The organism is Kitasatospora sp. NPDC001603 (genome assembly GCF_040298365.1).
GTDB lineage: Bacteria > Actinomycetota > Actinomycetes > Streptomycetales > Streptomycetaceae > Kitasatospora.
In genome coordinates this window covers 1-56,750 of the sequence record NZ_JBEPAA010000043.1, presented here as the reverse complement: position 1 = coordinate 56,750, position 56,750 = coordinate 1, and the positions used below count along the sequence as shown (strand labels likewise).

Annotated in this window: 54 protein-coding genes and 3 pseudogenes; 31 read left to right on the top strand and 26 right to left on the bottom strand. The window is 72.2% G+C overall.

Translation table 11 applies throughout. The features are described 5' to 3' along the window. The first annotated feature begins 41 nt into the window (after positions 1 to 41). A complete protein-coding gene (locus ABT263_RS25180; RefSeq protein WP_352293467.1) occupies positions 42 to 245 on the top strand; it encodes a hypothetical protein in 204 nt (67 codons plus the stop codon). Positions 246 to 385: 140 nt separating this feature from the next. Here the strand turns inward: ABT263_RS25180 and ABT263_RS25175 are convergent, their stop codons facing one another. From ABT263_RS25175 to ABT263_RS25125, 11 genes are all read right to left on the bottom strand, one after another. Continuing rightward, positions 386 to 1,189 (bottom strand): PIG-L deacetylase family protein, encoded by an 804-nt coding sequence (locus tag ABT263_RS25175; protein WP_352293464.1) that lies wholly within the window; start codon positions 1,187 to 1,189, stop codon positions 386 to 388. Then, complete coding sequence (locus tag ABT263_RS25170) at positions 1,186 to 2,487, bottom strand: hypothetical protein (RefSeq protein WP_352293461.1); 1,302 nt, start codon at positions 2,485 to 2,487, stop codon at positions 1,186 to 1,188. The genes ABT263_RS25175 and ABT263_RS25170 overlap by 4 nt, the downstream gene beginning before the upstream one ends. Next, a complete protein-coding gene (locus tag ABT263_RS25165) occupies positions 2,484 to 3,488 on the bottom strand; it encodes a phosphotransferase family protein (RefSeq protein WP_352293459.1) in 1,005 nt (334 codons plus the stop codon). Before ABT263_RS25165 ends, ABT263_RS25170 begins: the two co-directional genes overlap by 4 nt. Beyond that, entirely contained in the window at positions 3,485 to 5,026 is a 1,542-nt protein-coding gene (locus ABT263_RS25160) for a Gfo/Idh/MocA family oxidoreductase (RefSeq protein ID WP_352293456.1), read from the bottom strand. Before ABT263_RS25160 ends, ABT263_RS25165 begins: the two co-directional genes overlap by 4 nt. Continuing rightward, positions 5,023 to 6,111, bottom strand: coding sequence for an LLM class flavin-dependent oxidoreductase (locus ABT263_RS25155; protein WP_502885860.1), 1,089 nt, complete (start codon positions 6,109 to 6,111; stop codon positions 5,023 to 5,025). The genes ABT263_RS25160 and ABT263_RS25155 overlap by 4 nt, the downstream gene beginning before the upstream one ends. A gap of 83 nt (positions 6,112 to 6,194) precedes the next feature. Then, the gene (locus ABT263_RS25150) at positions 6,195 to 7,235 is read right to left on the bottom strand and encodes an Ldh family oxidoreductase (RefSeq protein WP_352293454.1); all 1,041 of its coding nucleotides are present in this window, start codon (positions 7,233 to 7,235) and stop codon (positions 6,195 to 6,197) included. Positions 7,236 to 7,305: 70 nt separating this feature from the next. Next, complete coding sequence (locus ABT263_RS25145; RefSeq protein WP_352293452.1) at positions 7,306 to 8,142, bottom strand: protein kinase family protein; 837 nt, start codon at positions 8,140 to 8,142, stop codon at positions 7,306 to 7,308. 93 nt (positions 8,143 to 8,235) lie between these two features. Further along, positions 8,236 to 9,141, bottom strand: coding sequence for an aminoglycoside phosphotransferase family protein (locus tag ABT263_RS25140; RefSeq protein ID WP_352293449.1), 906 nt, complete (start codon positions 9,139 to 9,141; stop codon positions 8,236 to 8,238). Positions 9,142 to 9,221: 80 nt separating this feature from the next. Then, positions 9,222 to 10,394, bottom strand: coding sequence for a GNAT family N-acetyltransferase (locus ABT263_RS25135; protein ID WP_352293446.1), 1,173 nt, complete (start codon positions 10,392 to 10,394; stop codon positions 9,222 to 9,224). A gap of 18 nt (positions 10,395 to 10,412) precedes the next feature. Next, the gene (locus tag ABT263_RS25130) at positions 10,413 to 10,955 is read right to left on the bottom strand and encodes a MaoC family dehydratase (RefSeq protein WP_352293443.1); all 543 of its coding nucleotides are present in this window, start codon (positions 10,953 to 10,955) and stop codon (positions 10,413 to 10,415) included. Positions 10,956 to 10,957: 2 nt separating this feature from the next. After that, a complete protein-coding gene (locus ABT263_RS25125) occupies positions 10,958 to 11,878 on the bottom strand; it encodes an HpcH/HpaI aldolase/citrate lyase family protein (protein ID WP_352293440.1) in 921 nt (306 codons plus the stop codon). A 726-nt stretch (positions 11,879 to 12,604) separates the two neighbouring features. Between ABT263_RS25125 and ABT263_RS25120 the strand changes: the two genes are divergently transcribed. The 7 genes from ABT263_RS25120 to ABT263_RS25090 all read left to right on the top strand — a co-directional run bounded on the left by ABT263_RS25120 (position 12,605) and on the right by ABT263_RS25090 (position 20,473). Beyond that, positions 12,605 to 13,930, top strand: coding sequence for an NsdA family TPR-like regulatory protein (locus ABT263_RS25120; protein ID WP_352293437.1), 1,326 nt, complete (start codon positions 12,605 to 12,607; stop codon positions 13,928 to 13,930). Between the two features lie 537 nt (positions 13,931 to 14,467). Beyond that, a complete protein-coding gene (locus ABT263_RS25115; RefSeq protein ID WP_352293434.1) occupies positions 14,468 to 15,859 on the top strand; it encodes an NsdA family TPR-like regulatory protein in 1,392 nt (463 codons plus the stop codon). Between the two features lie 30 nt (positions 15,860 to 15,889). After that, positions 15,890 to 16,417 (top strand): NUDIX hydrolase, encoded by a 528-nt coding sequence (locus ABT263_RS25110; RefSeq protein ID WP_352293431.1) that lies wholly within the window; start codon positions 15,890 to 15,892, stop codon positions 16,415 to 16,417. Between the two features lie 88 nt (positions 16,418 to 16,505). Then, complete coding sequence (locus ABT263_RS25105; protein WP_352293428.1) at positions 16,506 to 17,039, top strand: ASCH domain-containing protein; 534 nt, start codon at positions 16,506 to 16,508, stop codon at positions 17,037 to 17,039. Then, positions 17,036 to 17,347 carry a hypothetical protein gene (locus ABT263_RS25100; protein WP_352293425.1) on the top strand — a complete coding sequence of 104 codons (312 nt, stop codon included), beginning with the start codon at positions 17,036 to 17,038 and terminating at the stop codon, positions 17,345 to 17,347. The genes ABT263_RS25105 and ABT263_RS25100 overlap by 4 nt, the downstream gene beginning before the upstream one ends. Before the next feature lie 260 nt (positions 17,348 to 17,607). After that, positions 17,608 to 19,776: a hypothetical protein gene (locus ABT263_RS25095; protein WP_352293422.1), complete on the top strand. Its 2,169-nt coding sequence runs from the start codon at positions 17,608 to 17,610 to the stop codon at positions 19,774 to 19,776. 289 nt (positions 19,777 to 20,065) lie between these two features. Beyond that, a complete protein-coding gene (locus ABT263_RS25090) occupies positions 20,066 to 20,473 on the top strand; it encodes a hypothetical protein (RefSeq protein WP_352293419.1) in 408 nt (135 codons plus the stop codon). A gap of 321 nt (positions 20,474 to 20,794) precedes the next feature. Here the strand turns inward: ABT263_RS25090 and ABT263_RS25085 are convergent, their stop codons facing one another. Then, positions 20,795 to 21,562: a hypothetical protein gene (locus ABT263_RS25085; protein WP_352293416.1), complete on the bottom strand. Its 768-nt coding sequence runs from the start codon at positions 21,560 to 21,562 to the stop codon at positions 20,795 to 20,797. Positions 21,563 to 21,564: 2 nt separating this feature from the next. Continuing rightward, complete coding sequence (locus ABT263_RS25080; RefSeq protein ID WP_352293413.1) at positions 21,565 to 22,137, bottom strand: sigma-70 family RNA polymerase sigma factor; 573 nt, start codon at positions 22,135 to 22,137, stop codon at positions 21,565 to 21,567. Positions 22,138 to 22,557: 420 nt separating this feature from the next. Between ABT263_RS25080 and ABT263_RS25075 the strand changes: the two genes are divergently transcribed. The 4 genes from ABT263_RS25075 (at position 22,558) to ABT263_RS25060 (ending at position 24,722) form a co-directional block, all read left to right on the top strand. Further along, positions 22,558 to 23,394, top strand: coding sequence for an SAM-dependent methyltransferase (locus ABT263_RS25075; RefSeq protein WP_352293410.1), 837 nt, complete (start codon positions 22,558 to 22,560; stop codon positions 23,392 to 23,394). Between the two features lie 105 nt (positions 23,395 to 23,499). Continuing rightward, positions 23,500 to 24,027: a hypothetical protein gene (locus tag ABT263_RS25070; protein ID WP_352293407.1), complete on the top strand. Its 528-nt coding sequence runs from the start codon at positions 23,500 to 23,502 to the stop codon at positions 24,025 to 24,027. A 43-nt stretch (positions 24,028 to 24,070) separates the two neighbouring features. Then, positions 24,071 to 24,274, top strand: coding sequence for a hypothetical protein (locus ABT263_RS25065; protein WP_502885859.1), 204 nt, complete (start codon positions 24,071 to 24,073; stop codon positions 24,272 to 24,274). A 211-nt stretch (positions 24,275 to 24,485) separates the two neighbouring features. Then, entirely contained in the window at positions 24,486 to 24,722 is a 237-nt protein-coding gene (locus ABT263_RS25060; protein WP_352293402.1) for a hypothetical protein, read from the top strand. On the opposite strand, the gene ABT263_RS25055 is transcribed toward ABT263_RS25060, so the two are convergent. From ABT263_RS25055 to ABT263_RS25030, 6 genes and pseudogenes are all read right to left on the bottom strand, one after another. Next, complete coding sequence (locus tag ABT263_RS25055) at positions 24,723 to 25,148, bottom strand: hypothetical protein (RefSeq protein WP_352293529.1); 426 nt, start codon at positions 25,146 to 25,148, stop codon at positions 24,723 to 24,725. Between the two features lie 60 nt (positions 25,149 to 25,208). Then, positions 25,209 to 25,322 (bottom strand): annotated as a pseudogene (locus ABT263_RS25050) (JmjC domain-containing protein); the annotation flags it as partial. A gap of 61 nt (positions 25,323 to 25,383) precedes the next feature. Then, positions 25,384 to 25,503, bottom strand: a pseudogene (locus ABT263_RS25045) (JmjC domain-containing protein); the annotation flags it as partial. Between the two features lie 468 nt (positions 25,504 to 25,971). Then, positions 25,972 to 27,528 (bottom strand): RICIN domain-containing protein, encoded by a 1,557-nt coding sequence (locus ABT263_RS25040; RefSeq protein ID WP_352293399.1) that lies wholly within the window; start codon positions 27,526 to 27,528, stop codon positions 25,972 to 25,974. Positions 27,529 to 27,786: 258 nt separating this feature from the next. Further along, positions 27,787 to 28,173 carry a hypothetical protein gene (locus tag ABT263_RS25035; protein ID WP_352293395.1) on the bottom strand — a complete coding sequence of 129 codons (387 nt, stop codon included), beginning with the start codon at positions 28,171 to 28,173 and terminating at the stop codon, positions 27,787 to 27,789. Then, positions 28,170 to 28,700: a TOMM precursor leader peptide-binding protein gene (locus ABT263_RS25030; RefSeq protein ID WP_352293516.1), complete on the bottom strand. Its 531-nt coding sequence runs from the start codon at positions 28,698 to 28,700 to the stop codon at positions 28,170 to 28,172. The genes ABT263_RS25035 and ABT263_RS25030 overlap by 4 nt, the downstream gene beginning before the upstream one ends. Positions 28,701 to 29,350: 650 nt before the next feature. Between ABT263_RS25030 and ltrA the strand changes: the two genes are divergently transcribed. Then, positions 29,351 to 30,820, top strand: a complete 1,470-nt coding sequence (ltrA, locus tag ABT263_RS25025) for a group II intron reverse transcriptase/maturase (RefSeq protein WP_352293392.1) — start codon at positions 29,351 to 29,353, stop codon at positions 30,818 to 30,820. A gap of 104 nt (positions 30,821 to 30,924) precedes the next feature. Continuing rightward, positions 30,925 to 31,479: pseudogene (locus tag ABT263_RS38950) on the top strand (transposase); the annotation flags it as partial. A gap of 147 nt (positions 31,480 to 31,626) precedes the next feature. Here the strand turns inward: ABT263_RS38950 and ABT263_RS25015 are convergent. Beyond that, positions 31,627 to 31,749 (bottom strand): hypothetical protein, encoded by a 123-nt coding sequence (locus ABT263_RS25015; protein ID WP_352293386.1) that lies wholly within the window; start codon positions 31,747 to 31,749, stop codon positions 31,627 to 31,629. A 361-nt stretch (positions 31,750 to 32,110) separates the two neighbouring features. After that, entirely contained in the window at positions 32,111 to 33,121 is a 1,011-nt protein-coding gene (locus ABT263_RS25010; protein WP_352293383.1) for an aldo/keto reductase, read from the bottom strand. Between the two features lie 202 nt (positions 33,122 to 33,323). Between ABT263_RS25010 and ABT263_RS25005 the strand changes: the two genes are divergently transcribed. Continuing rightward, the gene (locus tag ABT263_RS25005) at positions 33,324 to 33,824 is read left to right on the top strand and encodes a hypothetical protein (RefSeq protein ID WP_352293380.1); all 501 of its coding nucleotides are present in this window, start codon (positions 33,324 to 33,326) and stop codon (positions 33,822 to 33,824) included. 3 nt (positions 33,825 to 33,827) lie between these two features. Here ABT263_RS25005 and ABT263_RS38945 read toward each other — a convergent pair. From ABT263_RS38945 to ABT263_RS24985, 3 genes are all read right to left on the bottom strand, one after another. Beyond that, a protein-coding gene (locus ABT263_RS38945) for an IS630 family transposase (protein WP_502885857.1) occupies positions 33,828 to 34,891 on the bottom strand; the annotation gives its coding sequence in 2 pieces (ribosomal slippage) (positions 33,828 to 34,444 and positions 34,444 to 34,891; 1,065 coding nt in all). 668 nt (positions 34,892 to 35,559) lie between these two features. Further along, positions 35,560 to 36,459, bottom strand: a complete 900-nt coding sequence (locus ABT263_RS24990; protein WP_352293374.1) for a phosphotransferase family protein — start codon at positions 36,457 to 36,459, stop codon at positions 35,560 to 35,562. A 33-nt stretch (positions 36,460 to 36,492) separates the two neighbouring features. Beyond that, positions 36,493 to 37,857 (bottom strand): NsdA family TPR-like regulatory protein, encoded by a 1,365-nt coding sequence (locus tag ABT263_RS24985; RefSeq protein ID WP_352293371.1) that lies wholly within the window; start codon positions 37,855 to 37,857, stop codon positions 36,493 to 36,495. A gap of 237 nt (positions 37,858 to 38,094) precedes the next feature. On the opposite strand from ABT263_RS24985, the gene ABT263_RS24980 reads away from it, so the two are divergent. Further along, positions 38,095 to 38,613: an ATP-binding protein gene (locus ABT263_RS24980; protein ID WP_352293369.1), complete on the top strand. Its 519-nt coding sequence runs from the start codon at positions 38,095 to 38,097 to the stop codon at positions 38,611 to 38,613. 42 nt (positions 38,614 to 38,655) lie between these two features. Further along, positions 38,656 to 39,147 carry a hypothetical protein gene (locus tag ABT263_RS24975; RefSeq protein ID WP_352293366.1) on the top strand — a complete coding sequence of 164 codons (492 nt, stop codon included), beginning with the start codon at positions 38,656 to 38,658 and terminating at the stop codon, positions 39,145 to 39,147. 239 nt (positions 39,148 to 39,386) lie between these two features. Here ABT263_RS24975 and ABT263_RS24970 read toward each other — a convergent pair whose 3' ends face one another. Next, positions 39,387 to 39,875, bottom strand: a complete 489-nt coding sequence (locus ABT263_RS24970; RefSeq protein ID WP_352293364.1) for an SAM-dependent methyltransferase — start codon at positions 39,873 to 39,875, stop codon at positions 39,387 to 39,389. Positions 39,876 to 39,953: 78 nt separating this feature from the next. Next, positions 39,954 to 41,444, bottom strand: coding sequence for an NsdA family TPR-like regulatory protein (locus ABT263_RS24965; protein ID WP_502885856.1), 1,491 nt, complete (start codon positions 41,442 to 41,444; stop codon positions 39,954 to 39,956). 144 nt (positions 41,445 to 41,588) lie between these two features. On the opposite strand from ABT263_RS24965, the gene ABT263_RS24960 reads away from it, so the two are divergent. The 14 genes from ABT263_RS24960 to ABT263_RS24895 all read left to right on the top strand — a co-directional run bounded on the left by ABT263_RS24960 (position 41,589) and on the right by ABT263_RS24895 (position 56,493). Next, complete coding sequence (locus ABT263_RS24960) at positions 41,589 to 43,130, top strand: hypothetical protein (protein WP_352293358.1); 1,542 nt, start codon at positions 41,589 to 41,591, stop codon at positions 43,128 to 43,130. After that, the gene (locus tag ABT263_RS24955; protein WP_352293355.1) at positions 43,127 to 43,552 is read left to right on the top strand and encodes a roadblock/LC7 domain-containing protein; all 426 of its coding nucleotides are present in this window, start codon (positions 43,127 to 43,129) and stop codon (positions 43,550 to 43,552) included. Before ABT263_RS24960 ends, ABT263_RS24955 begins: the two co-directional genes overlap by 4 nt. Before the next feature lie 35 nt (positions 43,553 to 43,587). After that, the gene (locus ABT263_RS24950) at positions 43,588 to 43,893 is read left to right on the top strand and encodes a DUF742 domain-containing protein (protein ID WP_352293352.1); all 306 of its coding nucleotides are present in this window, start codon (positions 43,588 to 43,590) and stop codon (positions 43,891 to 43,893) included. After that, the gene (locus ABT263_RS24945; RefSeq protein ID WP_502885855.1) at positions 43,847 to 44,467 is read left to right on the top strand and encodes a GTP-binding protein; all 621 of its coding nucleotides are present in this window, start codon (positions 43,847 to 43,849) and stop codon (positions 44,465 to 44,467) included. The genes ABT263_RS24950 and ABT263_RS24945 overlap by 47 nt, the downstream gene beginning before the upstream one ends. Beyond that, positions 44,464 to 45,693, top strand: coding sequence for a cytochrome P450 (locus ABT263_RS24940; RefSeq protein WP_352293346.1), 1,230 nt, complete (start codon positions 44,464 to 44,466; stop codon positions 45,691 to 45,693). Before ABT263_RS24945 ends, ABT263_RS24940 begins: the two co-directional genes overlap by 4 nt. 23 nt (positions 45,694 to 45,716) lie before the next feature. Beyond that, positions 45,717 to 46,943, top strand: coding sequence for a cytochrome P450 family protein (locus tag ABT263_RS24935; protein WP_352293343.1), 1,227 nt, complete (start codon positions 45,717 to 45,719; stop codon positions 46,941 to 46,943). 604 nt (positions 46,944 to 47,547) lie between these two features. After that, the gene (locus ABT263_RS24930; protein ID WP_352293340.1) at positions 47,548 to 47,748 is read left to right on the top strand and encodes a DUF5999 family protein; all 201 of its coding nucleotides are present in this window, start codon (positions 47,548 to 47,550) and stop codon (positions 47,746 to 47,748) included. Between the two features lie 74 nt (positions 47,749 to 47,822). Next, positions 47,823 to 48,662, top strand: coding sequence for an SAM-dependent methyltransferase (locus ABT263_RS24925; RefSeq protein WP_352293337.1), 840 nt, complete (start codon positions 47,823 to 47,825; stop codon positions 48,660 to 48,662). 893 nt (positions 48,663 to 49,555) lie between these two features. Further along, positions 49,556 to 50,545, top strand: a complete 990-nt coding sequence (locus tag ABT263_RS24920) for a Scr1 family TA system antitoxin-like transcriptional regulator (protein ID WP_352293334.1) — start codon at positions 49,556 to 49,558, stop codon at positions 50,543 to 50,545. Between the two features lie 244 nt (positions 50,546 to 50,789). Further along, entirely contained in the window at positions 50,790 to 51,203 is a 414-nt protein-coding gene (locus ABT263_RS24915) for a hypothetical protein (RefSeq protein WP_352293331.1), read from the top strand. Positions 51,204 to 51,327: 124 nt separating this feature from the next. Then, the gene (locus ABT263_RS24910) at positions 51,328 to 51,804 is read left to right on the top strand and encodes a hypothetical protein (protein WP_352293328.1); all 477 of its coding nucleotides are present in this window, start codon (positions 51,328 to 51,330) and stop codon (positions 51,802 to 51,804) included. Between the two features lie 35 nt (positions 51,805 to 51,839). Next, positions 51,840 to 53,762 (top strand): hypothetical protein, encoded by a 1,923-nt coding sequence (locus tag ABT263_RS24905; protein WP_352293326.1) that lies wholly within the window; start codon positions 51,840 to 51,842, stop codon positions 53,760 to 53,762. Then, complete coding sequence (locus ABT263_RS24900; RefSeq protein WP_352293324.1) at positions 53,759 to 55,606, top strand: AsnC family protein; 1,848 nt, start codon at positions 53,759 to 53,761, stop codon at positions 55,604 to 55,606. The genes ABT263_RS24905 and ABT263_RS24900 overlap by 4 nt, the downstream gene beginning before the upstream one ends. Continuing rightward, entirely contained in the window at positions 55,603 to 56,493 is an 891-nt protein-coding gene (locus ABT263_RS24895; RefSeq protein ID WP_352293322.1) for a Scr1 family TA system antitoxin-like transcriptional regulator, read from the top strand. Before ABT263_RS24900 ends, ABT263_RS24895 begins: the two co-directional genes overlap by 4 nt. Positions 56,494 to 56,750: the final 257 nt, after the last annotated feature.

Below are 56,750 nucleotides of genomic sequence, written 5' to 3'. Positions count from 1 at the left end.
CGCCCTGCGCCCGGCCCGACCCCCGCGCCACAGCCGAGGCCTTGCACGAGTTCGCCCGCCGACACCCCGGCGACGACCCGGAGACCTTCCTGCCGACGATGCCCGGCGCCCCGCTCCGGCACCCCGCAGCGGTCCTCGCCGCCTCCTACCTCGAGGACAGCGAGATCGACCCCGTCGAGCAGTGCTCCGCGCTGCTCATCCTCGCGCACGGCGCGCTGCGCGACCGCGCCGCCCGGAAGAACTGACAACCCGGGCGCAGCGTCCGGCCGCGTCCACGGTCCAGCAACGGAGCGCCCCCGGCCATGTAGGGACTCGCCAAGGTGACGCGGGGATGCGCCGAGGAGGAAGACGGCGGCGGCCAGGCCGGGGACGGCGAGCGCGGCCCCTAGATCCGGGTAGGGGCGGCCGAACGAGGCCGTGGCGAGCGCACCGGGCCGGTGTTGTGCCGATCCACTGATGGATACGACGCGAGCGCGGGCTCCTGCCCGCCGTGCCAGCCGCAGAGCGCGCCTGCCAGCGAGCGTGTGGCGTGGACGATCTGGCGTGCGGTACGGAACATCTCAGCGCCGTAGGCGTCCTCGGGGAAGCGTTCGACGACGCGGTGGTGCACGTGTTGCCGGTAGGCGAGTGTGTTCAGGCCGGTGAAGACGGGCATGTCGAGCTGCTGTTGGGACGCGAAGCACGTCAGAGCCTTCTGCTTGGCGGCCAGGAGCTCGGGAGTGCCGACGAAGAGCAGGTTGGGCTCGAAGTTCCGGCTGTAGGGGGAGCGGAAATAGACCAGGTCGGCGGCCTCACGCATCGCGACGGTGGTGGCCTCGGCGCTGGTGACAGCGTGGTCGAGGTGCTGGTCGTCGGGGAAGTGGGTGTAGACGATGTCGGGCCGCTCCTCGGCGAAGGCGTCGAAGAGAGCAGCGTTGATGGCGCCCCTGTGGTCGGTGAAGCGGGTGTCGGGGATGGCGGAGAACGTGTACCGGTCGATGCGGAGGATCTTCGCTGCGGCCAGGCACTCGGCGCGGCGCGCCTCGCCGTCGTCCTTGCCGGGGCGCCCGGTGCTCAGGCAGTGGACGCGGACGCGGTCGCCGGCCTGGGCATGGTCGAGCAGCCGCATGCCCATGGCGAGTTCGGCGTCGTCGGGGTGGGCGACGACGGCGAGGACGGACCGGCCGGGGCCGGGCTGGGTGGTGTTCACGGGGACTCCAGGAGGGTGGTGATCTGCAGGGCGCTGTGCAAGCGGCGGCCGTCGAGGCCTCGCCAGCGGAAGGGTTCGCGCTCGGCCTGGGGCCAGCGGAGGTAGTGGAGGCTGCCGACCGCGTCTACCTTGCCGTTGTGCCGGTAGGCGATCTTGGAGGTCTGGCCGCCGTCGAGGTGGAACACCGCCGCCGGGTCGTGGCCGGCCCGCCCGACCAGCTGCGCGGCCTCCTGGACGGTGGCGCCCTGGAAGCCTGGGGCGAGGGGCGCTCCGTCGAGGACGGTGAGGGTCAGGTGCCGGCCGTCGAGGGCGAGCAGGGTGCGGGCGTAGCGGGCTCCGGGCCGGAACGGGCTGGTGCCCAGACTCTGGTCCCAGGCGGCGGTGTGTCCGGCGGAGGCGTCGGCGGCGGACGGCCCCAGCGACAGGGCGCTGTCGATGTCGGCGGTGGCGAGGTTGTCGAGGGCGGTGACGTGGACGGGCGCGCCGAGTGTGAGGTGGTCGGGCCAGGGCCGGTGGGTGCGCAGGATGTAGGCGCCGGCGAACAGGTCGGCGCCGCCGCCCGGATGCAGGTCGGTGATCCGGGCCCCGGCCGGGGGGGAGGTGACGGTGCAGTCGAGGACGGCCGGGTTGCGGGGGGTGGTGTTGGCGTCGGGGTCGACGTCGCGTCGGAATCCGGTGCGGGGGTCGTCGTGGTAGCGGATGCGGCAGTTGGCCGCGCCGAAGACGGTGAGGTGGCCGGGCGAGGCCGGATCGGGGCGGGGGTCCTTGGAGCCGCTCCAGGAGTGGAGGTGGCCAGCGACGGTGAGGGTGCCGGAGGCCGCCAGGGTGCGCACCGCCAGGCGTTCGCGGTGCAGGAGGAGCGCGGGCTTGGTGGCGGTGGGCAGGCTGGCGGCGTGGTGGTCGCGGACGGCGAGGTCGAGGCGGGGCTCGGCGGGCTGGTAGCTGTGGTCGTCGGAGATGTAGGCGAAGGCGCCGGATACTGCGGCGGCGACAGGGCTGGTGACGAGGCCGGGTAGGTGGAAGCCGGCCGGTGCGGAGACGGGCCGGCAGTAGGCCTGGTCGAGGTCGACGGCGAGGGTGTAGGCATTGGTGAAGCAGCCGTCGCCGAGGGCAACGGGACAGGCGGTGAGGACCACGCCCGGCGCGACGGCGCGGGTCCAGGCGGGGGTGGGGCGGGCGAACGGGCTCTGATCGCGGGCCAGCGACGGGACGCTGGGGACGTGGATGCCGCGGGCGCGCAGTTCGGCGAGCGCGGCCAGGTCCGCCCGGTCACCGGCCGGGGCGAGGGGGAGGTTCACGCCGTCACCTGCCGTGCGGTCTCCAGCAGGTCGGGGACGGTGAACGGCCCGGCGTCCAGCAGCAGGCGCAGCCGGTGGCGCATCCGACCGGTCGTGGCGGGCGGGGCGGTGGGCGGGTAGGGGACGGTGCGGGCCTCCAGTCGGTACAGCAGCACCCCGGCCGTCACGGCCGCGAGGAGGCCGTCGCCGCGCCAGGGCCGCGCCGACCCGGGGGTGTAGGCGTCGAGGAACATGGCCGCGAGCGGGTGCAGGTGCTCGGGTCGGGTGAGGTGGTGCAGGACCAGGTGGGCGAGGAGGTAGCCGATGTCGAACAGCGGAGCACCGTAGTGCACGTTGTCGAGGTCGACGAACGCGGTGCGCTCCGCGGCGAGGCTGAGGTTCTTCGGGCTGACGTCACCGAGGACGAGCTGGCGGCCAGGGAGGGCGTCCAGGCGCTGGCACGCCTTGTCGAGGACCTGGTGCCCGCCGGCGCGCAAGCAGTAGCCGTAGGCGTGCTCGGCACGGAAGAGATCGTCGCCGTCGCCGTCGCGCAGCGGGGGAAGGCCGGCGGTGGTCCGGTGGATACGGGCCAGGGCCGTGCCCAGGCGGGTGCACTCCTCGGCGGTGGCGGCGCGCTCGTCCAGGTGCTCGCGCCAGGTCCGCCGGTCGGAGAACACGTCGGTCATCACCATGGCGTGGGCCTCCGGCAGAAAGGCGATGACCTGCGGGAACAGGTCGGGCAGCAAGCCGTGGTAGGTCGTCAGGGCACGGTGCTCGAGGGCGATCAGTGCCGGGTCGGTGTCGATCGCGATCCGGGCGAACCGGTGGCCGCGGACCTTGACGATGACGCTGCCCGCCTCCCCGCGGACGCGGAAGACGTGGCTGACGTTGCCGCCGGTGCACGCTTCGACGTGGGTGAGGCGTCCGGCGTGCGGGCGGCACGCCTCAAGGACCGGGAACAGGTGTCGGCCGAGGACCCGGGCCAGGTCGGGCCCGGCGGGGACAGCGGGCGGGGCGGTCATCGCGCGGTTCCCAGCGTGACGAGGTCCTTCCCGCCGTGGCGTGCCGCGAGGGAGGCGGGGTAGAAGTCGAGGACGACCGGGGGGCAGGGCTGCCCGCCGCCGGCTGCGCGGCGGGCCAGCGACAGGTAGGCGGCGGCCATCAGACGGGCCGGGCGCCGGTGGTCGGCAAGGTCGGAGGCCATCTCGGCGCGCGGGGTGCGGTCGGCGAGGTAGGAGAGGAACTCGGTGACGGCGCAGGTGCGCGCCGAGCGCTGCGTCGGCTGCACCGCTCCGCCGGTACTGTCCCGGGTGAGGTCGTCGAAGCCGAGCATGCGGTGCCGCTCCCACCCCAGTCCCAGCCGGTCGTTGCGGAAGACGTGGAGCTCGATGTGGTCGGCGCCGCCCGCCGCCCGCCGGTCGACGCCGCCCCCGTCGGCGTGGAGGGTCTGCAGGACGTGAAGGTGCAGGGCCTGGAACGGGCCTTGCTGGATGATGTGGCTCTCCTGCCCGATCCGGCCGTTGCCCTTGTACAGGGCGCCGGGGACGGGGTGGAGGTTGCCGCGCTGGGAGAAGCTGGTGTGGGCGAGGCTGTGGCTGCCCAAGGCCAGCGTTCGGCCGCGGCTGCGGTAGGCGACGTTGAGGAACACGTCGACCTCGCCGAAGCCGGCGGTCAGCCGGTACAGGTCCGGCTCGGTGTAGGGGTTACGGTCGGCGAAGCCGGGCAGCAGCCGTTCGTGGTCGGCGACGGTGAGCTGGGTGAGGAAGTCGCTCGGCCTGGTGCACGCGGCGTGGACCTCGATCTCGTCGAGCTCCTTCCCCGGGCGCTCGCCGGCGGCCAGCCACCACGGCACGGTGTCGAAGTGGTGGTAGCCGGAGTGGGCGGCCTTGCCGTAGCCGTTGGTGTAGCCGTGGTAGGCGAGGTCGACGAGTTCGTCCGGCAGCCGCCACTGGCCGTCGCCGTGGCTGGACTGTATCGAGGTGACCGGGCAGTTGGTGGCCTCGGCGACCTCACCGATCAGCTCCCGTACCTGGCGGAAGGCGGGGTGCCAGCGGCGCTGGCTCAGCACGCTGACCACCATCCGGGGATCGCGGCGCTGGGCCGTGCGGTAGGCGTCCAGCAGGGTGTCGAAGTCGTCGGCGATCGCCTGCGCGGCGGCCGGGTCGGTGGACGCGCCCGGGTGCACGGTCAGGGGCTTGTCGAGCAGCACCGGCAGGCTCTGCCCGATCGCCCACAGCGCGTACGGCAGGTGCACGGACGGCTCGGTCGCCACCATGACGGCCCCGATCCGCTCCCGCTCGACCACTGCCTCCAGCGCCTGCCGCACCGCGCTGGGCAGCGCCCGCTGGGAGGCGGGGAACGGCTCGACGGGGAGGACCTGTATGCGCCGTGGCCGGCCGGGCGTGCCGTACTCGACCGCGGCGGCGGCCGCGTGGGGCAGGTCGACGCCGGTCACCGTCCCGGCCAGGCCCGCGTTCTGGGCGGCGGCCAGCGCCGGAAGGTGGTTGAGGCGGGCGTGCGGGCCGACCCCGACCACCAGCACGTTCACGGCGGCGTTCACCGGCCCACCGCCACCGTGCGGTCGGCGCCGAGAAGCGGCAGGACGCCCTCGCCGACCTCGTACGCCTCCTCCAGGTGCGGGAACCCGGACAGGATGAACTCGTCGATCCCCAAGCCCGCGTACTCGGCGATCCGGTCGGCGACCTCCTGGTGGGAGCCGACCAGCGCGGTGCCCGCGCCGCCGCGCAGCAGCCCCACTCCGGCCCACACGTTCTGGTACACCTCAAGGTCGGAGGTGCGGCCGCTGTCGCGGTAGGCGGTGCCCAACGCGCTCTGGCGGGCCTGACCGGTGGACTGGGTGCCGGCGAGCGTGGCCTGCACCCGGGCCAGGTGCGCCGGGTCGATCCCGGTCAGCAGCCGCTCGGCGGCGGCCCACGCCTGATCGGCGGTGTCGCGGGCGACGATGTGGAAGCGGATCCCAAACCGCACGGTGCGCCCGGTACGGGCGGCCAGCTCGCGGATGCGCTCCAGCTTGGCGGCGACGTCGGCGGGCGGCTCGCCCCAGGTGAGGTAGACGTCGGCGTGGCGGGCCGCAACGGGCAGCGCCTGGTCGGAGGAGCCGCCGAAGTACACGGCCGGCGCGGGGTCGGGTGGGGAGAAGACGGTCGCGCCGCGCACGTCGTAGTGCGCCCCGGAGTAGGTGAACGGCTCGGGGTTCCAGGTGCCGCGCAGCACGGTCAGCCACTCGTCGGTGCGCGCGTACCGGGCGGGCTTGTCGAGGTGGTCGCCGTAGCGGGCCTGCTCGGACGGGTCGCCGCCGGTGACGACGTTCAGCAGCAGCCGGCCTCCGCTGTGGCGCTGGAAGGTCGCGGCCATCTGCGCGGCGAGCGTCGGGGATATGGAGTCCGGGCGCAGCGCGACCAGGAACTTCAGGCGCTCGGTGTGCTGGGTGAGGGCGGCGCAGGTGATCCAGGGGTCCTCGTTGAACGTGCCGACGGGGGTGAGGATCGTCTCGAAGCCCATGTGCTCGGCGGCCTGGGCGATCTGGGTGAGGTAGCGCAGGTCGGGGGCGCGGTGCCGGTCGGCGCCCGGTCCGGTGCCGGTGGCTGTGGTGGTGTCGTGGCTGGGGCCGTGGGTGCCGCGCATGCCGGTGGTCAGGGTGCGGCCGTCGCTGCCGGTCGGAAGGAACCAGTGGAACGTCAAGGGGTGCACGGTGGGGCTCCTGATGGTCAGTCGGAGGTGAAGTCGCCGGCGGCGCGGGCGCGCAGGCGGCTGAGGAGCGGGGCGGGGACGGTGATGGTGCCGGCCGCCCGGGCGGTGGCCTCGCGGGCGCGGCCGTGCTCGCCGGGCAGGCGCCAGGTGCCGTCGGCCGTCGCGGCGGCGCGCAACCGGTCCGCCAGGAGGCTGTTCGCGGCGGCCGCGCTGGCGTCGGGGTCGGCGAAGGACGGGTCGATAGCGACGAAGGCGTAGCCGGTCGTCCACGTGTCGAGGACGTCGGCGCCCATGGGGAAGCCGAACAGGGAGCCGGTCAGGGCCTGCAGCAGGATGGACAGCGCGAAGCCGCGGTGGCCGCCGAAGACGATCGCGGAGCAGGCAGCTTCGGGGTCGCGGGTGGTGTTGCCGTCGGCCTCGACGAAGCACTGCTCGGGCAGGGGCCGGCCGGTCCGGCGGTGCTCCCACAGCACGCCCATCGGGGCGAGGGTGGTGCCCATGTCCGCGCCCAGCGGCTCGCCGAGGGTGGGCAGGGCAAAGGAGAGCGGGTTGACGCCGAGGACCGGGGTGCGGCCGCCGGCCGGGACGGCCTCGGGCCGGGAGGTGTTGGCGGCGATGCCGATCATGCCGTGGGCGGCGATGGACTCGGTGAACGCCGACAGGACGCCGTAGCGCTGCGTGTTGATCACTCCGACTAGGCCGACGCCGAGGCGGCGGGCTCGTGAGACGGCGGTGGCGACGGCGAAGTCGGCACTGAGCGGCCCGATCTCGCGGTGCGCGTCGATCACGGCGAACGCGCCGCGCTCGCGGACGACCTCGGGCGCACCTTGGCGTTCGGGGAAGAAGCGGGACTCGAAGGCGAACTTCGCCAGCCCGTGGGAGGGCTTGCCGCGCAGTTCTCCGGTCAGGAAGTGCTCGGCCACGCGGCGCCCGTCGCTGTCGGCAACGCCGGCGGCCGCGCACGCCCGCACGATCAGGTCGATGAGTTCGGTGATCGGCACCCGCATGCTGGCCGGGTCGGCGGCGGCTCTGCGGGTGAAGGGGGCGGTTTCGGACATGGCTCTCCCGTTCGACGGGCGTCGAGAAGGTGGGACCGGCCCCGCGATGGGCGGTCGGCCGGCCGGGGGGTCAGGTGCGGGTGCGCCAGCGGTGCCAGGCCATGGCGGAGCGCAGCTGCCGCTCCCGTTCGGGGCGGCGGCCGGGCCGGCAGGTGGCGGCCTGTTCGGCGCGGCGCCGGGTGAGCGCGGTGACGAAGGTGTCGGCCGCGGCGGCGGGGGCGGCGGCCCAGCCCGGCAGTGCCCGGCGGGCCCAGTCCTCGGCGTCGGCTGGCCTGGTGCCCGCGTCGATGACCTGTGCGAGCAGGAAGCCGCCGCTGAGCCAGCAGGCGCCCCGTCCGGGCAGGGCCCAGTCCAGCAGGACCGCGTCGCCGCCGTCCTGGATGAGGATGTTGCCCGCGTTCAGGTCGGTGTGCACGAGCCGGTCCCCGGTCAGCAGGCCCAGGTCCAGGCCCGCGCCGAGGTGCGCCCACCGGTCCTTCGCGCGCAGCACGACAGTGTCGGGGGCCGTCAGGTCCGCGAGGCGGCCGAGGACTCGGGCGGCGGCGTCGAGGTCGGTCGAGCCCGGGGACAGGTCGGCGTGGCGGCCGGGCACGTGCTCGAACAGCAGCCACCGCCAGCCTCCGGCGGTGCCGTGGTGCAACAGATGGGGGGCGAGGGCCCGGACGGCGGGTGCGATCTGCGCCTCGGCTTCCAGGGTGGGGGCGTGGCGGTGGGCGAGCAGGGTGGCCTTGAGGAACACGCGCCGGCCGGGGACGTCCAGGACCAGTCGCAGTCGGGCGGTCCGCCCGGCCGGGGCCTCCGCAGCGGCGAGGACCGGCCCGGCGACCTCTTCGACGGCCGCGCGCAGCGGCCGGGGAACGCCGCTCCACCCAGTGGGCACGGCAGGGCCGGGCAGGTCGAAGGCCATCGGAAAGCTCCTTGTCCAAGGCGCAGCGCACGGGCGGTCGAGGGGGTGGTGTGCGGGCCCGCGGTCGGGGGCGGGCCCGCGGTCGGGCGTGGGCTACGGCCGGTGGGTGGCCATCCGGTCGAGGACGAGGTGGCCGCGCTTGATGAGGTCCTCGCGCTGCTTGGTCAGGCCGGTGCGCAAGTAGGACGCTCCGAGCCGGACGGTCAGCAGTTGCAGCAGCCGGTCCTCGTCGCCCGTCAGTGGGCGGCCGTAGCCGGTGAAGTACGCGTCGCGCAGGTCCGGCCGCTTCGGCCAGACGGCGCCGCACAGCCACACGAACTCGGTGGCGGCGATGCCGTGCGCGGCCGTGGAGAAGTCGATCAGTGCGAGGCGGTCGGTCTCCTGGTCGTACAGCCAGTTCCGGGTCTCGTAGTCGCCGTGTCGGTAGACCAGCGGCAGCTGCTCGGCGAGGCCGGCCAGTTCGGTCGACGCGGCCTCGACCAGGGCGAGGCGGTCGGCGGGCAGGTGCGGGGCGAGTGGCTTCAGGCAGTCGGCGGCTTCCTGGGCCTTGCCCTGCATGTCGGAGCGGACCGCGGCGCGGTCGGTGTCGGTGCCGGGCGCGGAGGCGTCGTGCCAGCGTCGCAGCAGGCGTCCGGCGTCCTCGTAGAGGGACAGTTCGGTGCTGGTCGGCAGGGGCAGGTCGCGCACGACGCGGCCGGGCAGCGGCGAGCTGAGGATCGCCAGCAGGTCCGGGTCGGCGGCCAGCAGGCGCGGCGCCTGGGTGTCGTCCAGGTGCGCAGCGGCGTAGGCGTATCCGGCGACCTCGCGCTCGAACTCGCCGGTGCTGGGGCTGATCTTCACGTAGGCGTCGCGCTTCCCGTCCTCGGTGCGGACGTGCCACACGCGGGAGGTGCTGCGCGGCCAGGAGCGGTCCTCGCTGGAGCTCAGGCCGGGGAGGTGGCCGGCGACCCAGTCGCGCAGCTCGGGCGGGAACGGCTTGTCGGGCGTGGTGGGCGTCATGGTGGCGGGTCTCCGAACGGTCGTGGGCGGATCCGACAGGGGTGAGGTGCGGGGGTGGGCAGGTTCTGGCCGCCGAGGGGTCAGAAGTAGTCGGCGAGCCAGGGCTCGCGCTCGGCGGTTGCGGCCAGCAGGCGTGTCAGCGCCGGGCGGTCCCCGTGCACGCCGGCCAGTGCGGCGGCGGCGGGGCTGCGGTAGCCGCCCGCGTACCAGACGGCGAACTGCGCTGAGGTCAGGGCGATGTCTGCCTCACGTCCGCCCTGGGGGCCGGGGGCGAGCTCGGCCCGGCCGCCGCGCACGGTCAGGGTGTGGCGGGCGGTGCCGCTGCGGTCCGGGTCGGCGAGGTCGAGCACGATCTCCTCGTCCAGGTGCTCGGGCCAGCCGCGCAGTTCGACGGCGCGGGCGGGGTCGAGCATGCGCAGCATCCAGGGGTGCCAGGACCTCGCGGCCTGGGCGCCGGCGGCCGCGAGGCGGTCCTGGAGCAGCGTGCCGGGCGGCAGGCCGGTGCGCTCGAACAGGGTGGTGGGGATGCGGCCGTGGTGGCGGCCGAGGAAGTCGAGCATCGCGCCGACGGCCGGGGCGCCGGCGGCCCAGAAGTCGAGGACGACCTGCTGCCGGCTGGCCTCGGTCCGCTCGGTGGCCACCGCCAGCACGCCGCACGCCTCCCGGCCCGGTTCGGCGAACGCGTAGGTCTCCATGTCCGGGTGCTGCTCCTGCTGCCAGGCGGCCCACCACGGCGGTCGCTGCCAGGTCCCGTTCCAGTGCCCGGCCAGCCGGTCGCGCAGCTGCGCGAGGTGGGCGGTGTCGCCGTGGGTGATCTCCATCGTGTCGGCGCCGGACTGCTTGAGGGCGGCGGTCGGCACCGTCCAGGAGAACACCTGAGCCGGGGCCTCCCAGCCCAGGCGGCGCACGTAGCCGTTGGAGGCCGTCCACAGGGTGGCGAGGGCCGCGCCCTTCTCCCGCGCGACACGCACCCGCTCGGTCATGAGGCGGCCGGCGAGGCGGCCGCCGCGCTCCTCCGGGGCGACGCAGCCGCTGCCGAAGCTGGCGGCGGGCACCGGCCGGCCGCCGAACCATTGCGGCACCAGCAGTGCCATGCCCCCGGCCACCACCCGGCTCCCGCGCACCGCCACACGCCGGTCGGCGTGCGGTCCCAGGCGGGCGATGTCGGGCACCGGCTGTCCGTAGGCCCGGCGGGCGAGGGTGGCGTACTGCTCCCACTGGCCGTCGTCGGCCTCCACGAACTCCACGTCCACTTCTCGGTCTCCTCTTTCCTAGTAGCCGGTGGCGTCGCGGTGGGCGTCCGGGTCGGCGGGGACGAAGAAGGTCCGCGTCCCGGTGACGACCAGGTCTCCGTGCTGGTTGAACCCGTCGACCCGGCAGGTGACGATGCCCTGGTCGGGGCGGCTGTTCGAGCGGCGGGCCGACAGGACGGTGCTGCGCGCGGACAGGGTGTCGCCGACGTGGACGGGCGCCTTCCAGCTGACGCCGTCCAGGGCGAGGTTGCCGGTGGTCATGCCGCTGGTGGTGCGCACCGTCATGCCGAGCACGATGTTCAGGGTCAGCATCCCGCAGACCAGGACCTGCGGGTGCCCGGTGCGCCGGCAGTACTCGGTGTCGGAGTGGACCGGCGCCTCGTTGCCCATCAGCGCGAGGACCTGCACGTGCTCGGTCTCGGTCACGGTCCGCGCCGGCCGGTGCTCGATGGCCAGGCCAGGGACGAGGTCGTCCAGGCCCAGCCCGACGACCTCCCGGATCCGGCCGCCCTCCACCTGGCGGAACCCGGCCGGAGGGGAAGAGGCCTGTGTGTGCTGCATCGTCAGCTCGCATTCCAGTCGGAGGTGGGGGTGCTATCGGTGCTGCGCTCGGCCCGGCGGACAACGGCGCGGGCGGCTTCCACAAGGGGTGGCCCCACCATCGCGCCGTCCGCCGTGGTGATGCTCCCGCTCGCCCCGGCGGCCGCGGCGAGCACCGCGCGGGCCGCCTGCAGCTCGTGCGGGCCCGGTGCGAACGCCTGCGCGATGACGGGCAGCTGGCGCGGGTGGACGGCCACCTTGCCGACGAAGCCCAGCTCGACCGCCTCCAGCGACTCCCGGTGCAGACCTGCCGGGTCGTCGAGCGAGAAGTACGGCGAGTCCACGGCCGGAATTCCGGCGGCTGCCGCCGCGGTGACGAGCTGCGCGCGCGGGTACCACAGCACCCGCGATGTGATCCGGCACCCGGCCGCCGCCGCGTAGTCGGCGGCACCGAACAGGACACCCGCCAGATCCGGGGCGCGCACGATGCCGGGCAGACCGACGATCGCGCGCGGGGACTCGACCAGCGCCCAGATGTGCGTGGCCGCGGCCGCCGCGCGCACGGCCCGCGCAATGGCCGCGATGTCGGTGCCCGATTCGACCTTGGGCACCACGACCAGGTCCGGCCACGCACCCTGTTCGGCCATCGCGGCGATGTCCCGCCGCCCCTCCGTACCGTCGGCGGAGTTGATCCGCACGCCCAGCAGCGGGCCCGCGCCGCCCTTCGCCCGGCCGCCGGCGAACGCGAGCACCGCGGCCCGCGCGTCGGACTTGGCCGCGGCGGGCACTGAGTCCTCGAGGTCCAGCAGCACCACCTCGGCACCGGAGCCGACGGCCGTGGTGAACCGCTCGGGCGCGGTGCCAGGCGTCACCAGCCAGGTCGGCCCGCCGAGCCCGGTGGGCGCGGGCGGCGCGGAGCGCGCACGATCCAAGGACACCTGCATGTCGATCTCCTTTCGAACCGGTCGAGCGGCCCGGTCGGTCCCCGGCCGGGGACGCCGCACCGGATACAGGTACACGGGGCCGGCCAGGTCGTCCACCAGCGTCTGGACAAGGGTCGTTGCGCCGGCGAGGTCGACAGTGGGGCATGCGCGCCCGTGTCCGGTTGAGGGTGGGCGGCGGCGGCCGGGCTCCCGGTATGCGGCGGGGAGTGCCGGCGGGTTCACGACGGTGGTGGAGCCGAGCTGTCTGTGCTGCATGGGCCGACTGCCCTTCGCGAGGGTCCGCGGGCACCCGCAGGTGCCGGAGGTGGGGACGGGATCGGGGGGCGGTGCGCGCCGTACGCGACCGGAACGTGGTCGAGGTATCACCGCTGGCTTCCGCCTTGGTGCGCCTTTCGACCGGGGGAGGACGATTCCAGTGCAACTTGGTTGCTCGGGCTAGTGGTTGTCCGTTGTCCCGGGGTTGTCCCGGCCTGCTCGGGGCTAGGCTTTCGGGCACCAGCGGTGATGGAGTTGGTTGCATGGCAGAGCAGATCGCACATCCCCTCTCCGAGGTGAGGGCACGTCGGGCCAGGTCAAGCGTCACCGGGGCCTGTCCTGCGCCGCGCGGCGGCGTTGACGCGAGCGCGGTCGGCCGGTGGTGACGCAGGAGTTCGGTCCCGCCGTCCGACGCCCGGCGGCTGGTCGTCGCCGCGTTCAGGGTGGCACAGCGGTGACGGAGGTCGTGCCGTGACAGGGCCGATCACCCATCCCCTCGCCTACGCGAGGGCACAACGCGGCTGGTCCCAGGCCGATTTGGTGTCCCGGTTGCGACTGGCCGCGGCCAGGCACCCGCACGGGCTTCGCACCGGCGTCGACAAGAGCGCGGTCAGCCGCTGGGAGAACGGACACAAGATCCCGCTCGCCGACACGCAGCTGTTGATCGCCGACGCCTTCGGCGTTCCCCACAGCGACGTTGAGCTGTTCGGCTGGCCCCACTGGCTGCCCGGCCGCGAGGACCCGGTCCCCGTCGGGACGGGCCGCACCGTCACCGCACTTCGAGACGCCCAGAAAGTCGCCATGGATCCCCACCGCCGTACCTTCGTCGCCTTCGGCGCGTTCGCTCTCGCCGGGCTCGCTACCCAGTGGGCGACCCTGGAGCCCGAACGCCTCGACACGGCCCTCGACGGCAAGCGCGTGGACGCACAGCTCCTGGACTGGCTCGAGGACACCAGCCGCACGCTCAACGCGCTGCCGACCGAGCAGCGTCAGCACACCTCTCGCCTGATGGACGCCCAACTGGCCACCATCACCGACCTGATCGACGGCGGGAACTACAGTGCCGCCACCGGCCGACGCCTGCACCGCCTCGCCGGCACCCTGGCCGTCACCTGCGGGTGGTACCGCTTCGACCAGGGCGAGCACCACCTGGCCGGACGTCTGTGGAACGCGGCTCTGGTCAGCGCTCACGCCGGCGACGACCGCGATCTGGGCGCCGGAGTGCTCTCGGACTTCGCCTACCAGGCCATCTGGCTGAATAACCCGGACAGTGCCGTCGCCCCGCTCACCCAGGCGCTCTCGCGCGCCGGCCACCCGACGGCCCGCTCGCTGCTTCACCTCCGGCGCGCCCGCGCCCACGCCGCCCTCGGCGACCGCAACGCCTGCCACCGCGACCTTTCGGCCGCCGAGGCGGCCCTGCTCACGGACACACCCGACCCCGCCCCCGCATGGTGCGCCTGGATGGGGCCGGCCGACCTCGCTGTCGACTCCGGGCAGTGTCTTCTCGACCTCGGCCGTGCCTCCGAAGCCCTGGGACGCATCGACGAAGGCATCGGCCTTCTCCCCGAGGCCCGGGCCAAGACGAAGGCCGTGTTCCAGCTCTCCCAGGCCCGCGGACTGCTGGGCACCCGCGACATCGAGCAAGCGCTGCACATCACGACCGCCGCGGTGGAGACGGCGACCCGGATCGGCGCCCAGCGCTGCGTCGCACAGGCCAAGGAACTCGCGCCGGCCTTCAAGCCGTACGCGCGGGTCCACGGTGTCCCCGCGCTGCTGTCGCGGCTGGCAGCCGCGTGAGGTCCGGCAGCCCACGAACGCGCCGACGGCCTCCATACGGAACCCGGCCGAGCGGGTGCGCCTGAGCCCGAGGAACGGAGCGCTTCCCCACGCGCACAACCGCCTATGGCCGGGGTTCAACCACGGACCCCGGGCGGAGCCGCCGCCACGCATTCGCCGAGAGGCGATCTCGTCCGCATCGGGCGCACCGTCTCCGCGCCCTTCACTGCCCAGGCCCAAGGCATCCGCCGGCACATGGCGTGCCCGCGGGCCCGGGCATCGGGTCGACCCCGGCATGCCCATCCCTCCCAATCCGTAAGGCGCAGCACGTCAACGAGCGTGGGACGTCGACCTGAACCGACTGCTGGTCCGTGTCCTGCCGGTCGGCGGGGCGGCTTGCGCTACGAGTAGGGAACCGGTTCCCGGCGGGGGGTGGGATGCTCAAAAGGGGGCTCACACATCACGCATCGGCGTTCCGGGAGACAGGCCGGTGCCCTAAAATCGAACACCGCGTCAACGTTTCATCACTGAAGGTGATCACTCGAAGGAGGTGTGCGGGTGACGCAGGCCGGCCGACGGCGCAGGCCGCCCAACGATGCCCTGGCCCGGGTCTTCGAGGAGTCCGGGGCGTCCAAGAACTCGCTGGCGCACAGCCTCAACCGGCTCTGTGAGCAGGCCGGACACCCCCGCAGCTACACGAACACCAGTCTTTCCAACTGGATCGAACGCGGGATGGTCCCCGAGGCCCCCGCACCCGCGCTGCTCGCCCGGCTGTTCACCGAGCGGCTCGGGCGCCGCGTGAGTCTCGCCGACATCGGAATGACAGCCCCCGCAGCGGCGCATGCTGATACCGGGCTCACCTTCCCCCGGGACACCGGCGACGCGGTTCGCGCCGCCACCGAGTACGGGAGCACCTTGAACCGCCGCACCCTGGTGACCGGATCCGCTGGCTTCGCCGTCTCCGCGTTCACCACCCCCACCATCCGATGGCTCAGTGAGCCGGCCGACCGGCACCGGTCCGAGCACGGCGGCCGCAGGGTCGGCCAGGGCGACATCGACGAGCTCCGCGAGACGGCCGAGGACGCGCGCCGCTGGGACGCCAAGTACGGCGGCGGGAACTGGAAGCTGTCCTCCATCAACGACTGCCTCGACCGGCGCGCATCCCCGCTGCTGCACGGCTCCTACACCGAGGACGTCGGCCGCCAGCTGTTCGCCGTGACCGCCGAGCTCGCCCGCCTCGTCGGCTGGTCCGCCTTCGACATGGGCCGCCACGACGTGGCGCAGCGCCAGTTCGTCCAGGCCCTGCGGATGGCGAAGGCCGGCGGGGACGTGGAGATCGGCTGCTACGTGCTCACCACGATGGCACTGGCCGCCCTGATCAAGGGCGCCGCCACCGAGGCGGTGGACATGGCCGAGGGGGCCCACAACCGGGCCAAGGACATCGCGTCGCCGCGCGTGCTGTCGTTCGCCAAGCTGGCCGCGGCCAGGGCCCACGCGAAGGCCGGCAACGGCCCGGCCGCGGCCCGTGCCCTGAGCAGGGCCGAGGACCTGCTGGCAGCCGTACGCGACGACGGCCGCGATCCGCAGTGGCTGGACTACTACACCCGGGCCAGGCTCGCTGCCGACGCGACCGAGATCCATCTGGACCTGGCGCACCCGCGCTCCGCACTCGCCTGGAGCACGGAGGCGGACGCGATGCCCTCCGGCCGCTACACGCGGGCCACCGGGATCCGGCTCGCGGTCACCGCGAGCGCGCACCTCCAAGGCCGGGACCTCGACCAGGGGCTGGCGGTCGGCCGGCGAGCACTGGGGATCCTCGGAGGCGTCGAGTCGTCCCGCGCCCGGGACTACCTGCGCCAGTTCGCCCGAGGCCTCGACCCGTGGGAGAAGGACCCCCGCGTACGCGCCTTCCTGAAGGAGGGCCGGCCGGCCCTCCACCGCGCCGCATAGCCCCAGCCCCCGCCCCCGAAGGACGACGCCATGACTGAACGCTGGACCGAGACCGGCCGCACGACCGTGTTCCAGGTGATGGGCAGGACCCTCGACAAGGTCACCTACCGGCTGCCGGACGGCACCAGCAGGGACAAGCTCCTGCGCAACGAACCGTCGGCCGCCGCGGTGCTCGCCCTGACACCCGACAGCAAGGTGATCATCGCCCGGCAGTACAGGCCCGGCCCGGACGCGGTCCTCCTCGAGCTGCCCGGCGGTTTCATCGAGCCGGGCGAGGACCCCGCCACCGCCGCCGGGCGTGAGCTCCTGGAGGAGACCGGCTACAAGGGCGACCTCGAGCTCGCGGGATCCTGCTGGGACGACGCCGGCTCCACGGCCCGGCGCTGGGCGTTCGTCGCCCGCAACTGCGTGCGCGTCGCCGAGCAGGACCTCGACGAGATGGAGTTCGTCGACGTCGACCTGCTCACGCTCGAGGAGTTCCGGCAGGTCGTCCGTGACGGGTTGATGACCGACGTCGAGCTGGCCTACCGCGGGCTGGACCACCTCGGCCTGCTCTGAACCGACCACCGCGCATGCGCGCACCGCGCCGGTCTCGCCGCGACCGGCCCGCAGCGCCGCGCACCGACACAGGACCAAGGGAGGGCCCGTGCCCACCACACACCGGATGTCGCTGCTCTCCTACCTGGTCCCGCTGATGGTCTCCGGGGCCAAAACGCTCGAGGTCCGGGTCGCCGACGCCAAGCGCCGTGCTGTGCGGGCCGGCGATCTGATCGAGTTCACTCCCGCCGACGGGACGGCCGGGAGAGCACTCGTGCAGGTCGTCCGGGCCAGCGTCTACACCGACTTCCCCGCCCTGCTCGCTGCCGAGAACCAAGATCGCATCCATCCCGAACTCGACGCGGCTCGGCAACTGGCACTGCTCAGGGAGATCTACCCGCCGGAACGGGAAGCTCTGGGCGCGATCGCCATCGAGGTCACCCTCGTGCAGCCCGCTCGCCCGCCCGCCGGCAGTCCGCGCGCCGGCAAACCGGAGGGTAGGCGGCGCGAGGGCGCGGGGCGACCCGCAAGGGAAGGATGCACCTGCGCGGCTGGGGACGACACAGTCGTGCGGATCATGTCCGGGACGGACCGGACGGTGCGGCCGGCACCGGCCAGCCGCACCGATACGCTCCACTCATGAGCGAACGTCAGTCCGGTAGCGCTGGGAACAGCTTCGTCCTGCCGAGCGACCCGTGCGACACCACCGCCCTCGACGCCTGGCTCCGGCCGCTCGGATGGTGCGTCGAACCCGACCCCGCCCAGGCCCGGCCCGGTTACCTGCGACTGCGCCCGCTCGTCACCGCCGACCCCGACGATCACGACGGCGGCCGCACCTTCACGCCCGGAACCACCGTCCAATGGACGGGCCACGACATCACCCGAGTCGCCCCGGCCGTACCCGACCCCCTCCGCCTCCTCCTCGACCTGATCGGCCATCCGGCGACGTAACCACGGAGGACACCGCTCGACGCGGGTGCCGCACAGCACGGCGCAAGACGAGGTCGAGGGCGCAGCGATGACCCACCTCACGTACGGCGAAGGATGGCGACGCCCCAGGTTCACCGCCGAACGCTGGCTCGGGTCGAGAACCTCGGTCCTGTCCAACCGCCTGCCGTCGGCTGCTCGCCCAGGTCGACCCGGTCGCCGGCCGTCACCTCCCGGTGAGGGCCCCCAAGGTCGTGTCAGAGAGCCCTGCCACGATGTCCCACATGGAACTCGCACATCCGCTCGACGGCCTGGACGCCCTCTCCTGGTCCTCCCACTCGCATGCGTACGGGAGCGCGGAGGACCTGCCCGACCTGCTGCGCACGCTTGCAGGTGAGGACCCGGACGCGGCGCGGGAGGCGCTGTCGGAGTTGTACGGGAGCGTGCTGCACCAGGGGACGGTCTACGGTGCCAGCGTGGTGGCGGTCCCGTTCCTGGCGGGGCTCGCGGCCGCCGGCCACCGTGCGGCGGACGTGCTGCCACTGCTCGGCGGCATGGCCGCGAGCGAGGACGAGCACGGGGTGGAGCCCGGCGCGGTCCGCACGGCCGTGGCCCGTCAACTCCCGCTGCTCCTGCCACTGCTGGAGGCAACGGAGACGGGCGTGCGGCGAGCCGCTGCCTGGACCGTGTCGTGCACCCTGGCGCGCGACGCGTTGTCCGCTCTTCGCGCGCGCTGGGAGGAGGAGCCCGAGGCCGCGGTCCGGGCGGAAATCCTGTCCGGGATCGCCCGGATCGACCCCGCGGGCGGCGCCGCTCTCGCGGCCACCGCCCTGGACCGCTCGCGGCCCGCCGAGGTGCGCCTGGCCGCCGTCTTCGCCCACCTGGACGCAGGCGCACCGTGGAGCGGAGCCCTGCACACCGCGACGCTGTCCCTGCTGCCCGCCGATCCGCTGCGCTCCGTATTCGACATCGACCGCACGGAACCGCTGGCCGCCATCGTCGAGGCCCTGCTCGAGCGGAACCACCCGGTGGAACGCGAGGCGGCTTTCGCGCTCGTGGATTCGGCGCTGCGCGACGGCCGTGCCGAGGTCCGGGCGGAGGGTGTCTGGGCGGCCGACCGCGCGTGCATGCTCTCCCGCAGTGCCCCGCGCCGCCTGGTGCCGGCCCTGCGCGCGGCCGGCGTCGACGAGGCGTCGGTGCTCGCCCTGTCGTCGCTGCTCGCCCGCTTGGGCCCGACCGCCGCACCGGCGGCGGACATCCTGCTCCCCCTGGCCGGACGGGCCCCGGACCAGAACGACGACCCCGCGGACCGCGCCCTGGCCGCCCTGGTCCTCGTCGCACCCGGCCGGGCGACGCCCCTCCTGACCGCCGGCCTCGGACGGCGCCCCCGGGCCCTCGACGCGGCCACCGGACTCCGCCGCCCGCACGACCCCTTCCCCTACGACCATCGTCTGCTCACCGCAGTCCGAACCCGGCTCTCCCGGCCCCAGGAACTCAGCGGCAACGAACCCTGGCAGCTGACGAACCTCCTCACCGGCTGGGGCAGCGCGGCGGCCCCAGCCCTGCCCGAACTGTGCGCGCTACTCCCGCACAATCCCGACCTGGCGGCCCCAGCCCTCGCCGCCGTCGCCCGCGACTGCGCACCGGCCGACCGGTCCCGCACCCTCGCAGCCCTGCGAGCGGCAGCCGACACCAGCGCCCTCCCCGCCGCGAAAGCACTGAACGACCTCACCGGCGACGCCTCGGCCCTGCTGCGCCTCCTCGGACCCGAGCTCCGGGAGGGCGGCCTCCGTCAGAGGCAGGCCGCCGCCGCGGCGGGAGAACTCGGCCCGCGGGCGGTGGCGCTGGTCCCCGCGCTCCGCGCGGCACTCGGCGGCCCGGACCCAGACACCACATTCGCGCTGGACACGGACATCGCCCTCGCCGAGGCCCTGTGGCGGACTACCGGCGACGCGGACGAGGCCGTCGCGATCCTCGACTCCGTACTCCGCCGCGCCGCACGCAACCCCTGGTCGCAGTGGTCGGTGGCACGCGCCGCCCGTGCTGCGGCGCTCCTCGGCGCGGCCGGGCGGCAGCTTGCGCCTCATCTGGAGGCCGCCCTTGCCGATCCGAGGTCGGCGCCGGCCGCCGTACTGGCCCTGCTCACCGTCGCGGAACCCAGCTCGCTCGACCGCTCCGTGCTCGCCGCAGCCGCGCTGGGGGCCGCCGAAACGGACGCCGATCCCAAGGGCGCCTGGGACGCCCTGGACGCACTCGGCACCGCAGCCCTGACCGATGACCAGCTCGCCCGACTCGCAGTCCTCGCGCACGGCGACGCCCGCACCGTCCGCTCCGGCGTCGAAGACCGCATCATCCACCAGGACGAGGCCTTGCGGCGGCGCGTCCAGGCGCTCCTCGCCACTGCCCCGACATCCGCTCGGCCCCGGCACCGGGTCAGTAGGGGTGGGTTGTGAGCTTCGCCGCCCTGCCCCGGTGGTGAACGTCGCCGAGCCATCCTGCTGACCACCAGGGGTCCCACCAGCGTTAACCCGCACCCGCGCGGTCCGCACCTTCGGATGAACCAGGGTGCCGCCGCGGGCACCAGGACGCTCCAGGGCGCGACCATGGCGCCCATGCCAATCTCCCTCAACCGGTCCGCGCGGCCCACCAACGCCGAGCCGCCCGCACGTCCCGAAGCCGCCGACCGCCGACAACACCACCAGCTCCGCGATACGCGAGCGGAGGCTGCATCCCGCGCTCGCGGTGCCCGCGACCATCGTCCTCCTCGGCTACGCCGCGATCAGCGGTGCCATGCTGCTCATCGCCACCCGCGAGGCCCTGGTCGGCCGGGGTGAGAGTGCGCTGTTCGTCAACGGGCTGCCATTGCTGCTGGCCGTGGCCACCGCGTTCCTCGCCCTCGCCCACTTCCTGCTGCCGATCCCGTGGACCAGGTTGGGGTTGGCCGTTTGCCTGACGGCGATCGCGGCCATGAACACCGGCATGGTCATCAAACACGGCCGCCCACTGCTGTCCTTTGACGGAGTTCTGATGACCGCCGTCCTCACCCTCATCGAAGCGGGCGGGTTCGCGACCCCGCTTGTGGCGGGCATCGCCATGTGGCGTCCCGAACTCCTGCCCGCCTGGCGGAAGACCGGTCGCCGGACGGCCTGACGCCCGCCCTGCGCCGCAGGTTCGCCACAAAGACTCCCGCCCGCCACCATCGCGCGCCGCCGGGCCAGCCGACCACCGGAAGATTCGGTGGGTCGGTCTACGTTGATCGCAAGCTGGTGTCATGGTCACGGTTGGGGGGCAAATGCACGGTTCGGATGCTCTGGCAGATCGGCGGTTGGCTCCGACCGGGCTTGTCGGCGCCGTGGTGCCGCAAACGGCCGGGGGTGTCCTCTGAACCTCTACCCACTCCCAGCGGACCGGCTCGCTGAGGGGAAGTGCTAGCTCGGACGCGGCGAGCCGGGTACTTGCTCGGCGACGGGCCTACAAGAGGTCGGCCGAGGGGTGGCGGTGGAGGGCGTACCAGAGGATGGGCGGGGCGTCCTGTTCGGCGGCGGGGGCCGGGTGGGCGGCGCCCGCCGAGGCCAGACCCCAGAGGAGGGATGGTGCGGGCTGGGGGATCTCGCCGTAGTCCTCGTCCTCGGCGGTGACAGGGAGCTGGTGGATGACGGCGGCGATCCGGGGCGGGAGCCGGACGTCGAGGCCTTCGTGGCAGCGGGCGATGATGTCGTCGCGTACGTGGGCCGGGAGAAGACTGTGGCCGAGGACGGCGTTGGCGGACACAGGCCGGGGGTGGTCGGCCAGGGCCTCGGCCTGATCGCGCCACCAGTCGGCGTCCCGGACCTCGCCCCTGCTGCGGTGCAGGAGGTTGAGGCAGCTAGCGGCCGTGTAGCTTCCGGCGCCGGCGGCGAACTCCCACCAGAACTGCGCGGCCTCCCAGCGCCCGGTCACCTGGAGGAGGGCGCCGAGGACCAAGGCCCCTTCGGGATGGATGCTGCGGCTGTTGGCCAGCTGCTGGAGCGAGGGCGCCGCCGCGGGCTGCGCCAGGACCAGGGTGACGGCCAGGTCGAGTTCGTGGGCGGCCTGGAGATGCTCGGCGCCCATCGGCGGCGCGGCGGCGAAGAGGCGGCGCCAGGCGCTTCGGGACGCGCGCACCTGGTCCGGCGGGGGCGGCAGGTCGGCCGGGGCCGACCGGTCCCCACCGGCGGGGCCTCCGCACGGTTTCGCCGGCACCAGGCGCTCGCGTTCCATACTTACTCCTTGTTCTCGCGGTCGGACCCGTCCAGCAGGCGGTTGAGCTTGCGCAGTGCCTGGTGGGCCGTCGACCTCACGTTCGTCTCCGTGATGCCCAGGTGCTCGGCGATCACCGCGTCCTTCAGCCCAAGGAGGTAGCGCAGGACCACGACGTCGTACTGGCGCTCGGCCAGGCGCAGCACCGCCTGGTAGAGGTGTTCGTGGTCGCTGAGGGATTCGAGGCTGATGCGGGCCTGTGCGGCGAAGTAGCGGATGGCCTCGGCGCGATCGGCCGGTGGGCTTCCGGGCGCGCGCCCGGTGTCGGCGATGACCTCGGCGACGGCGTCCGCGACCGCGCTCTTGATGAGCGTCCACGCGTAGGAGGCGGGGTGCGCTGCGCGAAGGGCGGTGTTCCACTGCTCCCAGAGCCGCTCTTTCATCTGCTGGACCGCTCGCAGTGCGCGTACGTCGTCGTGCAGGCGGGCTCGGGCCAGGCCGAACCAGGCGCCGCCGTGCGTTTCGCAGAACGCGGTGAACGACAGGTGCAGCGCGGCCCGCGTGCGGGCCGCTGCCGCCGTCTCGTGCTCGTTCACGTTCGATTCCTCCCCAGTGGCCGGTCCTACCGGCCGCCCGGTCCGACCTGTGCGCGGGTCCGTTCCCAGGCCCGCCGGTCGGCTTCCTTGGGGAACGGTTGCTCCCCACACGCACATCGAAGCGCATGAGAATCTCAAACGTGAAGCCGATCACAGAACGACATTGGTAATCATATGGAAAGACGATCCCTCACCTAATTGAATCTCAAGTTTGTTCGCTTGTGACCAAGTTCAAGCAACGTCGGAGGTCAAATCCGGTGATCTGGCTGAACCCGGTCGGTTCCGGCCTTGATTGTCTCCGCGATGGTGTGGGCATAGTGGGGGAAGGCCGCGCCAGGACTCGCCAGGCCCCGCCACGGCGACGGGGGGCTGCGCACAGCCCTGCCCGCGCGCTGTCGGGAACCGCGACTGGGGGAGCAGATGACCAAGGCCACGACAGGGCGGGACGAACCCGGGGTCGAGGTGACGCTCGACATCCACCGGCCACACTCAGCACGGATGTACGACTTCTTCCTCGGCGGGACGACCAACTTCGAACCGGACCGGGTGGCCGCTGCACAAACCCTCGCCGTGTTCCCCAACGCCCCCGTCGCGGCCCGCGCCAACCGGGCCTTCATGCACCGCACCACCAGGATGCTGGCTCAAAGCGGCGTCACCCAGTTCCTCGACATCGGCACCGGGATCCCCACCTCCCCGAACCTCCACGAGATCGCCCAGGCCATCAACCCGACCTGCCGGGTGGTCTACGCGGACAACGACCCGATCGTCCTCACCCACGCCCAGGCCCTGCTGCGCAGCTCGAAGGAGGGACGCACCGCCTACATCCAGGCGGACGTACGTGATCCGGAGCATGTGCTCGACGCGGTCGCGACGGCGGGTGTGATCGACCTGCGGCGGCCGGTGGCGCTCAGTCTGAACGCGCTGCTGCACTTCGTACCGGACGGCGACGGCGCGCATGAGATCGCGGAGGTGCTCAAGGGCAGGATCCGCGCGTCCGGCAGTGCGCTGGTCATCTCGCACTTCACGCCCGACTTCGCGCCCCGGGACGCGGCGCGCGCCGCCCGTGTGTACCGCGAGGCCGGCACCATCGTCCAGGCCCGCACTCTCACGGAGTTCGCACGCTTCTTCACCGGCTGGGACCTGGCCGATCCCGGGATGGTCGCAACGCCGCGCTGGCGTCCCGACGCCGAGTGCGCCCGCAGGGCAGTGAGCGACGCCGACGCGTCATGCTACGGCGCCGTCGCCATTCGCCCTTGACTCCTCTCAGTAACCAGCCTGACAGGCCGCTCGCCCCACTGTGAAGCCGCGCGCCGCGGATGTGGGCGAGGGTGCCCTCACTACCCCTCTCATGCACGGACTGATGTGCAAAAGCAGTCCGATCGGTCGCAACGTCCAAGCTCCGCACCCCGATGGCTGCGGAGCCGGCCGGTTCATCCGGATGGTTCACTCGTCATCCGCGACCACCCCGGGCCAACGCGAGGAATTCTTGGAATTCGTGGCCCAGCGCCCGCTCTGGGCAGTGCCGAGGACGGCGCCTATGGGGTCGAGGCGGCATTGCGGTCGCGGTGCCCGCCCCTCCCAGCCGGGCGCTCCCGTCTACCCCTCAGGAGCCCTTCCACAGCCTCACCTACCGTCCGCCTCCGCTTCCCGGGCGGCCCGAGGGACCACATCGCAGAGCAGAGCAACCCCCTCCACCCGGACGTGATCGCCTTCCAACGCGAGTACTCCCACATGGAGGGAACCGCCGAGGTGGCCCTCCGCTGGCACGACTCCCACGAGGAACGGATCGCAAGCTACGCCAACAGCCTGCCGACCACCAGCGGTGGCACACACGAACTCGGCTTCCGCGACGGCCTCGCGGCCGCCGTCAACACCTACGCCCGCGAGTAGCAGCTGCTGACCCCGTCCGACCCCGACTTCACCCCAGCCCCAGCTGGGCGCGGGCTTGACGGCGGTCGTGTCGGTAAAGCTCGACCGCCCCGAACTTGAGGGCGCCACCTGCAACCGACTGGGCTACAGGCCCGTCCGCGCCTGCGTCGCCGACGCCGTCCGAGAACACCTGACCGCCTGGCTCCGCGCCAACCCGACACAGGCGAAGGCCGTCCTCGCCCGGATCTCGCCGACCCCCCGTCACTGACGGCAGCACACCGACGACACCGAAGCCCAGGTCGGCGACTGTTATCGGCCTGGGCTCCTTGGGGGCGTAGACGGTCTCCCGCAACGGCCCGCCACCCACCGGCAGGCCCGCCGGCCCCGCAGACGCGGAACCGTCGGTCCGGGGTGGCTCCGGCCCGGGCGGGGCAGCCCCGCCACCGGACGACGCGCTACCGGCGGGCCGCGCGACGGTAGTGGTCGAGGACGTCCTGGCGCAGCAGGCCGGTGAAGCCGGCGCTTTCGATACGAAGGCCGAGCTGGGGCTCAGTGAGGCCGAGGAAGGCACCCGGGAGAGCTCGTTCGCCCGTCGCACCTGCCACTTGCAGCTCGCCCCGGCAGCTTCGATGACTTCAGCCAAGACCGTGTTGGCCGCCCGGGGCCGAGACGCCGCGGGCCGGCGGATGAAGCTCCTCGTCGTGGATCACCGGTGATCACCCCGAGACGGAGACGAGGCCGTGCTGGACCAGGCCGGGGAGCATGCCGGCGGCCTTTCCGACCGGGATCTCGCACTCGGCGGCGATGTGGCCCAGCGTGGTCACCAGGTGGTCAAGCAGCGTGGCGATGAGCGGTCGCAGGGAGGCGGACAGCTCCCAGGTGCGGCCGCCTCCGTGGAGGCGCAGTACTTGGCCGGCGGTCTCCAGGCGGGCGCGGGGCAGCAGCAGGCGGACCCGCAGCTCCGGCCGCGCCTGGGCGGGGCAGACGTGGGAGGGGAGTGCGGTGGCGGGGCGGATGGGTGCGGTGCGATCCTGGGCGGCGTGGTAGCGGTCGAGGAGGGCCGGGTCGCGCAGGGCGGTGGCGATCAAGCCCGCCAGGGCGGCGAGCTCGGTGGCGGTGGTGGCGCTGCTGTCGGTGGGCAAGTCCCCGCGGAGCATGCCGAGGTCGGGGGCGGAGGCGAGCCAAGTGAGGAGGTCGGTGGTGGTGTGGGGGGTGAGGGCGCAGGTGAGGTGGAGCGAGGGGCCCTTGGTGGCGGCGACTTCGTGCCACCAGCCGCGGGGGAGGTAGAGGACGTCGCCGGCCTGGAGGGTGAGCTCCGCGGCGGGCGGGCCTTCGGGGGTCGGGGGCGTGGTCCGCGCGGGTGGGCCAGGCGACGGTGGGCGCGTGGAGGGTCCAGTACTTGGTGCCGGCGGCCTGGATGACGAGGACCGCGTGGTCGTCGAAGTGCCGGTTGAAGGCCTGGGTGGGGGTTCGGGAGGCGTACGCGGTGATGAGCACACGGGTGCGCAGCCAGGCTTCGAGGGTGGCGGCGAGGTCGCGGGTGGGTGGGTGGAGGTGGTCGATGGAGTCCAGGATGAGGGAGGCGCCTTCGGTGAGTGCGACTCACTGCTGTAGATGTCACCGGTCAGACGATCTGACCTGGGACCATGCCAGCTTCCTTCGGCAGAACCAGGGCCGTACGGGCGAGTGTTGTTGTCACGTACGTACGTAGCGGGGCTCTAGCACGGCCGGATAGAGCGACAGCTCGTCGCTTTCGAGAGTCTTGGGCTCGGGATGCCCTGCCGAACAGAGATCGGCAGGGCATCCCGCTCACGTACGCCTTCGCCCACACACCCGCCCTGCTCGGCCGTCCGGGCGCTGGCCCCCGCCGACCGGCGACGCGCTTCGTCCTCGACGGCACCCACCCGCGCACGGCGCCGTCCCCGCCGGTTCGGGTAGGGGGACCGGCGGGGACGGCGGAGTGGCTCAAGTGAGGGGTGCCCAGGACTGGGAGTTCGAGGTGCTGTTGGACGGGTTGAGGACCACGGCGGAGCCCGCGGTGGGGCTCGTCCGGTCGAGGGCCAGGTTGCCCTGCGGGGTGGTGATCCTCCACGTGCCGTTGCTCTTGGTGATCTTCCACTTCTGGCCGCTGTTGGCGGGGTCGTACGTCTTGACGGTGACCGTGCCGCCGGCGGCGGCGGGAGCGGTGAGGGTGAGCGGCTGGGTGCAGTAGTCGCTGATCCGCACGGTGCCGTCGGCGTTCGCGTCGATCCTCCAGCGTTGCCAACTGAAGTCGGTGTCGAGGGTGGTGATGTCGGCGGTCGCGCCGCTGCCGCTGAGGCATCCGCCCATGCGGTCCAGTACCAGCCCGCTGCCGTCGGTGAGGTTGTGGTAGTTGCCGTCGCCGACGATGGTGGGACCGTAGTCGATGGCGTGCCACTTCAGGGCGCTGAGCGCGAAGCCGCCGGTGGACAGGGGCGGATTCGCCGCCGGGCGGGCGGTGTTGAAGTAGGCGGAGAAGGTCATGGGCTTCCGGGCCGTGATCGCGGCGATGCTCCCGTCCCAGTTGGTGTCGGTGTAGCGCCAGATTTCGAGGAGGGAGCCGGCGACGTTGCCCTCCACCTGGTCGCCGACGCCCCATCCGTCGCCGTAGATGAAGTCGGTGCTGCTTCCGTTGCCCCAGACGAAGCGGGAGTCGCCGAGCGCGTAGGCGGCGGCGGCGTCGGCGAAGCCCTCCGACCACGCGCACCCTTCCGTGCTCACGTACCGGATGTAGTGGCTCTGGCAGGCGAGGCTGGACGGCGACGATCCGTTGAACATGCGGTGCAGGAGGAAATGGCCGGCCTCGTGCAGGATGTAGTGCTCGGAGTCGGCGTCGGCGCCGTAGAGATTGACGCTGTTGGATTCGGGGTCGTACCACGACTGGCTGGAGTAGTCCCTCCAGTAGACCCTGAGCGGGGTGCAGGTGTCGCTGTCCGTCTCGTTGGCGGACCAGCAGGCGCTTTTGGGGTTGCTGCGCTTCCACCACAGGGCGTTGAGGGTGTCGGCGATGTGCCAGGCACGGGCCGTGGCGGCCGGGGGCTTGGCCGTGCCGATGTTCCTGTTGCCGGTGACGTTGGAGAGAGCCGGCAACTGCAGGGTGTAGACCTGATTGCTGTCGTCGGCGACCCACCACAGCTTGTAGTTGGCGGCCCAGACCTTCACCCACACCGTGCTCAGCGACGTGGTCGTGGTGGGCGTGTAGCAGAGGTTGTAGCTGCCGTTCGCGACCCCGGTGAGCCCCACGACGTTGAGTGCGTGCGGCGCGTCGGTGCTCTTCTCGGCACCCCACAACTCGACGGTGGCGTTGCGCAGCGGCTTCGTGCTGGTGGGCTTGGCCGGTCCGCCCTCGGCGGACTGGTAGTCGTACTGGATCGTGCCGCTGATGCAGATCGCAGTCGCCGCCCGCGCGGCGGTGGCCGTGAGCGGAACGGCAGCCACAGCGGCGAAGAGGGCCACGGCCAAGGTGACGGCTCGGAACGACAGCCGAAGTCGGACGGTCAAGATGCTTCCTTTCGGGTGTGTCCAACCTGAAGATGCTGCGCACCCTGACGCGGGAGACGGTGGCGGTTTGTGGCCACACCCGGGACCGGGGTGTGGCGACGCGGCTCGCCATCGACCGGACTGGGCGGTTCCTAATGGTCGACGGCGAGATCGTCTCCCGGGAGGGCGCACGACCGAGCGCGCGGGAGCGCAGCGGTAGTGAGTTCACGTCATGCGCACGCGACCGGTCCTGCCCGGCCTGGACACCGAGAAAGCTCACTATTCGTCGATGCATCCCGATCTTGGTGACAAGCATCGACGCCAGGTGTCAAGTAAGACGTCAGTCGCAGTGAGGTGGGTGTCGAGCTTGGTCGGCTGGATCTGGTGGCGGGTGGTGCCGGGGCGCAGCGTGACAGGGCTGCTGTAGTCGCTCTTGGGCAGGAGGGCGCCGGCGCGGGCGAGTTGGAGCTGGGGCGGGTCGAGGTGGTGGTGGGTGAGGATGACGTCGAGGTCACCCCAGGAGAGCAGGTGCTCGGGTTGCTGGACGGCGCCGGGCAGGTGGTGCGGGACGGCGCGGTCGGCGTCGACCGACTCGAGGATGCGGTGCAGCCACTCGAACGGGGGCTCTGCGGTCGGCGGCTGAGTGGTGGTGGGCTGCGCGGTCACTGGCTTCCTCCGGCGAGGGTGGTCGGGGCGGGGGTGGCGCATCCGGGGCAGGCCGGGTCCCGGGGATAGGTGATGGTCCGGGTTCGGCCGGGGTTGAGCAGGTTGTGGGTGTAGACGGTGCCCGGGGTGAGTGGGGTGGTGCCGGTGATGTGGCTGACCGCCGCGTGCGCGGCGTGGGTGCCGGACAGCGTGGCGGTGATCGCGGTGACGGGGTGTCCGATCGCCTTCGGCAGGGCCTTGAGGATGTCACCGGGGCTGGTGACGCCGAGGTCGTGAGCGCGGGCTTCCTGGGTGCGCAGGCACTGCCAGCAGGGCCCGTGGCCGGGCCGGTAGAGGGCGGTGCTGGTGACCGGGCCGGTGTAGCCGCCGTCCACCCACGGCCGACCGGTGGCCATGGAGGCGTGGTTGACTGTCTGGCGGAGCCCGAGCGGTGAGTCAGCGCACAGGACCAGGACGTCGCAGGCCTTGAGGAGGGCGGTGAACTGGCCGTGGGTGGTGACGTGGTCGGTGGCGGGCGTGACGGTGATGTGGGGGTTCTTGGTAAAAGCGCCGCGGCGGCCCGCGACGCCTGGCTCGTCTTCGAGTTGCGCCGTGAGGCGCTGTGATTCGTGTGGAGGTGAGAGACCTTCACCGCCGTTCTGTCGTAGCAGAGGGGTGGAGCTGAGGGCAGCCTGATCCGGGTGATGCCGGGGAGGGCGGGAGCGGCCCTGACAAAGCCGGGACGTACCAGTACTGCCAGATGGTGCGGGTCCGGCGAGCGGGATGGAGAGGAGTACGCGAGGAACCGGCGTCTTTACGTCTCTTAACGACTACACCGGCTCGAAACCTGGTGGATCTGGGCCGGAGGCGGTGCGCACTCGCTGCTTGGCGGCGGCGGGGAACTCCTTGATCGGTATTTCGAAGCCGTTCGGGAGGCCACGAGGAAGGTCTACGGCGTACTCGTGGCGATGCCGCAGGGACACAGTCGGGCTCCTACTCCAACAAGCGAATCGCAGTGAACACGGGAACCACCCGGTCTCAACTCCCCAGGCGTGCACGGCCAGTGCCCGGTCGGGGATAGGCACATCGACCGCCGAACGGTCCAGGTGGGGCGGAGCCGCCGTAGTACTCCGAGCCGGGGAGAGCCCGCGTACATGGGGAAGGGCGGCAGCGGTATCGAGAAGGGAAGGAGACTGCAATGCCGAAAGATGCACCGCTGAACAGCGGCGCTCTGCTGGAGGCGGACCCGGTAGGGCCGCGCCAGCGGGTATCGGAGATGCAGGCCAAGCTTCACCGTTGGGCGGCGGCCGATCCCGGCCGCCGGTTCGATGATCTGTTCAACCTCGTGCACGACCCGGCGACGCTGATCGCGGCGTTCGACCGGGTCGCCGGCAATCGGGGCGCCAGTACTCCCGGCGTGGACGGCCTGAGGGTCGCCGATGTCGAGGAGCGATTCGGGGTCTCCGGATTCCTGGACGGCCTGCGTGCCCAGCTCAGGCAGGGCACGTTCCGTCCGCTACCGGTGCGGGAGCGCAAGATTCCCAAACCGGGTGGGTCGGGGAAGGTTCGGCGGCTGGGGATTCCCGTGATCGCCGACCGAGTCGTCCAGGCCGCGCTGAAACTGGTGCTGGAGCCGATCTTCGAGGCCGACTTCAAGCCGGTCTCCTACGGCTTCCGGCCCAAGCGGCGAGCTCAGGACGCGATTGCCGAGATCCATTTCTACGGCACCCACGGCTATCGGTGGGTGCTGGACGCGGACATCGCGGCGTGCTTCGACGAGATCGACCACGTCGCACTGATCGACCGTGTCCGGAACCGGATCAAGGACAAGCGGGTGCTGGCGCTGGTGAAGGCGTTCCTGAAGTCCGGCCTCCTCACAGAGCTCGGGGAACAGCAGGAGACCTTCACCGGCACGCCGCAAGGGGGCATCATCTCCCCGCTCCTGGCGAACATCGCCCTGTCGGCGCTCGACGAGCACCTACACCGGGCATGGGAACCGGACGGGGACCTGTCCACCAGCCCTCGGCGCGAGCGGCGAAGCGCCAAGGGCCTGCCCTCGTGGCGGCTGGTCCGCTACGCGGACGACTTCGTCGTCCTGGTCAAAGGGACCAGGCAGGACACCGAGGCACTGCGCGAGGAGATCGCCCAGGTCCTCGCACCAATGGGGCTGCGGCTCTCGGAGGCCAAAACCCAACTGGTGCACCTGAGCGAGGGGTTCGACTTCCTGGGGTTCCACATCCAGTGGCGCCGCAAGCGCGGAACGGACAAGTGGTACGTCTACACCTTCATCGCCGACCGGCCCCTCCGGTCGGTGAAGGCGAAGATCCGTACCCTCACCCACAGAACATCGCAGCAGGACCTGGCCGTGGTACTGATCAATCTGAACAGGATCACCCACGGATGGGCCCACTACTTCCGGCATGCCGTCGCGAAGCGCACCTTCAGCAACCTGGACAACCTCGTCTGGTGGCGGGTCATCCGGCTGCTGCAAGAGCGGCATCACTGGAACTGGTCGGACGTCCGCAGACGGCTCACCACCCCTACCGGGCGGTGGCTGCCGATCAGCGCGGGCGAGATCGAGTTGCGGAAGATCAGCGCGATCCCGGTCACCCGGTATCGCTACCGCGGCAACACGATTCCCAGCCCCTGGGCCACTGCAATCACCTGACGGCAGAGACCGTGGAGAGCCCGTTGCGTCGAGAGGCGCACGGCGGGTTCGGCGAGAGGTCCGGGGAAACGGACCGGGAGCAATCCCGGCACCGCGCCCCGGGCCTACTCAGCGACGAAGCCGGGCAGTCGATGAGGCCGCCGCGCGCCAGGACCTGGGGCAGGCTCGGGTGTACCCCCGTCGTGCGGGTGCGCGGCCGGGGATCCGGTCGGGTCTCCATGGCGGGGCTGAGCTGCTACAAGGCGGGTCAGCGTTCCCGGATGTTCTACAGCTTCCACGTGTACCACGGTCGCAAGGGCGAGAAGAAGGGCCTGACCTGGCAGGACTACCGGGACCTGCTCATCCGCGCGCACATTCAGCTCGGCGGCCCGATCGTGCTCGTGTGGGACAACCTCCGCGCCCACCTGATGCCGCCGATGCAGGAGTTCGTCCAGGCGAGCAAGGACTGGCTGACCGTCTTCCAACTCCCCTCGTAGGCACCGGACCTCAATCCGCAGGAGGGCATCTGGTCGCTGGTCAAGCGCACCATCGGCAACCTCGCCGCCGCCGACCTCGACCAGCTTGCCCGGGCTGTCAGGCGCAGCTTGAAGAAGATCCAGTACCGGCCTCACCTCATCGACGCCTGCCTCGCCACCACCGGCCTGATCATGGACGACTGATCATCCCCGGACCGACAACACGCATTCAAATTCAGTAGTTGTCACCGAGCGCACTGCGCGACCTGCACGTCGCCCTGTTTCGGTCGCGCTAGCTGTCACCAGTTGGGCGGCCTTGTTGTCACTTGTCTCACGTGGTGGTGGTTGTTGTCACCGGCGGTAGAGCGGCTCGCCGCCCAGTACCAGCCCGGGACGTGCCGCTGCCCGGGCGGCCATCGCGAACATCGGTTCGATGTGCGGCAGCCGGACCCGGGCCGATCCTCGGGGCGCCATGACTTCCAGGATGAGCCGTCCGGCGCCCGCACGGGCCCCGGTACCCGCCGGACGGCGCACTGCGGCCGTCGGCGCGCGAGCATGGAGGGGTGAGCACGGTCGGCCCCCGCTCAGGCGTCCGCCAGTAGGTGCTGCCAGTGCTGGCGGCAGGCAGGGCCGCGTGGCCCGCTCCGCTCGCGCCCTCCTTCTCCATGAAGGATTCGACGAGATCCGCCACCACTGCACCGGCCACTGACGCTGCCCACCACGGCGCGGCCGCGCCGCGGGCAGATCATGTAGTTGCGCGCGACCGCCCGCAAGCACCGCCGGACCCAATAGGGCCGAGGCCAAGGACTCGTCGAAGGCCCGACGGTAGCCCGGACTACCGGGAGCCCGCCGCAGGGCGCGACTTGTAGAAGGACTCCTCCAAGTAGGCGGCCTCATGCGGCTGGTAGGGCTCCTCCAAGTAGGCGGCCTCGTCTCCGTCGAGTTCGACGTCCACCGCGGCGACCGCGTCGGCCAGCTGGGCCGGCTTGGTGACCCCGACGATGGGCGAGGTCACCGCCGGGTTGCGCATGACCCAGGCCAGGGCGACCTGGGCCGGGGACAGGCCCCGCTTGCCCGCGATCTCGTGGACGCGCTCGGCCACTGCCTGGTCCCCGTCGCGGTAGAGGATCCTGCCGCCCTCGTCGGTCTCGGCACGCGCCGTGGCGGTGTCCCGGACCCGCGTCAGCCTGCCCCGCGCCAGCGGGCTCCACGGGATCACGCCGATGCCCTGGTCAGCGCAGAGCGGGAGCATCTCCCGCTCTGTTTCCCGGTGGATGAGGTTGTAGTGGTCCTGCATCGACACGAACCGGGTCCAGCCGTTCAGGTCAGCCAGGTACAGGGCCTTGGCGAACTGCCAGGCGTACATGGAAGAGGCTCCGATGTAGCGGACCTTCCCGGACTTGACCGCGTCGTGCAGCGCTTCGAGGGTTTCCTCGATCGGGGTGTCGTAGTCCCAGCGGTGGATCTGGTAGAGGTCGATGTAGTCGGTCCCCAACCGCTTCAGGGAGGCGTCGAGCTCGGCGAAGATCGCCTTGCGGGACAGCCCGGCGCCGTTCGGGCCGGGGCGCATCCGCATCCAGACCTTGGTGGAGAGAACGACCTCCTCGCGCCGGGTGAAGTCCTTGACCGCCTGACCGACGATCTCCTCGCTGCTTCCGGCACTGTACCCATTGGCCGTGTCGAGGAAGTTGACGCCGCCCTCGAGGGCCTGCTTGATGATCTCCCGGCTGGCGTCCGCGCCCAGCGACCAGGGCTCGCCGCCCCGGTCCGGCTCGCCGAAGCTCATGCAGCCGAGGCTGATGGCGGAGACTTCCAGACCGGTCGTTCCGATTCTGACGTATCGCATACTCCGGAACTTAGGAGTTGGAGTGCGTTCTAACGCAAATTCGGAGGCGTGGGGCATGCGCGTCCTGACAGCCTTCGACCGTTTCGGCCAGACGTACCGGAGAACCCAGTAGTACTCAACTTGAAAGGGTGTTGTCGGGGAACGGGGAGCACCGTGTTGCTCCGCGCTGGCTCCGGGGCGGTCGTCGCGGCAGGATGAGCGCATGACCGAGAGCGAAGCGAAACTGCTGGAGTTGCTGCGTGAGCTCGATGACCCGGAGTGGCTTGAGTGGCCGCGAAGCTTCGACGGTGACGAGATCGCGGTGCGCTTCGGTAGTCTGGTGGACCGACTCGAAGGTGACTTCGCAGCACACTGCACGACCGTGGCCGGGCGGGAGAATCAGGACTCCAGCGAGTACGGACGTATCTTCGTGCCCGGGGACGCGACCGTGTGTGGGACCCGGATCGTCGTCTGTGTGCGCCAGTTCGGCTCGCTGGCGCTGGTGTGCGCGGACAACCCTGGTGCCTTCCTCGGGACGGATGAGGCACAGGCTGAGGGGGAGCTCGACGGTGCTGACCTCGCCAGGGTCAACCAGGCGCTGGTCGAGCTCGGCTATGTCGTGGTTCCCGAGGAGCTGCTGGAGAGTGACTACGACGGCCCGAGCCGACTGCCCTCGCATGTTCGGCGTCCCACCTGGTGGGCTCGCTTCTTCGGCTTCTTCTGACGATCACCCCGACAGGGTCAGGCCGGCGCCGGCCAGGCAGCCGTCGATGACGTCTGGCCGGTACTGAAGCATCTTGAGCTTGCGTTTCACCGCGCGGGTGATCTGGCTGAGGTCGGCGGCGGCGAGGTTGCCGATACCGCGCTTGACCAGCGACCAGATTCCTTCCTGCGGGTTGAGGTCCGGTGCGTAAGTGGGTAGCTGGAAGACGGTGAGCCAGTCGGCGTTGGCCTCGAAGAACTCCCGTAGAGGTGTGACCAGGTGTATGCGCAGGTTGTCCCACACCAGGACGATCGGGCCGCCGAGCTGGGTGTGGGCCCGGACGATCAGGTCGCGGTAGTCCTTCCAGCCGAAGCCCTTCGGGTCGCCCTTGCGGCCCCGGTACTCGCGGATCGCGTAGATCAGAAGGGACCGCTCGCCGGGCTTGTAGCAGGTCATCCCCGCCATGGAGACCCGGCCCGAGCCGCGCCCGCGCACGCGGACGACCGGGGTGATGCCCTGGCGGCCCCAGGTCCTGGCACGCGGCGGCGTCATCGACTGGCCGGCGTCGTCCTCGAAGACCATCCAGGCGCTGTTCACCGCCGCGGTGCTCTTACCCGCGGCCAGACCTCCCGCTTCCACAGCTCCACCGCGTCGTCGTCGCGCTCGATCGCTCGCCGGGCGGGCTGCTGCCAGGACCAACCGTGCCGTCGCAGCAATCGCCACGTGCCCTCCACGGTGTAGGAGACGTGAAACAAGCGGCCGATCATCGTCTTCACGCGGGCCAGCGTCCACCGCTGGTCAGCCCACCCATGCGCCAGTGGCCCGAGCTCCAACTCGCGCGCCAGTCTGACTATCTGCATGTCCGACAGGCGAGGCCGGCCAGGCGATCCCTTCGACGCCACCCCGGTCAGGCCATCCTCCCGCCACTGGCGCCGCCAGCGTTCCACGGACCACTCCGATACCCGCAACGCGGCAGCGACCTCCCGGTTCTTCTCGCCGGCCTCGAAGCACGCCACGGCCTGGAGCCGGACCCGCTCTCGCCCAGCCCTCTCGGCGTCGGTCAAGCCGCCACCCTGCGGATATCTCACTCCGCCAGGACTACCGAAGCCGCCAGCACGGTGTCCGGCGAACTGCCCGACATCACCCGATCAGGTTCAGTAGCGGGTCTGCCAGCGGCATTGTCACCTGGACCCGGTCGATGGTGGCCGCCACAGGCGACTCCTGGGAGCAGCTCGCCGCGCTTGTCGCGGACCGTGGCGCGTTCCTGGTGACCGCCGCACTGGACACGCCTGGCGGTCACTTCCGTTCTGCCTAGGCGGACCCCGGACGGCCCGCACTGAAACGCGGGGGACAAGGTCCAGGACCGACCAGCACCCAAGACGATCATCACATCCGGAGAGACGTGAACGCGCTCGAACACACAGCGGGGCTCAGACCTGCAGGCCTCCTGCCGACCAGCGCCCCAACCATCGGTGGCCGCTCCGAGCTGCGCTCTCCTAGACTCCGGCGCGAACTCGTCTTGACCGCGCTCGACAACTCAGTGGCCGGCACGCACCGCCTCGCCCAGGATTCGGAGCACGCCCGTTTGCAGCGGCTGCCGGCTGTCGTCGCTAGCCATCCGGACCCGGGTCCCTTGTATGGCGAGTTCCGGGCGGCGCCGTTCGGCGTGGCCCTGGACGAGACCGTCACCTCGGGTAGCGGCGGCGATGGCAGCTGTCGTCTCGCCGGGCCCCCGAGACGTGGGGTTCGAGCCAGGTCAGAGGATTGTCCACAGTTGGCTCGGGTCATCGCAGTGCATGCCGTTGATGCGGCGACGGACTTCGGCGATGGTGGCGGAGCCCGGTGTGGCGCGCTTGGCGTTCGTGGTGATCATGCGCAGTTCTCGCAGTCCCGCGAGTGCTGGGTAGCCGGCCCAGGTCCTGATGTCGTAGCCGTAGCTGTTGGCGAAGGCCTCGTAGTGGGCCTGGCCGTACCCGAAGCGGCGGCAGTGAATCTCCACAGTGACAAGGTCGAGCTCGGGCGGGCCGAAGGAGGCGGTGTCCCAGTCGCACAGGACCGCGTTGCCGCGGGTGGTGTGCAGGGCATTGCGATGCTGGGGGTCGCTCTGGATGACAGAGGGCGCCAACTCGTAGGAAACGTCCTCGAGCTCCCGCTGGAGATGGTCGAGCCGGTCGGTGAGGCGAGCGATCTCGTCGTTGGTGAGTGCGGTGGTCGAAGCGATGGAGCGACGGATTGCTGCGGCCGTGTCCGCTGCGGGCAGCGGTACCGGCGGGTCGTCGAGCTGGTGAAGCGTGCGCAGCGGCTTGGCGAGCTGTTCGGCCGAGACGGGGCGGGCTGGTTGGGGGAGGTACGTCCAGTAGGTCGCGTAGTGGCCGTCGAGGTCGACGGGCTGCTGTACGGGGTGCAGGGGCACGGTCGGGAAGCCCCGGGCGGTGAGCCAGGTGACGAGGTCGACTGTGCGTTGGACGGTGGAGGCCTGGGTGCCGTTGCGGGCGATCTTGACGACGACCCCGTCGGTGACGAAGACGGCATTGGTGTGACCGCGCATGAGCCGGGCATTGGCCGGGTCGAGTGCCGCAGCCATGCAGGCGCGGTCGAGGAGGCGGGTGAGGTCGGTTGCGGCGAAGCCGCCAGCGTCCGTCGCGATCGTCGTCATGGGGTTCAGGCTGGCCTACGAGTCGGGGAACTGTCACTTCGCAGCGGCGGGCAGCGCCAGGATCGTGCCAAGGTCGCGTACGGGCCGGGCGGTGCGCAGTTGCGGGGGGAGTATGGCGATCACGTCCTGGGCGCGGGCGCCGAGGATGGTGGTGCGGTGTGCTTCGGGGACCTGGAGGTAGGCGGCGGCGGCGAGCTGGCAGGCCTCCGCGAGGCTGTGTTCGTGGATCAGGCACATGGCTTGCTCCAGGCCGAGCAGGGCCGGGTCGATACCGGTCTGCTCAGGGTACAGGCGCAGCGCCTGGTCCTGGGTGTGACGGGCCTGCTGGGTGTCGCCGATAGCGGTGTAGGTGCCGCTGCGGTAGAGCAGCAGGCGCCTCTCGGGGAATGCCCACGCGTCGTCGGCCGGGCCGGGGTCGCAGGCCTGCCAGATCCGTTCGGCGTGACGGATCGCGGTGAGCGCGCCGTCGCGGTCACCCTGGCGGGCCAGGGCGCGTGCTTCGGCGGCAGCGGCGAACGCGCCGGTGACGGTGGGCCGGTTTCGGCTGATCAGGCGTGCTTCGCGCGCCAAGCCGGCGGCCGTCTCCAGGGGCCCGTAGTAGTAGGGGAGCATCGCGGCCTGAACACGGACGCGGGCACGCAGTTCGGGGTCGCCACTGTCGTCGGCGGCAGTGCGGGCGGTGTCGTACCACTGGCCGGCGTGGCGCAGGCGGCCGAGCTTCATCAGGGCGTCGGCGACGAGGGTGGATCCGATGGCTGTCAGGGCGGAGAGCTGGACTTGGACGGTTGCCGGCTGCCGGTCGGCGGCCACCAGTCGGATCTCCTCCAGGTCTCCGATGAGCAGGGGGAGCATCTCCTCGGGCGGGGTGAAGACGTACAGCCGGCGGGCGCTGATCATCCGTTCTTCGAGCTGGTCCAGCTGGGCGGTGCTGACGCTGGCGGCGGCGAGGGTGCGGTTCAGGGAGCGGCGGGCGTCGTCGATCAGCCGGTCGAAGAGGTCACCGCTGGGAAGGACGGCGGCCTGTGCCGCACTGACCGGGCCAGTCACGGACGCCGCGGAATGAGGGGGGCCGGCCAGGTCGAGGTCGTGTGCTTCGGTGTCGTAGAGCTCGCACAGCAAATCGATGCTGCGGGGGCGAGGGCGGTTCGCTCCGGTCTCCCAGGTGCTCATTCGGTCGATGGTGATCCCGCCGGGATCCGCACCAAGCCGGGTGCACACGGCTTTGAACCGCCGTACGGCCTCTTCGAGGGTCCAGGCGCGCGCCAGGCGGTGGGCCCGCAGCCGGGTGACCGCGCAGCAGTTCTGAAGGGCATCGACGATGACACCGACGGCTGCTCCCCGGTTCTCGGGCTTGCTGATCAACCGCCTTGCGCAGACGGCTCCGTGACCTCTCGTCATGCTCACCATCTTGATGGCCGGGCCGGGTTGGTGGTAGTGGCGCGGCCGCGAAGTCGGGAATCCGTTTCCCGGGTTCGGGTCGGTTTCCGGGAGTCGGGTATCGCGGATTCCCGGTGGCGGTGCCGCTTCCCGGATTCCGCTGGTTGCCTGCCGCGGGCCTCTGGGCGGACGGTGTGGTCACCCCAGTGGAGGCCTTGGGCTCTGGACCGGGTCGTTCCCTCAAAGAGGAGTGGTGGCATGGCATCGGGTCACGACGGCTCGACCTCGGTTCTGGCAGTACGGAACGAGCCCGGCCTGGACACGACGACCGCGGAGAAGACGCACCGGGTCGAGTTGCCCTACGAGGAGTACTCCGCCGCGCTGGCGCGTCGGTCGGTGCGGCACGTGCTGCGGCAGTGGAACTTGGCCGGTATCGAGGACGACGTGCTGCTGGTGGTCGCCGAGCTGGTTGCCAACGCCGTCGTGCATGGCCGGCTCATGGAGGGGAGCGGGACGAAGGGGATCACGGTCGCGATCGGCCTGCGGGCGGGCGTTCTCGGGCTGAGGGTGCAGGACCACAACCCCGCCCGGCCGATCCCCCGGGTCGCTCGGGCTGGCGCCACGTCGGGGCGCGGACTCCTTCTGGTCACCGCGCTGAGCTCGGGCTGGACGTCCAGACCCTCCGACGACGGGGGGAAGGCGGTCCACGTGTTCTGGAACCTCGCCCCTGACCTCGGGACTCCGGCGCAGCCCGACGCTCTGCCCCGGGCCTCGTAGCCGTGAAGCAACCACCACCCGCACCGTCTCCTTGGGGGATTCATGATCGTCGCGTTGGCCGGAGGGCCTGTGCAGCACCGCCTGGCCATCGGTCAGGAGTTGTCGCGGAGCCTCAGTGGCGTGCACCTCGAGCTGGACAGCCTGCACCGGCTGCTCTTTCCGGAAGGCACCCTGATGCGCTCGGACGAGCAGGAGGAATTCTGCCTCGATGTCCTGCTGAGGGTCGCCGGATGGCACACCGACCGGCGCGCGAAGAGCCCCGTACTCCTCGCATACCCGGCGGACCAGCTACTCAACGAGGCGGCACTGTGCCGTCTCGCGGAGCGACTGGACCGCGAGGTGAGGCTCGTGCGCTACGCAGGTTCCGCGTCCCAGGCCGCGGAGGGACGCCCCCGGCCGGGGGCTGTGCCCGAGAGCGTCATCGTGGTCGACGAGCGGCGCCCGGCGGTCGAGGAGGCGACGTTCGTTCTCGGCCGCCTCGCTCGCACCGCACCGGACGGCCCGGCGCCCGCCGGAACAGCGGGTGCCCGGTGAGCGGGCGCACTCCCGGCAAATTCGTCCCGCCCACCGGTGCCACCGACGAGGACCGGAACAATTCCGAGCGCACAGCGACAGGGCACCTGCGTCGTCCGCCCCGCCCCCGGGTGACGTTGATGGCCGTGCCCGCCCTGATGCTGCCCTCGGCTGAGGTGCTCAGCCGAGGGCACCGACACGGTGACAGTATGACGCGCTGGCGCTCCAGCGGGTCTGCGGAGTGTGTCGGCAGATCGGTCTCACTCGGGGCGCTCAGCGGCGTCGGTCCAGTAGTTGGCGAGCATCTCGGCGGGCCAGGCGGGTTCGGTGACGTGTCCGCGGGGGCCCATGGCCTGGAAATAGGGCGCGATGTCGAGGATCGGTGTGCCGTGGACGGCGTCGAGGTCGGTGACGTGCAGGTCCAGGCCGTCGACGCGCAGCAGGCGCGGGTAGGAGATCGCGAGGCGGTTCGGCCGCCTGTGGTTCCTGTGCGCGAACGTTCCGGTGGCCGGCCAGCGGGGGTTGCCGCGTGGGCTGCGGGCGTGGAGTTCCACATCGTCGGGCGACCCGAGGTGGAAGTGCCAGGTGACGGTGAGGTGGCTGAACTCCTCAAGGCCCTGTACCGCGTCGAGCGGGTAGTCGGGGTTGAGGCGGATCACGGCCTGGACGCCGCCCTGGTAGTCGTCGGCCGGCTCGCGGTGGCCCCCGACGACGATGGCAACCGGCGTGACCAAGATCGGTTCTGGCATGGCGGCTTCCTGTCTCCCCTGATCGGTACGGCGTCTACCGGCGGCTTGGTACGACGGGCGGGCGGCGGGCCGGCACGGTCAGCCTACGGCCTGCAGGAAGTCGCGGGCACGCTGGTCGAGCTCGGCGGCGGCACCCTTGCCTCGGGTCCGGATGGGGGACAGGGCGCTGCGCATCCGAGTCACGGTGTCGTGGGTGCGGCCGGACTGGATGCCGGCCATGGCGTCGAGCGCCCGGTGCCAGGTGCCGCACGCCGCGTCGACGTGGCCGCGACGGGCCTGGACATCGCCCAGGTATCCGAGGGTGACGGCGTGAGTGCGGATGAGGTGCGCGGGTCGGGTGCGGACGCTGCGTTCGAACTCCGCTTCGGCGCCCGGAAGGTCGTCGAGGTCCCGCAGGGTGCAGGCGGTTTCGTGGGCGAGGCTGCCTTCGGTGAAGAACTGCACGCGGGTCGGCTCCGGGTCGTCGGCCGGGGTGCCTGCTCCGCGCAGGTCGTCCTCGGCGCGCAGCAGGGCGGCCAGCGCGTCGTGCTTGCGGCCGGCTGCGGCCAGGGCGCGGGCGTGGACGACGCCGAAGAGGGCCTTCTCGCGGTGGCTGGCGGTGCCGTAGCGGGATTCGGCCATGGAGGCCTCGGCGTACTCGAGGGCTTGGCCCGGGTGTTTGAGGTCGACGGCCTGGTGGGCGGCGGCGCGCAGGACGTGGCCGGCCAGCGCGCCGTCGCCGGCCTCGGCTGCCAGCGTCAGTGCGAGGCGGAAGTTGGCCTGGGCGCGGCCGTGGTGGCCCGAGTCGAAGTCCATCCAGCCGGCCACGTAGACGGCCTCACCGGCTGCGGAGACGAGGTCGCGGCGGGTCTGCTCATCGGGGCAGTGTCCGGCCAGGTAGTCGGCGACGTCGGTGCGCAGGTAGGCGGCCAGCGCGGCGCGCCCGGCCCGGCCGCCCAGGCGCTGGTCGCGGTTGGAGAACCAGGTCGTGGCCTCGCGCAGCGCATCGATGTGGACGCGGGTGACGGTGAGTGTGGACAGCGGTGGGCGCTCCCGGGCGAGCCGCAACCGCTGGTCCCACCACTGTTCGGAGGGGAGCGCGGTCCCGAGGGCCGAGTAGAGGGAGCTGCCGAGCAGTTCCCGGCGGTTCATCATCTCGCTGCCCCCGTGATCCGCCAGCGCGGAGAGTGTGTCAAGGTCCCAACCGAGCACCCGGTGGTTCTCGCCCTCGGCCGGGCCGAGGCCGATTTGCGACAGGGTGACCGCGCGTCCCAGACCCCGGGACAACGTCTCGCACAAGATAGCCGGAGCGCGGCCCGAGGGTCGTACTCCCCGCAGCCACTGTGCGATGTGCGAGCGGGTGACCGCCAGGAGCTCTGGGGCGCCCTGCTCCGCCGCCACTCGCCTCATGTGGGAGGCCAGGCGGTCCTGGGGCCATCCCAGTTCCCTGACCACAGCCTCGAGCCGGGTGTTGCGGGTCGGCGCCACGATGCGCTCCCTGTCCTCGAAACGATCTTTAACAGCGTTAACGGCATTCGTGTCCACTTCGGGGTTCCCCTGAGCGGTAGGAGCCGGTTCGCTCAATGTCATGACGATAAAGCCCAACGACGCAGCCAGTTGGCGACTTTGCGGAGAATCCGCGCCCGGGTGAGCCACGCGGCGCCGCCCGCCGCTCCCGGCCACCAGGACGTGCCCCGAGGCGGATCCGGCGGTGACGGAGCGAGCATCGAGCTCGTGTCCACCGTCGAGCGCACCGCAGAGCCCGCGGTGCGGACTGGGCTCACCGGATCGGCCGGGTCAGCCGCCGGCGCTGCACCGCTCAACCCGCCCGCGACCGTGCGTCCCGCCCCTGCCCGCCGCTTGCCGCCGCCCGGCCTCGTTCCCACGACCGCCCGCTTCCCGAGCCAACCGCCTGAGAAGGATCCGATATATGCCAATGACCATCTCGCCCACGCGGCACGCCTTCGCGACCCCCAGTGCCGCGCCGGCCGGCGGGCCGCGGCCATGACGGGTCTCATGCTGCCTGTCGCCCTGAGCGGAGCTTCGACGGCAGGGTTCTTCCTGGCTGCCGCGCGAGTGGGCCGGTTGAGGCGCCTGGTGGCGGACCGGGACCGGACCATCGCCGACCTTGACCGGGCCGTCGCCGACCGGGACAAGGCCGTCGACGACTTGGCCAGCGCGTCGATGCCGTCGCTGCTGACATCGGCCCGAGCCGCTGCGGCGTCCGTTCCGCAGGTCCCGATGGTCCCCGGACTGGAGGGCACCGCCTTCCACCAAGGCCTTCATGTGCTTCTCGAGGAGTTCGCCAAGGCACTGCGTAGTGTCGAGTACGAGAGCGGCCTGGCCTTCGACGCGCAGGGGCGGGAGGTCACGGCCGCAGCGGTCACCTCGGTGGCCACAAGCGTGGTCAGTCTCGTCTCCGACGTGAGCCGGCTGATCGGCGAGGCCATGCGGCGTCATTCCAGCGACGAGGTGTATGCGACGCTCAGTGAAATCGACCACGCCGTTCAGCAGGTCCTCCGTCAAGGACAGGCGTTCCTTGTGGTGCACGGCGGGGTTCCGGGTAGGCGTTGGCCCGCCCAGTCGCTGACCGACGTGGTACGCGGCGCCATCGGCCGGGTCCGCGAATTCGACCGGGTACGTCACCAGGAACTGCCGTACGAGTTGACCGGGCGAGCCGTCGAGCCGGTCGTCCACTCGATCGCGACGTTGCTGGACAACGCCCTGCGATACTCGCCGCCGGGATCCGTGGTGGAGGTCGGGTTCCTGATCGGTCACCACGGAGTCGCCGTCGTCGTGGACGACGCCGGGTTGCGGATGAATCCCGAGCAGCTGGCCCAAGCCAATGCAGTCCTGTCCGGACACCAACGGGTCGACGTCCACCGTCTGGGCCCGACCCCCGCCATCGGGTTTCCCTCCATCGCGGTCCTCGCCGCCCGATACGGCTTCAGCGCGACCGTGGAGGCCCCGAACGCCTACGGCGGTACCCGAGGGCTTCTGTTCATCCCCCACAACCTCCTCGCGGCGCCCGCTGTGACAACGGAGCCGGTGTCACAGCCTGAGCCCGCCGGCTCTAGCGGGCTCACCCCCGCACCCCCCGCGCCCGCCGCCACCCCAGGCGGCCTGCCCCGCCGTGTGCGCCACGACCCGGCCCTCGTCCCGAGGCAGGCCAGTGCCTTGAGCACGTCGCCACCCTCCGCGGCCCCTATCACCGCCTGGGCTTCCACCGTCAGGCGCGACCTCGATCCGACCACCCCCTGGGAAGAGACACGATGAACCTCGCCCCCCACAGCGCCGATCAGCCCCCCATCGACTGGCTGCTGCGCGATGTCGCAGCCCTCGCCGGGGTGCGGCACGCCGTCGTCGCCTCGGCCGACGGCCTGGTGACCGCCTACGCCGGACACATCTCCAAGGACGACGCGGACAGGGTCGCCGCGGCCGTCTGCGGCATCCAGTCCACCGCTCGCACCCTGGCCCCCTTCTGCGGGGACGCCACCAACGGCCTTCGCCAGTGCGCCCAGGAGTTCGACCAGGGATGGGTCTTCGTCGCCGCCGCCGGGCAGAACACCCTCCTCGCGGTGGCTACCGACAAGCACGTCGACGTGGGCCTGGTCAGCCATCGCATGGCGGACCTCTCAGCACGCCTGAGCGGTCAACTCTCCACCCAGGTCCGCACCGAGGGCGGCGCCCGGCCATGACCGGGGGGCGGGACACAGGCCTGGTACGCGCGTACGTGAGGGTCGGCGGGCGCCTGAGTGCCTCCCGCTGGATCGACCTCGCGTCCCTCGTCGTGGCGGCCGCCGGCCACCATCCGAACCTCGGGCCCGAGCAGCGTCAGATCATGGCGCTGCTCGGTGCTCGGGGAGCGCTGTCCGTCGCCGAGATCGCCGCACACCTGGAGCTTCCGCCCTCCGTCGCCAAGATCCTTACCGCCGACCTCATGGACCTCGGCTGCCTCGCCGCTCCCGCCCCGCACAACGCACCCGCCACCGATGTCCTCAAGGAGGTGCTCCGTGGACTGCGCAACCTCGTCGTCTAGCACCGTCTCGCGCCTGCCTCCCACCGTCGTCCGGTCCGTCAAGGTCCTCATCGCCGGGCCTTTCGGCGTAGGGAAGACCACCCTGGTGGGCAGTGTCTCCGAGATCCCGCCGTTGCGTACCGAGGAACCGATCACGCGCGCCAGCATCGGCGTCGATGACCTTGCCGGCCTCCCCGCCAAGGACACCACGACCGTCACCATGGACTTCGGCCGCCGCACCTTCGGAAGCACCGCGCTGTACCTGTTCGGCACACCCGGCCAGGAGCGCTTCGCGCCCGTGTGGGACGACCTCTCCCGCGGCGCGCTCGGCGCCCTCGTCCTGGTCGACACCCGCCGCCTGGACGCCTCGTTCGGCGTTCTGTCGGCGGTCGAGGCCCGCGGACTGCCGTACGCGGTCGCCGTGAACCGGTTCGACGACGCCCCGCGCCATCCTCCGCTCGAGATCCGGGAGGCCCTGGACCTGGCGCCCACCACCCCATTGACGACCTGCGACGCCCGCGACATGCCGTCATCGGTCCACGCCCTGATCACGCTCGTCACCCACCTTTCCCAGCCGTCGGGAGCCTTGCAGTGACCACCGCCCCGTACCCGCCGACCGGACCCCTGGCCGACCTCACACCCGTACCCCTCTACTCGGAGGAGTTCGCCGCGGACCCGCACGCCGCCTACGCCTGGATGCGCCAGCGCTTCGGTTCTTTGGTCCCGGTCGAGTTGCACCCCGGCGTGCCGGCGACCCTGGTGATCGGCTACTACACCGCCCTGCGGGTTCTCCACGATCCGGTGCGATTCCCCGCCGACCCGCGTATCTGGCAGTCCACCGTGCCCGCCGACTGCCCGATCCTGCCGATGACCGGATGGCGGCCCAACGCTCTGCGCAACAGCGGAGCGGCCCACGAGCGCTACCGCTCCGCGAACTCCGCGGCCCTGGACGCCGTCGACCTCCACCACCTGCGCGCCACCGTGCAACGGGCCGCCCGCGACCTGATCACCGACCTCGCGCGCCACGGCCAGGCCGACCTGGTCACCCAGTACGCCCTGCCTCTCGCGTTCCAGGTCCTCAACGCCCTGCTGGACTGCCCGCCTCGGATCAGCGTCCAGGTCGCGGACGGCATGGCCCGGGTGTTCGACAGCGCGCAGGGCGCCGGACAGGGCGAAGCGATGATCTCCCAGGCCCTGGCGGCGCTCGTCGCCCTCAAGCGAGCCGACCCGGGCGACGACATCACCTCCCGCCTGATCGCCCACCACACCCGCCTGAGCGACGAGGAACTGGTCCACCAGCTGGTCACCCTCTACGGCGCCGGCATCGAGCCGCAGACCCACCTCATCGCCAACGCGCTGCGCCTGACCCTGACCGACGAGCGGTTCGCGGGCAGCGTGATCGGCGGCAGCCTCACCGTGCGCGACGCCCTTGAGGAGGTCCTGCACCGCAACCCACCACTCGCCCAGTACTGCCTGTCCTACCCGCCGCTACCGGTCGTGATCGACGGGGTCCTCCTGCCGGCGCACCAGCCCGTGGTCATCGGCATGGCCGCGTGCAACAGCGACCCGGCGGTGGCCCGGGCAGGACGCGTCGGGAACCGTTCCCACCTCGCGTTCAGCGCCGGCGCGCATGCCTGCCCCGCCCGGACCCCGGCCTACGTGATCGCCCAGAGCGCCGTCGAACTCCTCATCGACGCCCTGCCCGAGATGCAACTCGCCGTCCCCGCGGACGAGCTCCGCTGGCGGCCCGGCCCGTTCCACCGCGCCCTGGCGTCGCTGCCCGTGCGGTTCCCCACCTCCGTCCCCGTCCCGGTCCGCTGACCAGACCGTCCGAAGGAGCCCGTGTGAACACCACACCGTTCGTCCTCGACCCCACCGGCCGCGACCGTGACGCCGAGAGCGCCCGCCTCACCACCGCCACAGCCACCCGCGTCGACCTTCTCGGCGTCCAGGCCTGGGCCGTCGCCGACCCGGAGGTCCTGAAGTCACTGCTCACCGACCCGCGCGTGTCCAAGGACGCCCGCCGGCACTGGCCGCTGCTACCCGAGGTCGCCCGCACCTGGCCGCTCACCCTGTGGGTCGCGGTCGAGAATATGTTCACCGCCCACGGCGCCGACCACCGGCGCCTGCGCCGGCTGATCAGTGCCGCCTTCACCGCCCGCCACGTCCAGGCACTCCGACCGCGGATCGACGAGCTGACCACCACCCTCCTCGACGACCTCGCCACCACCCCCACCGGCGAGCCCGCCGACCTGCGCGAACGCCTCGCCTACCCGCTGCCCATCCAGGTGATCAGCCACCTCCTCGGAATGTCCGACGAGATGACAGGCGACCTCGACTTCCGCCGCCTGGTCGACGCCGTCTTCGACACCACCCTCACCGCCGAGGGGGCCCGCACCAACACCTCCGCCTTGTACGCGGTGCTCGACGAACTCATCGCCACCAGACGCACCACCCCGGGTGACGACATGACCTCCTTGCTCATCGACGCCCGCGACACCGACGGCGACGGTGGCGGCCTGACCGAGCAGGAGCTGCGCGACACCCTCCTGCTCGTCATATCCGCCGGTTACGAGACCACGGTCAACCTCATCGACAACGCCCTCACCGCCCTGCTCACCGACCCAGGCCAGCTCAGCCACATTCAGGCCGGCCGTGCCACGTGGGGTGACGTCGTCGAGGAGAGCCTGCGCCACAACGCGCCTATCGCCCACCTGCCGCTGCGCTACGCCGTCGAGGACATCGAACTCCCCGACGGAACCACGGTCCTCAAGGGTGAGGCGATCCTCGCCTCATACGCCGCAGCCGGCCGCCACCCTGACCTCCACGGCGACGACGCGGGCGCCTTCGACTCCCTGCGGGCCGTCAAGGACCACCTCGCGTTCGGCCACGGCGTGCACTACTGCCTCGGCGCGCCGCTGGCCCGCCTCGAGGCCGAGACCGCCCTGCGCGGCTTCTTCGGCCGCTTCCCCGACGCCGTCCTCGCTTCCGGCGCCCGGCTGAAGCCGCTGGAGTCACTGATCTCCAACGGCCACCAGGAGCTGCCGGTCCTCCTCACCCCCGCCACCTAGACACCACCGTCCGGAGGTCAACCATGCCCCCTGATCCGTCCCCGCCGCCGCAGCACCTGCCTCTCGTCCGGACCGCGGGCGTATGCGCACTCGCGGCCACGACCGGTGCGACGGCCGCAGCGGCACTGCTCGCACACGGGCCGCGCCACACGAGCGGTGTATCGGGATGGCAGGCGGGGCTGCTCGTCGTGTTCCTCGCCGTGGCGGCCGCCGGCGCGGCGGCTGCCGACTGGACACGGGCGCGCCTTTCGACCGAGCTGCCGCAGGGGCGCTCCCCTTCCCCGGGCGGGCCGCCCGGGGCCCATGGCGGCCGTCCGGGTCAGGGCCGCACCACCACCGGTGAATCGGCCCGGCGGTCTCAGATCCGCCGGGCCGGCTTCCCCCATCGGGTCATCTCGCGTCAGGCCCGCACGGATAGCAAAGCCTCATCCCTGTCTTCCACCACGACTACCGGAGGTTCGATGCCGTACCTCACCAAGCCAAGCCCTACCACCGCTACCACCGGTCCGGCGGGCGCCCTCGTCACCTGCACCGCCTCCGGCGAGACCAGCCCGCCCCGGGGCGGGCTCACCGCCCCTGCCGCCCCGATCCCGGGGGTGAACTCGTGACCTGCCCGCACCGGCCCGCTTGCCCTGACCGCTGTGCGAAGGACGCCTCGGCTGCCGCCGCAGTGGCCTCCCACCCCGAGCAGGGATGGAGCCTGTTGTGCAACGGCACACTGTCCTTCGAGAACACGGGCGCGGTGCTGCCCGACGGCCGGATCCTCGAACCCGCCGCCCCGGCCGGCTCGGAGCGTGCCGCGTGAGCCCCAGGAGCGCTCCCGGCACCCCCCGCCCCGCTGGCCGTGCGTCGTCGCCGCGAGCGGCTGGCATCGTCTGGGTGAGCGAAGCGGAAGCGGTCACCCGCGCGGTCGCCGCGCCGTGGGAGCGGCAGACACCCGGCCCGATGACGCACCAGTCGATCCGCCCGGATTCCGCCGCGTCGGCTCGGGTCTCCAGTGCGCTGCTCGGCGGCAAGGATCACTGGGCCGTCGACCGGGACGCCGTACGACGGCTGTGCGACGCCGCACCCCATTGGGCGCAGCATGCCGCGGCCGCGCGGCGGGCCGTGCTGGGCATGGCGGCCGCGGCTGCCACCCAGGGCGTCGACCAGTTCGTCGACCTTGGCTGTGGCCTGACCACCGGTGCGGTCGGCACAGCACTCGCGCCGCTTCACACCGCCGTACTCCCTGTGTGTCGGGCCGTGTCGGTGGTCTACGTGGACCGGGACCCGATGGTGTTGGCCCATGCCCGGGCCCTGCTGCGTGCGACCGTGCCCGCCACCGTCCGCCAGGTGGACGGGGACCTGAGCGCTCCCGCTTCGCTCCTGGCAGCGCTACGGGACGATGCGGGTTCGCGGTGGCGCCGCCCGGTGGCCGTGGTGCTGTCCGACGTACTCCACGAGCTGACGGACGACCAGGCCGCAGGCTTACTGCACGCGTTGCGGGAGGCCCTTCCCACCGGCAGTGTGCTGCTGCTCACCCACCGCACCCCGGGCGAAGGTGAAGACCACGAGGCGCTGGCGGGGGCCCACGCCGAGTCCGCGCTCGCCTGGCACCCGCGCGGCGCCCGGCAGGTCGCGGCGCTGGCTGGCGGGTGGCAGCCTTTGTCCTGGGGACGCACCCGCCGGATCCCCGGCTTCGTGACGCTGGCTGTCGGCACCGGGAGGTGGGCCGCATGAGCGGAGCGGCGCCCACGACGATCACCACTACGGCCGCTCCCGCAGCGGCACGCCAGGGCGTAGATGGCGTGGATCAGGCGGTTCCGGCGATCACGCGGTGGAGCGGCGAGTCGGTGGACCACAGCCTGGTTGTCGGCGACGGCCCGGGCGGCGCCCGGCTCGCCTACCACCGGGAAACACCGGCCGACCGCGTGCACGGCGTGCTCGTCCTGCGCTGCACCGGCCGCCAGGGACTGGGCGAACCGCTATGGCAGGCCGTGCACTTCGGCCGGCAGGTCCGCTGCATGCTCAAACTGCTCTGCCGCGTCTGCGAGAAACCGGCCGATCAGAGCGACCAGGGCGTGCTCTGGCTCCTGCCGCACCCCAAGACGCCGGGCGGCCACCCGCGCGCCCTTCAGCCTGGCTGGCCGGACGGTACCGTGACCGAACACCCCCCGGTCTGCGCCGCTCACGCCCTCTCCGCCCCGCGCCACTGCCCGGCTCTGCGAGGCGCCCGGCTCGTACGGACCCTCGAAACGCGACTGTTCGGCGTGGCCAGCCTGGCGTTCGACCTCAGCGGCCCTGGCCCCCCACCCCATCCGCGGCCAGTTCGCCATGCACTCCCCGGACCTCAACCGCGTGGCAGCGACACACCTGCTGCGCACCCTGGCCGACTGCAGCCCCATCAGCGAGCGGCAGCTACGCGCCGACCTCGTCCACCGAGGAATGCGCCGTTGAACCCCACACACCGCTCCGACCTCGCAGGCGAGCGGACCCACGAAGTGCCCACGCGACACATTGCCCTCCGCCCGCAACGACCGCCCAACCCGGACGCTCGCCCAATGGCACCCCCGCGGCCCTGCGCGGGGCGGCGGCCTCCCGATCGCCCCGTCGCATCCTGACGAAGGAACCACATGACGCACATCCCGCCGGACACTCGTCGCAGGCTGGGCGCTCTCCTGCTCGGCGCCCATCTGCGTCATCTGCGCGAATGCCAGAACCTGACATCTGCCGATGTCGCCGAACGCGCACCTGGCCCGCACCGCGTGAGCGCTGGCGATGTCAGCGACGTGGAAGCCGGCCGCACCCCGGTGCCTGCATTCGCCGGCCTGGGTCGTCTCGGGGCCGTTCTGGGGGCCTGCGGCGGCGGCCGAATCGCGCTAGCCGACTACCACCAGGTCCTCGCGGCCTGCCAGCGTGAGGACCTCGGCGCGGCCCTGGTCGACGACGCCCTCGCCTGGCCCCACCGCTACCAACTCCTGGAGCAGGAAGCGGCCCGAGTGCTCCTGGCGGCCACCGCCACCGTGCCGGGCCCGCTGCGCACCGAACAGACCTGGGCGGCCCTGAGTATGGAGGGGGACTACGGGGTTCCCGTGCCGCGAGCGAGGGAGTTCTCGGCGCCGTCCGCAGTGCCTGGGGCGGGGTGTGAGCTGTGCGTGATGTACCGCGCCGATCCCCTCGCCCAACCGGGCACCAGGGGCGCGTGGCAGCGGGCGGTCGCCGAGGTACGGGCCGCCGCGTTCGACAAGCGCATCCGCCGCGGGGGCGCCACGGAAGCGGTCGTGCTCCTCGACGAGGGAGTCCTCTACCGCCGCGGTGGCAGCGCGCGTATCCACGCCGCCCAGATGGGCCACCTCGCCGACCTGACCCGCCACCACCGGCTGCAGGTGCGGGTGGTGCCGTTCAACGCCGGGGCGCTGCTCCGTTACGAGATGGCGGAACTCGACCTCGGGGATGGGCGGACTGTGACGGCATCGCTCGGCGACGCGGGCGTCTCCTACCGCGACGGTCCAGACCCCAGCCTGCGCTTGGCGATGGAGCGATCCCTCGGCCCGGACATTAGCGGCGAACTGCTCGACAAGGCCGCAGCCGGCACCCTGCGCCCGCCCCGTCGGGGCTGGTAGCCGGCCAGGTACGCGGTCACGGCCCACAGCCTCGTCCACCCCCACCACGGCCGTTCGGCGACCGTCGGCGGCAGCGAAACCATTTCGAAAGGAAGCACACCTCGTGCACTGCAGCAGTGTTGGCCCGCAGCCGAGGCGTCCGGACGACCCCGCGCAGGTTGCGGACCCCGGCTTCGGCCAGGACACGCATCCCCTGCCGATCGAGGAGCGGGTCAGCGCCGTCCAGCGAGCCACCGGTGTTCCGGTGGCCCTGCTGGACGGCGGACGGGATCCCCTGCGCATCAGTGCCGAGAGCGACCGGATCGACGGCGCCCTGCGATTCACCGGCAGCCGCACCAGCTACCCGGACGGCGTGGCCGTCTCGGTGCGTTATCCGACGTCCTTCCCCGACCCTGATTCCGAAACCGCGACAGACACCCTGGAAGCGATCGAGGCCTGCGGCCTGTTCGAGGACGGCGTGCTCATCGTCGACGGCGCCGCTGTGCGCGCCGCGGGGTACCGGCCGGTCGCCGGCGGCCCGGTGCGTTCCTGGACCGCGCAGTCGGGTGGGTGGATCGTCACCGTCCACGGCAGAGCGGACGACGGGGCAGTCGTCCGGGTCCTGGGCGCTCAGAACCCGGCGGCGCCCGGCCGCCCCACCATCCCCGGGACCATTTGACCCCCGCCGCTTGCCGCCCGCCGCTTCCCGCCCGTCACCACTCCGTCCCTCGTCGAGGATCCTTATGCCCTCCTCCCGCCACAGCGGCCCTTCGCCCGCGTCCTCCCTGGCATCGCCGTTGAGGGTGCCGCTGCTCCCCGGAGAACACGGCCCTTATCACCTGATGCGCCGTATCGGCGCCGGCGGCACCACGACGGCCGTCCGCGTCAGCTATGGCAGCGGTACCGACCTGTGGTCGTTTCCGCCGCGGACGGCGGCCCCCACGGCCGCCCGAGCGGTACTCGGCGCCGAGGCGGTCGAGGGCCCGGTCGTCTTCGTGCGCGTCGACGGGCACCACCACGCGGCACCGCAGCACGCCGCGGGCCGCGCACGTGCCCGCATCATCTCCCTGAAGGACGCGGTGCTCGCTCTGGTGACACGGCAGGGGCCTACCGGGTCGGTGGCGCGTGTGTGGCTGGACACCGTTCCGCAGGGGGCCGTGCCCGCCGCTTCGGACAGCTGCTTGCACGCCGCCGACGAGGACGCTCTGGTCGGCGCCGCGTGTGAGGCGCCCGGCCGTTCGGGCGGTATGCCGCGCCCGGGCATGGGGGTCGCGCGGTGAGGGGCGCCCAGGTGCCGCCGCCCTCGCCGATTGGCTTGCCGGCCGCCTCCGCGTCGTGGGCGTGGGTCCGCAGGTTCGCCGGGCCGCTGTCGCTGGACGCGGTCGCGAACGCGATCGGCTGCCCCGTTGATGAGGTCGACAGCGCCCTGACCGTTCTGAGCGCCGCTGCCGGAGCCCGCGACCGGACCGCGTTGGTGGCCCGGTACGCGCTCGCCGGGCATCTCCTGCCCCGAGACTTCGGGGCGGAGGCGGGCCCGGGCCCCGACCCGAGGGACCGGCTGATCCTGCGGATGCTGGCGCGTGGACTGAGCGGGGCGACTATCGCCGACGAGGTCGGTGTCACCCTCCAGACGGCTGCCCGGTACCAGGTCGCGGCACTGGCCCGGATGGGCTGCACCGAGGTGCACCAGGCGGTGGGTCTCGCCTGCCTGACCGGACTCGTCCGGGCGTCCGACGTGGGTGTCGCGACGGACGCCGTCCGCCGTCCGGAGGCGCAGGGCGATGAGCTGCTGCGTGGCCTGCTGGCCCCGGTGCGGCTGGCGCTGATGTCCGGGCGGGCCATGGTCGTGGCACCGCGCCGCGAGCAGCCGGCACTGGCCGCACTTCTTGCCGGGCGCGAGGCCGGGCCCGGCAGCCGGATCCTCGCCGTCGCGCGGCCCGGTGTCCACTGGCCCGAAACCGTCAAGGCGCTCGCCGCCGGCCGCCGCGACCACGGCGAGGTCGTGGCGGTCCTGACCCGAGGCGAGGCCGACCACCCCGCCCTCTCGACCCCACCGGGCGTCCCGGTGGCCACTCACCAGGCCCAGCTGGCGCGCCTGGTCGGGTCTACGCTGCCCGCCACCGTCATCGTCTCCCCGGGCGGACTCGAGATCGCCCGCGAGGCCTGGCGCAAGGCACGTCACCAGCGCCCTTACGACCTCATGCTGGCACTCGACGCGCACGTGCCGGACATCGCGGCGAGGGCGGGGCGCCACGAGTACTGCCCGCCGGCCCGGGCGACGGTGTGGCTGACGTCCACGCCCCGGCTGGTCTCGACCGACCGCACCAGGACCGAGGGCGCCGACCTCTACGCCACGGGCCCGATCTGCGCCGCCCTGACGCCCCGCCAGGCCGCCGACGCCGGGCGGATGCGCGACCTGCGGATCGCGGCCGCCCCGCTTCCCGCCACCACGGGCTCCCGGACCCACCTGCACCGTCTCGTCCTAGACCTGGCCGCCGCCCACGGCAGCACGCGGGTCGTGGTCCTGTGCTCCAGTACGACCGAGGCACGCCGACTGGAACGCGAGATCACCGCCGCCGCCGGCGCCGAGAGCGTGCAGGCCGTCGTGCTCGCCCGGCGCCACGCGCAGCCGGAGACGATGGCACAGTTCACCGGCGGCGGCGAACGCCTTCGCGTGCTCCTGACGCGCGGTCCGCTTCCACCCGGCCTGGACCCGGACCTCCTCGTCCAGGCCACCGACCAACATCCCGCCGCGGACACCGCCGCCAGCCTCGAAGCCGCGCTGACTCCCTCCGGTCCGGGAACGCGGCCGCTACTGGCGGTGGCCCCCGTCGGCGGTCAGAGCCACGCATGGACCTTACTGGCAGCCCTGGCGGGCGCTGCGGCGGCCCTGGACCCGGACCTGCGGGCCGCCCTGCGCACCGCCCGCGACAACCTGCCCGACGACGGTTGGCAGGGACTGGAGTTCACCCTGCCCGGACTGACGGCCGAGAGCCGGCAACGCGCCCGCGCGGTGTGCGCGTGGGCGCCCACGACCTGGGACGAGGAGATGACACGAACCCGCGACCGGAACACGGCCATCCACCACCGGGCCCTACCCGCCACCGTCTCGCCCAGCGGCCGGCGACTGGACACCTGGCTCGCCCGCCACCGCACACCCGCCGCCGCTCACACCACACTCCCCGCCCCTCGCCGATCGCCCATGCCCGCCCGACCCACCGGAAGCCGCACCGCATGACCACCACCGCCAACCCAGCCCCCGCGACGCGCCGTGCCACCTTCACCCCGGCCTTCGCCCCAACCCGGTACCGCCTCGTCACCGAGACCGTGACCGCACTGGCGCGCACCCTGGCGACCGACGAGGACTCGCTCGCCTGGGCCCTGCTGCTGTGCCGCCCCGACACCGAGGCGGACATAGCACGCACCCACAACGTGCCAACCGACGCCGTGCGCCGAGCGGCCAGGGGACTGGCCCAGCGCTCCGGCTGCGCCACACGCGCGCACGTCTGCGCGGCCTACTACCTGGGCGGCCTCATCGGCCCGCTTGCTCCGACCGGCCCGCTGACGGGCGTGCGAGACCTGACCTGGACCGACCAGGTCCTGCTGCGCCTGACCGCCCGCCTCACCACGCCCGAGATCGCGGCCGAACTGGCCGTCACGCCGGACACCGCCCGCCGCCGCGTCGCCCGCCTGCTTGCCGCGCTCCAGACCAATGCGACCCACCTGGCGGTCCTCGGCGCGGCTGCCGTGGGCCTGGTGCGCCCCTTCGACGTACGCCCCGACGTGGTCCTGCCGGAACCCGCCGTCGACGACAGGCTGCGTCCGGCCGCGGACGCTCTGGGCGCCGCGCTGGCCACGGCCCCGCACCGGGTGGTCGGACAGATCCCGCGTCCCGAACAGGCCCAGGCGTCGGTGGCCGCCGCGCTTGCCCTCCTGGGCCTGCGCAGCCGCGTTCTGGTCGTCGCCCCACACGGGCCCGCCTGGGACACCGCGCTCACGGTGTGGCAGTCGGCCCGCGCCGATGCCGGCCACGTCGCCGGCGTTCTCGTCCCCGGCCAGCTGGCGCACCACACGGCGCTGTCCGAGAACCGGCCAGTGGCAACCTCTGCGCGCCACCTGCTGGACCTCGCCGGTACGCGCCTGCCCGTCACCGTCGTCACCACGCCCGAGGCCCTGACCACCGTGGCCGCGATGCACCGCCTGGGCCCGGTCGCCGGCTGGGACCTGATCGTCACCCTCGACCCCCACCCGGCGGGCACCGAGCCCTCCCTTCCCGCCGCCGCCCACCTGACCCTGGCCTCGACCTCGATCCCGACGTCGACCACCGTGCCGTCGGTCTCGGCCACAGCGCTCGCCGTACACTGCGGGACCAGCGATGCCGGACGGGACGGCCGCCTGCGCGGCTTCCGCCTGCTGGCCACCGCCCCACCGCCCTCCGCCCCCACCGGACGCGGTGCGACGGCCGACCTGGCACTGCTGCTCCACGACATCACCCGCCGCCACGGCCTGCGCCGTGTCCAGGTGGCCTGCTCCTCCGCACTGCAGAGCCGCCAGCTCACCGCCGCCCTTGACCGGAGCACCGCCACAATCCCGGACGGGCAACACCCCCGCTCGCTGTGGACCAAAACGCTCACCCCGCACACCGCACCCTCGCAACGACACATCGCACTGACCCACTTCGCCGACGGAGGCGAGACCCTGCGCGTCCTGCTCACCCACGGCCCCGTGCGCGCCACCGGAGCCGACGCCCTTCTGCTCCTCGACCAGCCCGATGCCCGGGCGGCGGCCGAGATCATCGAGTGGGCGCTGGATCCCCGCGGACGCGCCACCGGCCTCCCGCTCCTGGTGGTCGCCGCGCTCGCCCCCGACCGCCCGGCGCCCGGATCCTCCACCCCGGATCCGGTGAGCGTGCTCACCCGGGCGGCAGCCCTGCTCGACCCCGGCCTGGCCGAGCGCGCCGCCGCGCACCCGATCGGCTCCGTGCGGCCGTGGCTCGAGACGGACCTGCACCTGAGCGAACGACACCACGAGCAGATCGCCGCCGCAACAAACGCACTGGTCGGCGCCGGGGAGTGGGAATGACCGTGCTTGAAGAGACCGTCACCCAGGTGCCGGGACGTCGCGTATCCGCCGGGCAGGCCGTCACCCGCCTGCACCTGGCCGCCATGCGCACGACTCAGGGCATCGATTGGTCCGCCCTGGCCACGGCGGCACACCTGACCTCCCGCCGGATCGAGGAGATCGAGAGCGGCCTCACCACGCCGACCGCCCGCCAACTCGGGGCTCTCCTCGGCGCACTGGGCGCCCCCGACGACCTCGCCACGCTCACCACGCTGTCCGCCGACTCCCGCGAGGCCGTCACCGACCGGTCCCGGGGCTGGGCCGCACGCCTGTCGAGCGTGCTGGGAAGTGCCACGAGCTGGCGCTCCGCGTGTGGGGGAGAGGTCCCCTTGGGATTGCGTACCGCCCGCTTCCACGAGGCATGCCTGCCGCCTGTGCTCACCGGGTGTGTTCCCGCTGACCGTTCGGCGCTCGCGACAATCGCGACCACGGCGCCGGGTCGTTGGACGAGGCCGTTGGTGCTGCTGGACGAGGTCGTGCTAGACCGTCCCGCGGGTGGTCCCGCGACGGCGGCCATTCAGCTCGAACACCTCTTGGCGTTGCAGGAGAGCCGGAGGGTTTCGATCGCGGTCGTCGTCTCGGAGGCAGCTCATCCCGGATCCGCGCTCATCGAGGTGACGGCCCGCCATGTCGGTCCGGTGGTCGTCGAACTCGTCCCCGACGGGGTCCTCTACCGCACCGGCCAGGCGGCGGCCGACGCGATCAGCGTGATCGACTCCGTCCAGCACCGCGCCGGCTCCGTCACGAGTGCACCAGAGCGCCTGCGGTGGGCGGCCCGAGGAATGCGTGCACGCACCCGTTCCCGGCGCGGGTCCAGCACTCCGGCCTGGGCGAAGGGCACACGATGACCCACCAGAGCACGGTGCCGGCCACGGAGGCTGTAGGCGCGGAGGATCGCCCCCTGCGGGGGCAGGCCGCTGAAGTGCGGCAGCCGACCGGGGACATCGCCGCTACCGCGTTGCCAATGATCGCCGGCGACGCCGCGCCGGGCACACTCCTCGCTTCCGGCCTTAAGAGGTCCTAACAAAAGTCGTAGTCGCGTGACTGTCGGTTGATGTGCTCGTTAGTCCGTCCGTGGGGAAGAGGGAGTCTCGTCCGTGGGTCG

Excerpts from the sequence above, each read along its gene's own strand:
- ABT263_RS24920 (WP_352293334.1), top strand. The coding sequence starts at position 49,556 with ATGACGCACATCCCGCCGGACACTCGTCGCAGGCTGGGCGCTCTCCTG.
- ABT263_RS24895 (WP_352293322.1), top strand. The coding sequence starts at position 55,603 with ATGACCGTGCTTGAAGAGACCGTCACCCAGGTGCCGGGACGTCGCGTA.
- ABT263_RS24985 (WP_352293371.1), bottom strand. The coding sequence starts at position 37,857 with ATGACGAGAGGTCACGGAGCCGTCTGCGCAAGGCGGTTGATCAGCAAG.
- ABT263_RS24975 (WP_352293366.1), top strand. The coding sequence starts at position 38,656 with ATGATCGTCGCGTTGGCCGGAGGGCCTGTGCAGCACCGCCTGGCCATC.
- ABT263_RS25150 (WP_352293454.1), bottom strand. The coding sequence starts at position 7,235 with ATGTCCGAAACCGCCCCCTTCACCCGCAGAGCCGCCGCCGACCCGGCC.
- ABT263_RS25145 (WP_352293452.1), bottom strand. The coding sequence starts at position 8,142 with ATGGCCTTCGACCTGCCCGGCCCTGCCGTGCCCACTGGGTGGAGCGGC.
- ABT263_RS24955 (WP_352293355.1), top strand. The coding sequence starts at position 43,127 with ATGAACCTCGCCCCCCACAGCGCCGATCAGCCCCCCATCGACTGGCTG.
- ltrA (WP_352293392.1), top strand. The coding sequence starts at position 29,351 with ATGCCGAAAGATGCACCGCTGAACAGCGGCGCTCTGCTGGAGGCGGAC.
- ABT263_RS25125 (WP_352293440.1), bottom strand. The coding sequence starts at position 11,878 with ATGCAGGTGTCCTTGGATCGTGCGCGCTCCGCGCCGCCCGCGCCCACC.
- ABT263_RS24965 (WP_502885856.1), bottom strand. The coding sequence starts at position 41,444 with ATGACATTGAGCGAACCGGCTCCTACCGCTCAGGGGAACCCCGAAGTG.
- ABT263_RS24900 (WP_352293324.1), top strand. The coding sequence starts at position 53,759 with ATGACCACCACCGCCAACCCAGCCCCCGCGACGCGCCGTGCCACCTTC.
- ABT263_RS25075 (WP_352293410.1), top strand. The coding sequence starts at position 22,558 with ATGACCAAGGCCACGACAGGGCGGGACGAACCCGGGGTCGAGGTGACG.
- ABT263_RS24980 (WP_352293369.1), top strand. The coding sequence starts at position 38,095 with ATGGCATCGGGTCACGACGGCTCGACCTCGGTTCTGGCAGTACGGAAC.
- ABT263_RS25095 (WP_352293422.1), top strand. The coding sequence starts at position 17,608 with ATGGAACTCGCACATCCGCTCGACGGCCTGGACGCCCTCTCCTGGTCC.
- ABT263_RS25085 (WP_352293416.1), bottom strand. The coding sequence starts at position 21,562 with ATGGAACGCGAGCGCCTGGTGCCGGCGAAACCGTGCGGAGGCCCCGCC.
- ABT263_RS25165 (WP_352293459.1), bottom strand. The coding sequence starts at position 3,488 with ATGACCGCCCCGCCCGCTGTCCCCGCCGGGCCCGACCTGGCCCGGGTC.
- ABT263_RS25140 (WP_352293449.1), bottom strand. The coding sequence starts at position 9,141 with ATGACGCCCACCACGCCCGACAAGCCGTTCCCGCCCGAGCTGCGCGAC.
- ABT263_RS24945 (WP_502885855.1), top strand. The coding sequence starts at position 43,847 with ATGTCCTCAAGGAGGTGCTCCGTGGACTGCGCAACCTCGTCGTCTAGC.
- ABT263_RS24990 (WP_352293374.1), bottom strand. The coding sequence starts at position 36,459 with ATGACGACGATCGCGACGGACGCTGGCGGCTTCGCCGCAACCGACCTC.
- ABT263_RS24970 (WP_352293364.1), bottom strand. The coding sequence starts at position 39,875 with ATGCCAGAACCGATCTTGGTCACGCCGGTTGCCATCGTCGTCGGGGGC.
- ABT263_RS25100 (WP_352293425.1), top strand. The coding sequence starts at position 17,036 with ATGAGCGAACGTCAGTCCGGTAGCGCTGGGAACAGCTTCGTCCTGCCG.
- ABT263_RS25010 (WP_352293383.1), bottom strand. The coding sequence starts at position 33,121 with ATGCGATACGTCAGAATCGGAACGACCGGTCTGGAAGTCTCCGCCATC.
- ABT263_RS25155 (WP_502885860.1), bottom strand. The coding sequence starts at position 6,111 with ATGCGCGGCACCCACGGCCCCAGCCACGACACCACCACAGCCACCGGC.
- ABT263_RS25130 (WP_352293443.1), bottom strand. The coding sequence starts at position 10,955 with ATGCAGCACACACAGGCCTCTTCCCCTCCGGCCGGGTTCCGCCAGGTG.
- ABT263_RS25005 (WP_352293380.1), top strand. The coding sequence starts at position 33,324 with ATGACCGAGAGCGAAGCGAAACTGCTGGAGTTGCTGCGTGAGCTCGAT.
- ABT263_RS25110 (WP_352293431.1), top strand. The coding sequence starts at position 15,890 with ATGACTGAACGCTGGACCGAGACCGGCCGCACGACCGTGTTCCAGGTG.
- ABT263_RS25015 (WP_352293386.1), bottom strand. The coding sequence starts at position 31,749 with ATGGCGCCCCGAGGATCGGCCCGGGTCCGGCTGCCGCACATCGAACCG.